The sequence below is a fragment of the Corynebacterium sp. MSK218 genome, from assembly GCF_030232655.1.
GTDB lineage: Bacteria > Actinomycetota > Actinomycetes > Mycobacteriales > Mycobacteriaceae > Corynebacterium.
This window is the reverse complement of record NZ_JASPGN010000005.1, coordinates 115344-173014: the sequence shown is the minus strand read 5'-3', so window position 1 is coordinate 173014 and position 57671 is coordinate 115344. Positions and strand designations below refer to the sequence as shown.

The 57671-nt window shown below is 58.3% G+C and carries 54 protein-coding genes (2 of these 54 cut by a window edge); 22 read left to right on the top strand and 32 right to left on the bottom strand.

Annotation, left to right across the window (positions count from 1 at the left end; genetic code table 11):
• Positions 1–101: the start of a glutamate ABC transporter substrate-binding protein gene (locus QP922_RS05865; protein WP_284808317.1), read on the bottom strand. It extends 787 nt beyond the left edge of the window; only the first 101 of its 888 coding nucleotides appear in the window; the start codon lies at positions 99–101; its stop codon lies beyond the left edge, outside the window.
• Between the two features lie 51 nt (positions 102–152).
• A complete protein-coding gene (gene gluA / locus QP922_RS05860; protein ID WP_284808350.1) occupies positions 153–881 on the bottom strand; it encodes a glutamate ABC transporter ATP-binding protein GluA in 729 nt (242 codons plus the stop codon).
• A gap of 138 nt (positions 882–1019) precedes the next feature.
• On the opposite strand from gluA, the gene miaB reads away from it, so the two are divergent.
• Together miaB and QP922_RS05850 are read left to right on the top strand one after the other, a co-directional pair.
• Positions 1020–2591: a tRNA (N6-isopentenyl adenosine(37)-C2)-methylthiotransferase MiaB gene (miaB, locus tag QP922_RS05855; RefSeq protein ID WP_284808315.1), complete on the top strand. Its 1572-nt coding sequence runs from the start codon at positions 1020–1022 to the stop codon at positions 2589–2591.
• A gap of 21 nt (positions 2592–2612) precedes the next feature.
• Positions 2613–3254 (top strand): Rv2732c family membrane protein, encoded by a 642-nt coding sequence (locus QP922_RS05850; RefSeq protein ID WP_284808314.1) that lies wholly within the window; start codon positions 2613–2615, stop codon positions 3252–3254.
• A gap of 25 nt (positions 3255–3279) precedes the next feature.
• On the opposite strand, the gene QP922_RS05845 is transcribed toward QP922_RS05850, so the two are convergent.
• Positions 3280–4356, bottom strand: coding sequence for a GNAT family N-acetyltransferase (locus QP922_RS05845; RefSeq protein WP_284808312.1), 1077 nt, complete (start codon positions 4354–4356; stop codon positions 3280–3282).
• 20 nt (positions 4357–4376) lie between these two features.
• Positions 4377–5693 (bottom strand): DUF349 domain-containing protein, encoded by a 1317-nt coding sequence (locus QP922_RS05840; protein WP_284808310.1) that lies wholly within the window; start codon positions 5691–5693, stop codon positions 4377–4379.
• Positions 5694–5824: 131 nt separating this feature from the next.
• Here QP922_RS05840 and QP922_RS05835 point away from each other — a divergent pair, with 131 nt between their 5' ends.
• From QP922_RS05835 to dapF, 3 genes are read left to right on the top strand one after another with little or no spacing between them, the layout of a single operon-like run.
• Positions 5825–6451 (top strand): hypothetical protein, encoded by a 627-nt coding sequence (locus QP922_RS05835; RefSeq protein ID WP_284808308.1) that lies wholly within the window; start codon positions 5825–5827, stop codon positions 6449–6451.
• Positions 6451–7368 carry a tRNA (adenosine(37)-N6)-dimethylallyltransferase MiaA gene (gene miaA / locus QP922_RS05830; protein WP_284808306.1) on the top strand — a complete coding sequence of 306 codons (918 nt, stop codon included), beginning with the start codon at positions 6451–6453 and terminating at the stop codon, positions 7366–7368. The genes QP922_RS05835 and miaA overlap by 1 nt, the downstream gene beginning before the upstream one ends.
• Before the next feature lie 11 nt (positions 7369–7379).
• Entirely contained in the window at positions 7380–8216 is an 837-nt protein-coding gene (gene dapF, locus QP922_RS05825; RefSeq protein WP_284808304.1) for a diaminopimelate epimerase, read from the top strand.
• A 14-nt stretch (positions 8217–8230) separates the two neighbouring features.
• On the opposite strand, the gene QP922_RS05820 is transcribed toward dapF, so the two are convergent.
• Together QP922_RS05820 and QP922_RS05815 are read right to left on the bottom strand one after the other, a co-directional pair.
• Positions 8231–8749, bottom strand: a complete 519-nt coding sequence (locus tag QP922_RS05820; RefSeq protein ID WP_284808303.1) for a hypothetical protein — start codon at positions 8747–8749, stop codon at positions 8231–8233.
• A 35-nt stretch (positions 8750–8784) separates the two neighbouring features.
• Positions 8785–9564, bottom strand: coding sequence for a hypothetical protein (locus QP922_RS05815; RefSeq protein WP_284808302.1), 780 nt, complete (start codon positions 9562–9564; stop codon positions 8785–8787).
• Positions 9565–9685: 121 nt separating this feature from the next.
• On the opposite strand from QP922_RS05815, the gene hflX reads away from it, so the two are divergent.
• Together hflX and QP922_RS05805 are read left to right on the top strand one after the other, a co-directional pair.
• Positions 9686–11161: a GTPase HflX gene (hflX, locus tag QP922_RS05810; RefSeq protein ID WP_039675797.1), complete on the top strand. Its 1476-nt coding sequence runs from the start codon at positions 9686–9688 to the stop codon at positions 11159–11161.
• Between the two features lie 34 nt (positions 11162–11195).
• The gene (locus QP922_RS05805; protein ID WP_284808300.1) at positions 11196–12476 is read left to right on the top strand and encodes a uracil-xanthine permease family protein; all 1281 of its coding nucleotides are present in this window, start codon (positions 11196–11198) and stop codon (positions 12474–12476) included.
• A gap of 111 nt (positions 12477–12587) precedes the next feature.
• Here the strand turns inward: QP922_RS05805 and QP922_RS05800 are convergent, their stop codons facing one another.
• The 4 genes from QP922_RS05800 to pfkB all read right to left on the bottom strand — a co-directional run bounded on the left by QP922_RS05800 (position 12588) and on the right by pfkB (position 16719).
• A complete protein-coding gene (locus QP922_RS05800) occupies positions 12588–13124 on the bottom strand; it encodes a hypothetical protein (protein WP_284808299.1) in 537 nt (178 codons plus the stop codon).
• A gap of 151 nt (positions 13125–13275) precedes the next feature.
• Entirely contained in the window at positions 13276–13545 is a 270-nt protein-coding gene (locus tag QP922_RS05795) for an HPr family phosphocarrier protein (RefSeq protein ID WP_239188490.1), read from the bottom strand.
• 74 nt (positions 13546–13619) lie between these two features.
• On the bottom strand, positions 13620–15725 hold the full coding sequence (locus tag QP922_RS05790; protein WP_284808297.1) for a PTS fructose transporter subunit IIABC: 2106 nt from the start codon (positions 15723–15725) through the stop codon (positions 13620–13622).
• 22 nt (positions 15726–15747) lie between these two features.
• Positions 15748–16719 (bottom strand): 1-phosphofructokinase, encoded by a 972-nt coding sequence (gene pfkB, locus QP922_RS05785; protein ID WP_284808296.1) that lies wholly within the window; start codon positions 16717–16719, stop codon positions 15748–15750.
• 236 nt (positions 16720–16955) lie between these two features.
• Between pfkB and ptsP the strand changes: the two genes are divergently transcribed.
• Complete coding sequence (ptsP, locus tag QP922_RS05780) at positions 16956–18641, top strand: phosphoenolpyruvate--protein phosphotransferase (protein ID WP_284808295.1); 1686 nt, start codon at positions 16956–16958, stop codon at positions 18639–18641.
• Between the two features lie 148 nt (positions 18642–18789).
• Here ptsP and sugR read toward each other — a convergent pair whose 3' ends face one another.
• Entirely contained in the window at positions 18790–19572 is a 783-nt protein-coding gene (gene sugR / locus QP922_RS05775) for a transcriptional regulator SugR (RefSeq protein WP_070672121.1), read from the bottom strand.
• A 375-nt stretch (positions 19573–19947) separates the two neighbouring features.
• The gene (lexA, locus tag QP922_RS05770) at positions 19948–20670 is read right to left on the bottom strand and encodes a transcriptional repressor LexA (RefSeq protein WP_070672119.1); all 723 of its coding nucleotides are present in this window, start codon (positions 20668–20670) and stop codon (positions 19948–19950) included.
• 835 nt (positions 20671–21505) lie between these two features.
• Here lexA and nrdR point away from each other — a divergent pair.
• Entirely contained in the window at positions 21506–21964 is a 459-nt protein-coding gene (nrdR, locus tag QP922_RS05765) for a transcriptional regulator NrdR (protein ID WP_070672117.1), read from the top strand.
• On the opposite strand, the gene hrpA is transcribed toward nrdR, so the two are convergent.
• Entirely contained in the window at positions 21961–25836 is a 3876-nt protein-coding gene (hrpA, locus tag QP922_RS05760) for an ATP-dependent RNA helicase HrpA (protein ID WP_284808292.1), read from the bottom strand. The genes nrdR and hrpA overlap by 4 nt on opposite strands.
• 94 nt (positions 25837–25930) lie before the next feature.
• Here hrpA and QP922_RS05755 point away from each other — a divergent pair, with 94 nt between their 5' ends.
• Positions 25931–27055 carry a hypothetical protein gene (locus QP922_RS05755; protein WP_284808290.1) on the top strand — a complete coding sequence of 375 codons (1125 nt, stop codon included), beginning with the start codon at positions 25931–25933 and terminating at the stop codon, positions 27053–27055.
• A gap of 88 nt (positions 27056–27143) precedes the next feature.
• On the opposite strand, the gene QP922_RS05750 is transcribed toward QP922_RS05755, so the two are convergent.
• Entirely contained in the window at positions 27144–28115 is a 972-nt protein-coding gene (locus QP922_RS05750; RefSeq protein ID WP_284808288.1) for a LysR substrate-binding domain-containing protein, read from the bottom strand.
• 159 nt (positions 28116–28274) lie between these two features.
• On the opposite strand from QP922_RS05750, the gene QP922_RS05745 reads away from it, so the two are divergent.
• Together QP922_RS05745 and ahpD are read left to right on the top strand one after the other, a co-directional pair.
• Positions 28275–28868, top strand: coding sequence for a peroxiredoxin (locus QP922_RS05745; RefSeq protein WP_284808285.1), 594 nt, complete (start codon positions 28275–28277; stop codon positions 28866–28868).
• A 55-nt stretch (positions 28869–28923) separates the two neighbouring features.
• Positions 28924–29454 carry an alkylhydroperoxidase, AhpD family gene (ahpD, locus tag QP922_RS05740; RefSeq protein ID WP_284808284.1) on the top strand — a complete coding sequence of 177 codons (531 nt, stop codon included), beginning with the start codon at positions 28924–28926 and terminating at the stop codon, positions 29452–29454.
• Between the two features lie 103 nt (positions 29455–29557).
• On the opposite strand, the gene QP922_RS05735 is transcribed toward ahpD, so the two are convergent.
• The 4 genes from QP922_RS05735 to QP922_RS05720 all read right to left on the bottom strand — a co-directional run bounded on the left by QP922_RS05735 (position 29558) and on the right by QP922_RS05720 (position 34579).
• Positions 29558–30268, bottom strand: a complete 711-nt coding sequence (locus QP922_RS05735) for a VIT1/CCC1 transporter family protein (protein WP_284808283.1) — start codon at positions 30266–30268, stop codon at positions 29558–29560.
• Between the two features lie 148 nt (positions 30269–30416).
• Positions 30417–30794 carry a hypothetical protein gene (locus QP922_RS05730; RefSeq protein WP_284808281.1) on the bottom strand — a complete coding sequence of 126 codons (378 nt, stop codon included), beginning with the start codon at positions 30792–30794 and terminating at the stop codon, positions 30417–30419.
• Between the two features lie 88 nt (positions 30795–30882).
• On the bottom strand, positions 30883–33444 hold the full coding sequence (locus QP922_RS05725; protein WP_284808280.1) for a DEAD/DEAH box helicase: 2562 nt from the start codon (positions 33442–33444) through the stop codon (positions 30883–30885).
• A 100-nt stretch (positions 33445–33544) separates the two neighbouring features.
• The gene (locus QP922_RS05720) at positions 33545–34579 is read right to left on the bottom strand and encodes a PAC2 family protein (RefSeq protein WP_284808279.1); all 1035 of its coding nucleotides are present in this window, start codon (positions 34577–34579) and stop codon (positions 33545–33547) included.
• 360 nt (positions 34580–34939) lie between these two features.
• Here QP922_RS05720 and QP922_RS05715 point away from each other — a divergent pair, with 360 nt between their 5' ends.
• The gene (locus tag QP922_RS05715; protein ID WP_284808278.1) at positions 34940–36115 is read left to right on the top strand and encodes a DUF4192 domain-containing protein; all 1176 of its coding nucleotides are present in this window, start codon (positions 34940–34942) and stop codon (positions 36113–36115) included.
• On the opposite strand, the gene galE is transcribed toward QP922_RS05715, so the two are convergent.
• The 9 genes from galE to QP922_RS05670 all read right to left on the bottom strand — a co-directional run bounded on the left by galE (position 36072) and on the right by QP922_RS05670 (position 45900).
• The gene (galE, locus tag QP922_RS05710; protein WP_284808276.1) at positions 36072–37055 is read right to left on the bottom strand and encodes a UDP-glucose 4-epimerase GalE; all 984 of its coding nucleotides are present in this window, start codon (positions 37053–37055) and stop codon (positions 36072–36074) included. The genes QP922_RS05715 and galE overlap by 44 nt on opposite strands.
• Positions 37056–37057: 2 nt before the next feature.
• Positions 37058–37738 carry a metal-dependent transcriptional regulator gene (locus tag QP922_RS05705; protein ID WP_284808274.1) on the bottom strand — a complete coding sequence of 227 codons (681 nt, stop codon included), beginning with the start codon at positions 37736–37738 and terminating at the stop codon, positions 37058–37060.
• Positions 37739–38126: 388 nt separating this feature from the next.
• Positions 38127–39140 carry a sigma-70 family RNA polymerase sigma factor gene (locus QP922_RS05700; RefSeq protein WP_070672094.1) on the bottom strand — a complete coding sequence of 338 codons (1014 nt, stop codon included), beginning with the start codon at positions 39138–39140 and terminating at the stop codon, positions 38127–38129.
• Between the two features lie 195 nt (positions 39141–39335).
• Positions 39336–40094 carry a helix-turn-helix transcriptional regulator gene (locus tag QP922_RS05695; RefSeq protein WP_284808273.1) on the bottom strand — a complete coding sequence of 253 codons (759 nt, stop codon included), beginning with the start codon at positions 40092–40094 and terminating at the stop codon, positions 39336–39338.
• 125 nt (positions 40095–40219) lie between these two features.
• Complete coding sequence (locus tag QP922_RS05690) at positions 40220–41596, bottom strand: L-serine ammonia-lyase (protein WP_284808272.1); 1377 nt, start codon at positions 41594–41596, stop codon at positions 40220–40222.
• A 45-nt stretch (positions 41597–41641) separates the two neighbouring features.
• A complete protein-coding gene (locus QP922_RS05685) occupies positions 41642–43003 on the bottom strand; it encodes an SLC5/6 family protein (protein WP_371327566.1) in 1362 nt (453 codons plus the stop codon).
• A 351-nt stretch (positions 43004–43354) separates the two neighbouring features.
• Entirely contained in the window at positions 43355–43798 is a 444-nt protein-coding gene (gene dtd, locus QP922_RS05680; protein WP_284808271.1) for a D-aminoacyl-tRNA deacylase, read from the bottom strand.
• Between the two features lie 55 nt (positions 43799–43853).
• On the bottom strand, positions 43854–45395 hold the full coding sequence (locus QP922_RS05675; RefSeq protein ID WP_284808349.1) for a DUF7782 domain-containing protein: 1542 nt from the start codon (positions 45393–45395) through the stop codon (positions 43854–43856).
• A 55-nt stretch (positions 45396–45450) separates the two neighbouring features.
• The gene (locus QP922_RS05670) at positions 45451–45900 is read right to left on the bottom strand and encodes a DUF3099 domain-containing protein (protein WP_284808270.1); all 450 of its coding nucleotides are present in this window, start codon (positions 45898–45900) and stop codon (positions 45451–45453) included.
• Between the two features lie 48 nt (positions 45901–45948).
• Between QP922_RS05670 and QP922_RS05665 the strand changes: the two genes are divergently transcribed.
• The 6 genes from QP922_RS05665 to QP922_RS05640 all read left to right on the top strand — a co-directional run bounded on the left by QP922_RS05665 (position 45949) and on the right by QP922_RS05640 (position 51525).
• Positions 45949–46200, top strand: a complete 252-nt coding sequence (locus tag QP922_RS05665; RefSeq protein ID WP_070672082.1) for a DUF3039 domain-containing protein — start codon at positions 45949–45951, stop codon at positions 46198–46200.
• Between the two features lie 123 nt (positions 46201–46323).
• A complete protein-coding gene (locus tag QP922_RS05660) occupies positions 46324–48129 on the top strand; it encodes a DEAD/DEAH box helicase (RefSeq protein ID WP_284808268.1) in 1806 nt (601 codons plus the stop codon).
• 138 nt (positions 48130–48267) lie between these two features.
• Positions 48268–48726, top strand: coding sequence for a hypothetical protein (locus tag QP922_RS05655; RefSeq protein ID WP_284808266.1), 459 nt, complete (start codon positions 48268–48270; stop codon positions 48724–48726).
• A gap of 131 nt (positions 48727–48857) precedes the next feature.
• Positions 48858–49403: a hypothetical protein gene (locus QP922_RS05650; protein WP_284808265.1), complete on the top strand. Its 546-nt coding sequence runs from the start codon at positions 48858–48860 to the stop codon at positions 49401–49403.
• 209 nt (positions 49404–49612) lie between these two features.
• A complete protein-coding gene (locus tag QP922_RS05645) occupies positions 49613–50350 on the top strand; it encodes a 6-carboxyhexanoate--CoA ligase (RefSeq protein ID WP_284808264.1) in 738 nt (245 codons plus the stop codon).
• Entirely contained in the window at positions 50347–51525 is a 1179-nt protein-coding gene (locus QP922_RS05640) for an aminotransferase class I/II-fold pyridoxal phosphate-dependent enzyme (RefSeq protein ID WP_284808263.1), read from the top strand. The genes QP922_RS05645 and QP922_RS05640 overlap by 4 nt, the downstream gene beginning before the upstream one ends.
• Positions 51526–51587: 62 nt before the next feature.
• Here the strand turns inward: QP922_RS05640 and QP922_RS05635 are convergent, their stop codons facing one another.
• From QP922_RS05635 to ppgK, 4 genes are all read right to left on the bottom strand, one after another.
• Positions 51588–51788, bottom strand: a complete 201-nt coding sequence (locus QP922_RS05635; protein WP_284808261.1) for a hypothetical protein — start codon at positions 51786–51788, stop codon at positions 51588–51590.
• A gap of 28 nt (positions 51789–51816) precedes the next feature.
• The gene (locus tag QP922_RS05630; protein WP_284808259.1) at positions 51817–52284 is read right to left on the bottom strand and encodes a hypothetical protein; all 468 of its coding nucleotides are present in this window, start codon (positions 52282–52284) and stop codon (positions 51817–51819) included.
• 428 nt (positions 52285–52712) lie between these two features.
• A complete protein-coding gene (locus QP922_RS05625; RefSeq protein ID WP_070672069.1) occupies positions 52713–54197 on the bottom strand; it encodes an RNA polymerase sigma factor in 1485 nt (494 codons plus the stop codon).
• 201 nt (positions 54198–54398) lie between these two features.
• Positions 54399–55184, bottom strand: coding sequence for a polyphosphate--glucose phosphotransferase (gene ppgK / locus QP922_RS05620; protein WP_284808256.1), 786 nt, complete (start codon positions 55182–55184; stop codon positions 54399–54401).
• 314 nt (positions 55185–55498) lie between these two features.
• Here ppgK and QP922_RS05615 point away from each other — a divergent pair, with 314 nt between their 5' ends.
• On the top strand, positions 55499–55789 hold the full coding sequence (locus tag QP922_RS05615) for a DUF4193 domain-containing protein (RefSeq protein WP_039675725.1): 291 nt from the start codon (positions 55499–55501) through the stop codon (positions 55787–55789).
• 61 nt (positions 55790–55850) lie between these two features.
• Here QP922_RS05615 and QP922_RS05610 read toward each other — a convergent pair whose 3' ends face one another.
• On the bottom strand, positions 55851–56381 hold the full coding sequence (locus QP922_RS05610; protein WP_284808255.1) for a DUF3093 domain-containing protein: 531 nt from the start codon (positions 56379–56381) through the stop codon (positions 55851–55853).
• 119 nt (positions 56382–56500) lie between these two features.
• Here QP922_RS05610 and dut point away from each other — a divergent pair, with 119 nt between their 5' ends.
• Both dut and QP922_RS05600 read left to right on the top strand, forming a co-directional pair.
• A complete protein-coding gene (dut, locus tag QP922_RS05605; RefSeq protein ID WP_070672062.1) occupies positions 56501–56977 on the top strand; it encodes a dUTP diphosphatase in 477 nt (158 codons plus the stop codon).
• 93 nt (positions 56978–57070) lie between these two features.
• Positions 57071–57671, top strand: partial view of a DUF3710 domain-containing protein gene (locus QP922_RS05600; protein WP_284808254.1) — the 5' portion only. It continues 308 nt past the right edge of the window; only the first 601 of its 909 coding nucleotides appear in the window; the start codon lies at positions 57071–57073; its stop codon lies off the right edge, out of view.

The following is a 57671-nucleotide window of genomic DNA, read 5'->3' as shown; positions in this document are numbered from 1 at the left end:
CCGGCGGAATTAGCGGAATCGCCACCACAGGCAACGAGCAGCGAGCTCGAAGCAGCGAGGGCAGTAACGGTGGCGGTGACGCGGGCAATAGTGCGGGACATGAGATTCTCCTTGAATAGAGTGAGATGGAAAAGTAAGTGAGTTGGTGACGGTTAGTGCTGCAGAATCTTGCCAAGGAAGTCCTTGGCGCGATCCGACTGCGGGTTGGTGAAGAAAGATTCTGGGTCGGTGTCTTCGACGATGCTTCCGTCGGCCATGAAGAGGATGCGGTCAGCAGCGCGCCGCGCAAAGCCCATTTCGTGGGTGACCACGACCATGGTCATGCCTTCCTTGGCGAGGTCCGTCATGACGTCCAGAACTTCATTGACCATTTCTGGGTCAAGAGCCGAGGTCGGCTCGTCGAACAACATGACCTTGGGGCGCATGGCCAGTGCACGGGCGATAGCCACGCGCTGCTGCTGGCCACCAGAGAGTTGAGCGGGGTATTTCTCGGCTTGGTTAGCAATACCCACGCGTTCCAGCAGCTGCATGGCGAGGTCCTCAGCCTCCGATTTCTTCATCTTGCGCACCTTTATCGGACCTAGTGTGACGTTGTCCTTGATTGTCTTGTGCGGAAAGAGATTGAACTGCTGGAAGACCATGCCCACGTCGGCGCGCAGCTTGGCTAGCTCGCGGCCTTCTTCGGGAAGCTGTGTGCTGTCGATAGAGATGCTCCCTTCCTCGATGGTTTCGAGGCGGTTGATCGTGCGACAGAGCGTGGACTTTCCGGAACCGGAGGGACCGAGGACGACGATGACCTCTCCGCGGCCGATCTCCAAATTGATATCGCGGAGAGCATGGTAATCGCCGAAGTACTTGTTGACTCCGGAGAGTTCAATCATGGGACGCTTTGTGTAAGGCATGCCACACCCCCTTTGTGAAAGTGAACTGAATCATAGCTAGAAGGATAGGGTGTAGGGAAAGTGGATGGTGGATCTTTGGATAACGAATGTATAACGCTTGGCTACGTGCGAGGCATTATGAGTAGCGGGAACTGGCCGTTAGAATATCCCCACGTGAGCACCCCTGTAACTGAACACCAGCCCCGCACCTATGAGGTGCGCACCTTTGGCTGCCAGATGAACGTGCACGATTCCGAGCGCATTTCCGGCCTTCTTGAAGAGGCCGGCTACGTCGCCGCACCTGCTGACGTTGAACCGGATCTCGTTGTTTTCAACACCTGCGCGGTGCGCGAAAACGCTGATAAGCGCTTGTATGGAACGCTGGGCGCGTTGAAGAAGACCAAGGAAAACCACCCTGGTATGCAAATTGCCGTTGGTGGCTGCTTGGCACAGAAGGATAAGGACACTGTCCTTGACCATGCGCCGTGGGTGGATGCTGTTTTTGGTACCCACAACATGGCGGCCCTGCCGACACTGCTGGAGCGCGCCCGTCACAATGATGAGGCCCAAGTAGAGATCGTCGACTCGCTCGAAGCCTTTCCCTCCGTGCTACCGGCTAAGCGTGAGTCGGCCTATGCCGGCTGGGTTTCGGTATCGGTAGGCTGCAACAACACCTGCACCTTCTGTATCGTGCCTTCTCTGCGCGGTAAAGAAGAGGATCGCCGCCCCGGCGATATCCTCGCTGAGGTCCAGGCGCTCGTGGACCAGGGTGTCTCTGAGGTGACCCTGCTGGGCCAAAACGTCAACGCCTATGGCGTGAACTTCGCCGACCCAGACATGCCGCGCGATCGCTTTGCCTTCTCAAAGCTGTTGCGAGAAGTGGGCAAGATTGAAGGCTTGGAGCGTTTGCGCTTTACCTCGCCGCATCCAGCGGAGTTCACCTCAGATGTTATTGATGCGATGGCTGAAACCCCATCGGTGTGCCCGCAGCTGCATATGCCGTTGCAATCAGGCTCGGACAAAGTGCTGAAAGACATGCGCCGCTCCTACCGCACAAAGAAGTTCTTCGGCATCCTCGACGAGGTGCGTGAAAAGATGCCTCATGCGGCCATCACCACCGATATTATTGTGGGCTTTCCAGGAGAGACTGAAGAGGACTTTGAGGCCACCATGGATGTGGTGCGCCGCGCACGATTCGCTTCTGCCTTCACGTTCCAGTATTCTCCGCGCCCGGGCACCCCGGCAGCTGAGATGGAGGATCAGATCCCCAAGGAAGTTGTACAAGAGCGTTTCGAGCGCCTCGTCGCGCTGCAGGACTCCATTCAGGCGGAGGAGAATGCCAAGCTTGTGGGCACCGACGTTGAGTTGCTTGTCCAAGCAGAGGGGGGCCGCAAGAACGATGAAACACATCGCATGTCCGGCCGTGCCCGCGATGGCCGCTTGGTGCACTTCGCGCCTGTCGACGCCACAGGGAAGGACATCTCCGACGAGATTCGCGCCGGTGATGTTGTCCACACCACAGTGACGGACTCTGGTTCCTTCTTCCTCGTCGCGGATTCCGGTGTCACTGAGCATCGACGAACTCAGGCTGGTGACATGTCCGCTGCTGGTCAAACCCCCACGACCGCACCGATTGGTGTGGGGTTGGGTCTGCCGGGCGTCGGCAAGCCCAGCGCCCCGGCCGCGTCCGCTGACGCGTGTGGGTGCTAGGGGAGAGTAGGCTCCACATACATGAGTGATGACTTGAATGCCGTGCAGGACGCCGTTGCCGCTGAGCGCCGTGCTGCCAAGACTATCGAGCTAGGTGCTCACCGCTATGCGCTCATCGTCTCGGTGGTGTTGTGGATAGCGTATCTGCTCCTTCCGTATGCCGGGGAGGCTCGTGGATGGGAAGCGCTCATGTTGGGGACAACCTCTGAGGGTGTCAAGATTTCGCTCGTGGAAGCAATCAGCGCGTGGTTGGCATTGCTTGGCGTGGGAGTGCTCACGACCGCTACCATCGCGACGCGGCGCACCGCTCTAGCGCTCGTGTCCTGGATGATGACTACGGTTTCCTTCTTCGTGAACCTCTGGGGGTTCTGGTACCGCGACAGCGCAGCGGACGGAGCCCGAATCGGCATGTACGTAGGCGCGCTGTCTACGTTCATTGCCTTTATCGTCTACTGCCAAGTGGCGCTTCGCCGCAGCCCAGAGCAGCTCGCAGCTGCTGAGCGCGTGCGCGAGGTGTCGGGACAATTAGATCACGTAGGTGTTCTCCAATCGGAGGCCGCAACAGATGTGCCGGCCGAAGAGAATCCGCTGCTCATCGATAACCGTCGCTCCCAAGCGGCCTCCCGCCACCGCCGTCAACAGAAAGACTCTGACGACAACTAAGGCGTGGTTATACCGACTATCCCTTCTACACGGTCAGCTCGTAGGCGCTGCTGGCAGAAATAGCGTGGGCGCCCAGCCGCGCGTACAGCGCATTCATGGCGGGGTCGGCATCCGCGACGGAGCAGTAGGCGCGGCGCACATCGGGCCAGTGCTGCGCTACCGCATGTTGAGCATGCTGTTTGGCGCGCGTGGCGAGCCCACGGCGACGGTGTTCGCGGTCGGTGACCGTGAGCGTCCACTCGCAGACCTCTGGGGCAGCATCGCCATGCCGGGAAAGTTCCGTAAGGGCGACGACGCTGCCGTTCTCAATGAGCCCGACGAGCAGCGTGTGAGCCCCGCGAGAGCGAAGCCGTGCATGCGCCTCAGCGAGGCGTTGGCGCGTCCACACAATGGGCTCCACGCTTAAGTCACCAAAGATGGCGTCGGTGGAGGCGACAGTGAGCAGCCGGAGGACGTCATCGAGAAACTCCTCTGGGATGTCATAATCCGCCCACACCTGCGCGCCGAGCACTGGGGGAGTAGGGCTGATATCGACATACAGCTGATGCTCGGCGTGCTTAGGCTTAAAACCCAGCTCAAGGTAGGCCTGCGACATCGGATCGTAGGTATAGTCCGCATCCGGTGGGTACAGCATGCCTACTTGGGCGGTGCGGCGACCGAGCTGGCGGGTCAAGCGCAGGGCCTGCTGCGCAAGTGCACGCGTTACCTCGAGGGCATCGGGCTCCAGCTCTTCCCCGGGCAGGGGCAGGAGTTCCGCCGACAGCACACATTCGATATCGGCGTTCTCGGTTTCCTCCAGCAGCGGTAAGGAAATATGGATGAATCCATCGAAATCGATCTCCGGGCTGGGCTCCGCCGCGGAAATTACAGGAAGCCCGAGCTCACCTGCCTCACCCAGCGCGGAATCAGTCAACCCAAAAAGCAAGGTGCGGGACTCTGTTGAGCCTTGGAGGCGCTGGAGTACGCGGCGCGGGGAGCCACTTGCAGCCGGATCACCGCTGGCTTCTTGGGCTGCAAGGTTGGCATCAAAGACGAAACTTCGCAGACAATCCGCCGGTTCAGCATGGGCTGAGCCCGGCGGGGCGACAATCTGAACAAACACCTTTGTGGTGGTTGCGGCGTCTACTTGTCGTTGACAGCAGCCGCGGCAGCGTCAGCAAACTCCTGCCACTGAGCTGCCTGGGCGCGAAGATCCTCGGCCTTCTTAGTGTTTCCCTTCGCTTCTGCAGCGTCTGCCTGGGCGGTAAAGTCATCGACCTTGGCCTGGAACTGGGCTACGCGGGCCTGGGCCTCCGGATCAGTGCGGCGCCACTCGGAGTCCTCAGCTTCGCTCACGCGCTTTTCCAGCGCAGAGATTTTTGCCTCATACTCACGAACCTGGTTGCGCGGGACGAAACCAATCTCTTCCCACTTCTCCTGCAGCTCGCGCAGCTTGGCCTTGGCTCCATCGATGGACTTGGACGGGTCAATCTGGGAGTCATACTCCTCAATGAGCGCATCCTTGGCCGCGGCGTTCTCAGCGAATTGCTTATCGCGCTCGTCGTTGACTGCGTTGCGGGCATTGAAGAAGTAATCCTGGGCTGCGCGGAACTGGGCCCAGAGCTTATCGTCCACCTCGCGTGGAGCGCGGCCAGCTGCCTTCCACTCCGTCATGAGATCACGGTACGCGCGGGCAGTCTCACCCCAGTTGGTGGATTCCTTGATGGCCTCGGCGCGCTCTACCAGTTCCTCCTTCTTAGCGCGGGCAGCTGCGCGGTTGCGGTCCAGCTCGGCAAAGTGAGAGCCGCGACGGCGGTTGAAAGAATCGCGAGCGCGGGAGTAACGCTTCCACAGTGCATCATCGGTCTTCCGGTCGATGCCGCGGATCTGCTTCCACTCTTCCAGAATGGCGCGGATGCGATCACCGGCAGCTTTCCACTCAGTGGAGTTCGCGGCGATGTCCTCTGCCTCAGCGGCGAGCTTCTCCTTCTTTGCAATGGCTTCTTCGCGGCGACGGGCCTTATCAGCTTGTGCCTGCTCCCCGGCTTCGACGGAGTGCTCGATAACCGCTGCGAGGCGCTTGTCCAGAGCGGCGATATCGCCAATGACGGCCTGAGTAGGGAGAGACTCGCGCAGTTCGGCAGCGGTGGTCTTGATAGAAGATGCATCCCCCGGGTGGGCATTCAGACGCGACTCGAGAAGCTCGATCTCCGTGGACAGGTCGTCGTAGCGTGCGCCGTAGTGAGCGAGGCCTTCCTCCGGAGTACCGGCTTGCCAGTCACCAATCTTGCGCTCGCCCTCAGGGGCGTTGACATACACCGAGCCATCAGCGTCGACGCGACCCCACTTGGCCGGGTCATTCTTCGGGGGCTGAGCGGGGCGTGCTGCCGGTGCGGAGGGCTTAGGGCCGGGGCGAGCGCCTTTGCGGGGCATTGCTCCAGGGCTAGGGATAGCGGACATGGTAGGAAACCACCTTCGGTACAATCGCGCCGCGCGACACGGCTGCCAGAACTTATGTGACACAACACTACCGTTTCCGCCGCGCAGTCGCGTGCTAACCCCACATTTGTGACCTTATAAGATGGGAGACGATGCAGAATCTCATGATTATGCCGGCCTCACCGGCGCTAGCAGAAGAACTCTCACCGGGCGACGATGCTTCCCGCGCACTCCTGCGTGCCGCATGCGAGCTGGTTCGCGATGCCGCACGCGTGATAACTGGCGGCACCACTCCACTACACGTAGATATTGTGGGCTCCCGCGATCCGCGCTGGCGCACTGAGCTTCCAGGTAGCTTGCGCGCATGGGGCGCCCCACAGGTCAATGTCGGTGACGGACATTACCTCCCAGAGCTCATGGCTCGCTATGTCCTTACTCGCGCACTGGGGGCAGAGTGCTTCGAGGTCATGGACTCACGGCCCGATGTTGAGGACATTAAGGAAGGGCGACTGACAGTGGTGTGCGTCGATGGCTCTGCTGGGTTAACCGACCGCGCCCCGCTTGCCCTCGTGGACAGCGCGCGTGATGCGCATTTGTGGTGTGAATCGGTCCTGTCGGGAGCTGACGTTCACTGTGATGAGGAAAAACTGCGTTCAGCGGGAGTTCTGGAAACCGACTTGTGGGCACAGCTGGCGACTGTGCACCCACATTATGCGGAGCTGCGGGCAGCCGATTCCACCCTCGGCGTTGGCCGCTATGTAGCGGGGTGGCAGCGCTGATGAACTCCTCTGCGCCAACCCCCATCGCGGTGGTGGGGCCCACGGCCTCCGGAAAGTCTGCGCTGGGTGTGTCACTTGCCCACGAGCTGGACGGTGAAGTCGTCAACGTGGATTCCATGCAGCTCTACCGCGGTATGGATATTGGCACCGCCAAGCTAAGCCTGGAAGAACGTGAGAGGATTCCGCACCATCAACTTGATGTGTGGGAGGTGACGGAGACCGCGTCCGTAGCACGCTACCAGGCAGCCGCTATCGCTGATGTGGAGGATATTCTCTCCCGTGGGAAAACCCCGATCTTGGTGGGCGGTTCCATGCTGTACGTGCAGTCTCTGGTGGATAATTGGCAATTCCCACCGACCGATCCTGCGGTTCGTGCTCGTTTTGAAGCACGCCGCAAAGAGATAGGCACAGACGCTCTGCATGCGGAACTCGCTGAGATCGATCCTGCTGCAGCAGCAATCATCGAGGACAAAGACCCCCGTCGGACCGTGCGCGCCCTGGAAGTCATTGAGCTGACCGGCAAGCCGTTCAAGGCCAGCCAGCCGCCCAAGAACGCGCCGCCGCGGTGGGGTACGCGAATCCTCGGGCTTCGCACTGAAGCTGAATGGCTTAATCCCCGTATTGATCTGCGCAGCCGTCTCATGTTCGACAACGGCCTGATCGAGGAAGTTGAAAAGCTCCAGACCCAGGGCTTGGTCGCAGACTCCACAGCTGGGCGGGCCATCGGCTACGCCCAAGTACTCGATGCTCAGCGCGGGGAGCTGACCTGGGACGAGGCCGTTGAGCGCACCATCACCGGCACGCGGCGTTATGTGCGTAGGCAACGCGCCTGGTTTAACAGGGATAAGCGCATCTCCTGGTTGGACGCAGCAGGAGATACACGGGATCAAGCCTTGCGAGTCTTGGAGAGCCATTAGACTCTACAAACATGAACTTTGCCAAGGGACACGGAACTGAGAACGACTTTGTCATTGTGGAAGGAACACAGCCCCTTCCACCAGAGAAAGTCCAGGCGCTCTGCGATCGTCGCGCCGGTATCGGCGGCGATGGCGTGCTCCGCGTCATCCGCGCTGGAGAATTGCTGGCAGCTGGTGACATCGACGAGCTCGCGCCGGGCATTGATGCGCAGGACTGGTTTATGGATTACCGCAATGCCGATGGCTCAGTAGCAGAAATGTGTGGCAATGGTACCCGCGTCTTTGCCCACTGGGTGCGCTCCCGTGGGCTGGTGGAGACGGACACCTTCACGGTGGGGACTCGTGCAGGAGCCAAACGTGTAACAGTCCACTCCTTCACTGAGACCGATGCTGAGGTCAGCGTAGAGATGGGGCCGGCCACTGTGCTTGGAGTGTCCACCGCGTCGATGGCGGAGGAGAAGTTCGCGGGCCTTGGCGTGGATATGGGAAACCCGCATTTGGCTGCAGTCATCCCAGGGCTGAACGCTGAGGCATTGGCGCAAAAGACCCTTGAGCAACCAGTAATTGACACCGAGTTTTTCCCGGCGGGAGTGAATGTCGAGATTGTGACTCCGCTGGAGGCGGGCGCTGTTCACATGCGAGTCTTCGAGCGCGGCGTCGGGGAGACCCGTTCCTGTGGTACCGGCACGGTGGCGGCTGCACGTGCCGCGCTTGCCGACGCCTCCCAGGCAACCGGCACCGTCCGCGTTATTGTCCCCGGCGGTGAGGTCACAGTGGAAATTACTGAGGACGGCTCCACGCTCACTGGGCCATCGCGCATCGTGGCGACCGGAGAGACGTCGCTGTAGTTAAGACGGGGCGTCTATTTGTAATCTGTGCCCAGCGCCAAGGCAGCGCGGCGCGCAGCCAGCCAGGTTTCCTTGAGTTCGGCTGCGCGCTCATCAGCTACTTTAAGCAAAGATTCCAGCTCGCTCGTTTCGACATCGGGGGCGTTAACCCGTGCATTGAGTCGGCGAAGAAAACGCTGCGCTCCATGCATCTCATAGTGAAAGGCCTCGATGGAGGGGTTTGTGCAGTCGACGTCGACAAGCGCTGGGCGGTGCAGTGTGCGATCTGCCAACGCATCTGAATCCTCGCTCGTGGCGAAGGTCGTGTAATCCTGGATGACATCGGTGATGTCCTCGACCGTTAAGGCGATGGAGGCACGGAGGGCCGCGTGCTCCGAGGCGTCTGGGCGGGCGCCGGCAATAAGCCACAGCGCTCCGCACACAAGAACGGCAAGGATGACTCCCGGCAGCTTCAGCGTCACTACCAACACCACGGCCGTGACCGCAGCGAGGAGCAGAGCAAGCCTGCGACGCTGAGATGCGGAAAAATTCATGGCAACAACTTTACGGCATTAGTTCTCTCGGTGGCTTAGTGGCCGCCGCAGCCACAGCCGCCGGAACCGCAGCCGCAGCCGCCCTCGCCACCACAGCCGCCAGTCGGCATCGCAATCGACGCAGTCAGCATCGCCGTGCCCGCCAGTACAGAATCCTTGGCCGGAAGTTCGCCAAAGCTCTCGGGGAGACACAGGTCAAACGGGAATACACCATCCATGACCAAGTGCATAAAGCGCTGTCCGGTGAGCTGGTTGTGGCGCCACTCTGATTCCATGACTCGCGCAGCAAAAGTACAACCTGGGGTAGGGGCGGCAGCTCCCGAACCAGAAGCGACAATCTGTGCGCCCTCGGATTCAAAGGCGGCGGGGTAGGAGCCCTTCTCGGACTCGTAGGCCTCTGCGGTTTCAAAGTGCGTGACGTCGAGACCCATCGCGGTGAGCTCAATCTGTTGCCACTGCTGCGTGTCTTCGTCGACAAGCAGCGGTCCCTGGGCCAAGTTGGCGGTGGCCTGCGCCAGGACGGTGCCGAAAGGATCGATGATGTCGAGGTAGGCGAGGACGTCATTGATCATGGAAACGTGCGCAAAGCCCTGGGTGACGGAGTCGAAACCAATGAAGGTGGCGAAAGGCTCGACCGCCAAAATGTTGAGCTGCGCGCCGGAAGCATCCGCAAACTGGATAAGCTGCCCGCCGCGCACCTCGCCGGTCACTGCTAGCTGATTCGTGGAGATTGCGGCCTCCACTGCGTCCTGCCAGCGCTCGTAGTTCAGGCCAATGGCCTGCATCTCTGGGTGGGTCTTCTCGTTGACGGTCATGTCCACTATTGTATCCGCCGCGAGGAGGAGTCAAAAATAGCCTTGAGAAGCTAACTCACCTCAGTCTTCGCACTCACGCAATTCCCGTTTTGGCACGTCGACGTGCAAGAATAGGGAGCATATGACGAAACAAACCCATGATGAACTCCTCGCGCAGGCCTTTGGCGAGCCTGCCCCCGCGCCGCAGGATCCGACGATTGGTGACTTGGACCTTGCCGAGCGCAATGCCTTCCGCCGTGTGACGCGGGAGACCACCATCCGTGCCGAAGACACTACTGACGGCTACGAGGTGGAATACCGAAAGCTCCGTCTGGAGCAAGTAATCCTCGTTGGTGTCTGGACGGAGGGAACCGTGGCCGAAGTGGAGGCCACGATGGCTGAGCTGGCGGCGCTGACAGAAACCGCTGGCGCCGAGGTGGTCGAGGCGCTCTACCAAAAACGTGAGAAGCCCGACCCAGGAACGTATATCGGCTCAGGCAAGGCCGCAGAACTTAAGGATATTGTGGCCGCTACCGGAGCGGATACCGTGGTCTGCGATGGTGAGCTTACCCCCGGCCAGCTCTCTGCTCTTGAGCGCGCTCTCAATACCAAGGTTATTGACCGCACTATGCTCATTTTGGATATCTTTGCGCAACATGCGAAGTCCAAGGAGGGTAAGGCACAAGTCTCCTTGGCACAGCTGGAATACCTCTACACGCACACGCGTGGTTGGGGTGGCAATCTTTCGCGCCAGGCAGGTGGCCGTGCCGGTTCCAACGGCGGTGTGGGCCTGCGTGGTCCTGGTGAAACCAAGATTGAGACGGACCGTCGCCGCATCCGTACCCAGATGGCGCTGCTGCGCAAAGAACTCAAGGCGATGAAGACCGCCCGTGAGGTCAAACGCGCGAAGCGCCAGCGCTCCACCGTTCCGCAAATCGCTATTGCCGGCTATACCAATGCTGGAAAGTCCTCCCTCATCAACGCGATGACGGGCGCAGGCGTGCTGGTTGAGGATGCCCTGTTCGCCACGCTGGATCCCACGACGCGCCGAGCCGAGCTTGCCGACGGCCGCCAGGTCGTCTTTACGGACACCGTCGGTTTCGTGCGCCACTTGCCGACGCAGCTGGTGGAAGCCTTCAAGTCCACGCTGGAAGAAGTTCTCGCCGCAGATCTCATGCTGCACGTGGTTGATGGGTCTGATCCATTCCCGCTCAAGCAGATCGAAGCGGTGAACCAAGTTATCTACGACATCGTGAAGGAAACTGGCGAGGAAGCCCCGCCGGAGATCATCGTTATCAACAAGATTGACCAGGCCGATCCACTTGTTCTGGCAGAGCTGCGCCACGTGCTCGATCGCGACAATGTGGTCTACGTGTCTGCGAAGACGGGCGAGGGCGTGGACGAGCTCACGGCACGCGTGGAGCTTTTCCTTAACTCCCGCGACGAGCACGTGCAGCTGCTTATCCCCTTTACTCGCGGTGACGTGGTGGCGCGCCTCCACGCGGAGGGTACCGTGCGCAGCGAGGAGTACTCGGGGGAGGGCACGCTTGTCGACGTCCGCCTCCCAGCTTCCGTCGCCGCCGAGCTAGCCGAGTTCCGCGTGGAGGATTCCGCTTAGGATTCGGCGCTCGGGTGGGCCATAATAAAGGCTCGTGAGTATCTTTTCCTGGGACGTCCATGGGGACGGAAAAACTATTAAACCGGGTGCGGTTGTCGCGCCCGAAGAACGCTTGAGCTGGGGCCGCACCATTGGCATCGGCATGCAGCATGTCGTGGCCATGTTTGGCGCGACGTTGCTTGTGCCCACGCTGACCGGTTTCCCGGTCAACACCACACTGCTCTTCTCTGGTCTGGGAACGATTCTGTTCCTCATTATCACGCGCAACCGCTTGCCCTCCTACCTGGGCTCGTCTTTTGCGTTCATTGCACCACTGACCGCCTCGCAGCAGTATGGAATCGGTGCGCAGGCCGGTTCGGTTCTCGTGACCGGCCTGGTTCTTGTGCTCATCGGTTTCGCTGTGAAGGCCGCTGGCCGCAAGGTACTTGACGCAGTCATGCCACCCGCGGTCACCGGCGCCATCGTGGCACTCATCGGCCTAAACCTGGCGCCTAACGCGGCCTCCAACTTCTCTAGCCAGCCTCTCGTGGCTACCGTGACCCTGGCGGTCATCATCTTGGCCACTGTGGCTGGCCGTGGTATGGTCTCGCGTCTGTCTATCCTCATCGGCGTTGTTGTGGGATGGGCCTTCGCGGCCGTCACCGGCAACCTGGGGGAGGGCGCCGTGGAATCTATCCGTGAGGCTGCCTGGATTGGCGTCCCGCAGTTCCACGCCCCAGAGTTCCATGTCTCCGCCATCCTGGCGGCGCTGCCGGTTCTCGTCGTCCTCATCGCTGAGAACGTCGGCCACGTCAAGGCCGTCTCCGAAATGACGAAGCGCGACCTCGACGATCTGGCCGGCGATGCCCTTATCGCTGACGGCCTCGCGACCTCCCTAGCTGGTGGCTTCGGTGGCTCCGGCACCACGACCTACGCTGAGAATATCGGCGTCATGGCTGCAACTCGTGTCTACTCCACGGCCGCGTATTGGGTTGCCGCTATCACCGCTATCGCGCTGGCTTTCATCCCGAAGTTTGGTGCGCTCATTTTCACCATCCCTACCGGCGTATTGGGTGGTGCCTGCCTAGTGCTCTACGGGCTCATCGGAATGCTCGGTGTGCGCATCTGGATGGACAACAAGGTCAACTTCAACAACCCTGTCAACCTCACCGCTGCGGCTGTGGCGCTCATTGCCGGCATTGGTAACCTCACTCTCGACGTTTTCGGTGTCACCTTGGAGGGCATCGCCTGGGGATCGGTGGGCATCATCGTGCTCTACCCGGTCATGAAGAAGCTCTATGAATCCGTTGGTGAGGGGCAAAACGCCAAGTACTAGCCACGACGCGTGCTGCCTCCGTGGGGCATGGGACCGGAGTAAAGGCACCACTTGGAGCCGCTTTCAGTTAAACCCCAGGTGAATCCGTGCAGGAAACTGCATAAGGTGCTTTTACTCCGGTCCTTTCCACTGAAGCTTCAGATTCGCAACGAAATCGTCGTTCAGCCAGACATCATCACTGCCGGGTCGAGCCTGTACGTAGTCAAGCAGCTCTCGCACCGTCTGCACATAGACCTCGTCTACAGTATGAGTCGGCCACGTGACGTTTTCGGGATGAGTGAAATCTGCCTTTCCAATTGGATAGTCTCCAGCTAGCTGATCGGCCCAGAGGAGTGAGGCAACTCCGTGATGGAGCGTATCGGTATCGAGGTCGCTGCGGAACCGGGTCAACGCTCCCATGACTTCGTAGCCCAGAAAGGCCAATCCTTGTTCGCGTTCAGTCTCAATTGCCAGCACGGTATCGATGGCCAGCTTGTGCCTAATGAGCGCGACGACGGTGAATTTCGGTTCTTTCCACATGCCCTCGTGCCGGTAATGATTCTCGGAAGCGGTAAAGCTATCCAAGCGCGGGGCTAAGCATTCCGCAATCAGCGCCAGATTCAGCGCTTCGATGCCGAAGTCTGAGGGCGTTATGGGCTGGTCGGTCATATCATTGACACTAACACAGCGGGTCACTTCCTCGAGCGCCGATGAAAAAGATGCAGAGTCCGAGACGCCCCAGAAAGGCGAAACAAAAAGCTCCCGCCACCCTCAACTGTGAGGGAAGCGGGAGCATGCGCTTCAAGCGACGAGGCGCTGTTTAGGAAGCGTCGAGGTCCTGCTCGATGAGGCCAGCAATCTTCTCAACAGCCTCTTCGTTGTCGGAAGTCACGGTAACCTCGTCACCCTGCTCGGCGCCGAGAGCCATAATCATCAGGGAAGAAGCAGCATCGGTCTCATCCTCATCCTCGTCACCAACGAGGGTCAGGAAGATGTCCTCATCAAACTCAGCAGCGGCATCAGCGATGATGGAAGCCGGACGTGCGTGTAGTCCGACGGAGGAACCAACCTTGACGGTCTTAGAAGCCATGATGATAGTCCTTTCGACTTAAAGATTTTTCGTGATTACAAGTGTACGCGCCTTCTGAGAAAGACGTCGCAGATTTATGCGGCAGCCTTGGCGGTTTCTGCCTTCGCAGCAGCCTCTTCGGCGGTCTTATTTGGCCAGAACTGCTTCATAGCGATGACAGCGATGGCCGCCACCACCACACCCGCGAGGATGGCCACGAAGTAAGCCCATGCAGGCTCGATTGCGAAGATGACGAAGATGCCGCCGTGCGGAGCGCGGGACATGACACCCAGCGCCATCGACAGTGCGCCGGTGACCGCACCGCCCAGCATCATGGACGGGATGACGCGAAGCGGGTCGGCGGCAGCGAACGGAATAGCACCTTCGGAGACGAAGGACAGGCCCAGCAGCCATGCGGATTTGCCGTTCTCCTGCTCCGCCGGGGTGAAGAGGTTCTTGCGCACGAAGGTAGCGATAGACAGTGCGATGGGGGCGACCATGCCGGAGGCCATGACAGCGGCCATGATCTTCATGGAAGCTTCGTCACCGGTGGACAGACCTGCGGTGGCGAAGAGGTAGGCGGCCTTGTTGACCGGGCCACCCAAGTCAGAGCACATCATGAGGCCAAGGATGATGCCCAGCAGCACAGCGGAGGAGCCGGACATGGAGGCCAGCCAGTTCTGCAAACCGTTCATGATGGCGGCCAACGGAGCACCGAGCAGCAGGTACATGAGCAGACCAGTAATCATTGTGGCAAGCAGTGGAATGATGACGACCGGCATGAGGGAGCCGATCCAGCGCGGGACCTTCCACTTGCCAATCCACATGGCAACGAAACCAGCGATAAGACCGGTGACCAGACCGCCGATGAAGCCGGCGCCCAAGGTGACGGCGATGGCGCCGCCGGCGAAGCCGGGCGCAATGCCTGGGCGTCCCGCCAGTGCGAAGGCAATATAGCCGGAGAGAGCCGCAACAATGAATCCCATCGCCGCTTGGCCGATAGCGAAGAGCACGGCGCCAAGGTAGAGGCCAAGGCCTGAGTGCTTGAACGTGATTGTTGCGCCGTCGACCACTACATCATGGCCAGGCAGGTTCGTCAGCGAGTAGTCGGTGGTGATGGCCTGCCATCCGTTGGCTACGTCGTAGCCACCAAGCAAGAAGCCCAGTGCCAGCAGAAGGCCGCCAGCGGCCACGAACGGCACCATGTAGGACACGCCGGTCATGATGGCTTGCTGGATGCGCTTGCCCCAGCCAAGACCCTCGCCTTCCTCTTGGGCGTTAGAGGAAGCTGCACCAGCAGTGCCCGAAACCTTGGGGGCGTTCGGGTTCTTCGAAGCAGCAATAGCTTCGTCGATCATGACGCCCGGCTCATTGATGGCGCGCTTGACTCCGGATTCGATGACCGGCTTACCTGCGAAGCGCTCGCGGTCGCGTACTCCGACGTCGGTGGCGAAAATGACGGCGTCAGCAGCCGCGATGATGTCAGCGGGCACAGCGGTGTTGTTGGAGGAACCCTGCGTCTCAACGGTGAGCTCGACATCATTGCGCTCTTCGGCGGTCTGGGTAAGGGCATCAGCAGCCATGTAGGTGTGTGCGATGCCGGTGGGGCAGGCCGTCACAGCCACGATGCGCGTCTTCGGCGAATCCTTGGAATCGCTGGCGGAGGCAGACTTGGAATCTGAAGCTGGGACGGCGGCAGCGCCTGCGGCTGCAGAAGTTGCTGCCGCAGCTTTCTTTTGTGGCTTTTCAGCGTTGACCACGTCGAGAACGAGCTTGACAATCTCGTCCTTGGTTTGTGCGTTGCGCAAAGCCTCAAGGAAGTCCTTCTTCACCAGCGCGCGGGCTAGCTTCGACAGGATCTTTAGGTGTGCCTTACCGCCGCCTTCTGGAGCGGCGATGAGGAAGACTAGCTGTGCGTCACCGTCGGGGCCGGAGAAGTCGACGCCACGAGAAAGTCGGGCAAAAGCTAGAGTTGGTTCGGTGACTGCTGCGGAACGGCAGTGCGGAATAGCGACGCCACCGGGAACACCTGTACCAGCCTTGGCCTCACGGGCAATGGCGGGCGCGGCGAGCTCGTCGACGCTGCTTGCTCGGCCGGTTTCGTGTACCAGCGTGGCGAGGTTAGTAATGACAGATTCGACGCTGTCACCGAAGTCGGCGTCGAGCGCCACGAGATCGGTGGTAATGAGATCGGATGCCATGTTTGTGCACTCCTAACAGGTGCTAGAGGGCGGACACTGCAGAAACTGCAGTCTGATCGATATCGAGTTCTTCTGGGGAAGGAAGTTGAGTTCCAGGCAGGGACGCGGCCGCCGAACCATAGGCAACTGCCTGACGCAGTGCCTCCTCGTAGGAGGAACCGTTGCGGCGTGCAAGGATGTAGCCAGACAGGGACGAGTCACCGGCACCCACTGTGGACTTCACTCTGATTGGCGGGGGAGTAGCGACCCATGCTTCATCTGCGGTGACGAGTACGGCGCCCGCCCCGCCGAGGGTGACGAGCACCTCAGGGATGCCGCGGCCGACAATGACTCGTGCGGATTCCACAACACCACTGAAGTCACCCTTTTCTGCGGTGGCTTCCAGCGCTTCACCATCGACTCCTGCAAGTTGGCCCAGCTCGAGACCATTGGGCTTAATGAGGTCAGGCGCAGCGGTGCTGAGGTTCTCTCCCAAGGCCACCATGGGTGCGTCGGAAGTGTCCACAGCGACGCGGAGCTCTGGGTTAGCGGAGCGGGCGACTGTAATCAGTTCGGTGTACCACTCGGTGGGGACTCCCTTCGGAAGAGAGCCGGCCATGACGAGCCACTCGGCCTGTGGCGCATACTCCTTCAGTGCAGCAGCGATAGCGTTGCGGTCCTCTGCCGTCAGTGTGGGGCCGGGGCCATTGAGCTTCGTCGTACGACCGTCAGGTTCCGTAAGGGTGGTATTGGTGCGAACAGCCCCGTCAATGGGCACTGCATGGACAGGGATTGAGTCTGCGGCCGTGAGAGCGAGGAAGTGATCGGACGCTGCCGCCGGCAACAGGGCAAGGCTGTCGACGCCTGCCAGTGTTACCGCGTGGGTCACGTTGACTCCCTTGCCACCTGCGACATGGGAGACTGATTCGGCGCGGTGAACGGCACCCGGACGCATGGATTCATTAAGAGAGATCGTGGCGTCGATACTGGGGTTGGGGGTCAAAGTAAGGATCATTCTGGAAAATCGTCCCCTTTCGCAGTGTGCGTATATTGGGCTCCAACACGCTTCGCGGCGATTCATGTCACGACGCGGGTTGCCCCAGTCAGCGGAAAATAGATGTTGCTTCTATTCCGATTGTTGTCCGATTGTGCCCGAATGTCAATAGGATCACTGTGGTTTTCGTTGCATTTTCATCCGACTTGTGATGATCTGGGGTAGAGAAAAAATCGTCTCCGTTAAGGAACTGAGTCATGGAAACCGCATCCCCATCCACTATTAAAGGAACCGGAGTTGTCGCCGGTGTTGCATATGCTGAGGCAGTGTGGGTTCGCCCCCGTCCAGAACTGCCCACGGCCGGTGAAACCATCGCGGAGGACAAGCGCGATGCTGAGTACGACCGTTTTCTGGAAGCCGTCGATGTCGTGGCCAGCCGCCTAGAGCAGCGAGCTGCTGGTGCCGAAGGTCAAGCTGCCGAGGTGCTCGGCGCCACGGCCGGCATGGTCAAGGACCGTGGCTGGCACAAGGCAGTGCGCAAGGGAATCCGTGGTGGCAAGAACGCCGAATACGCAACCGTGGGAGCCACGGACAAGTTTGTCACGATGTTCGAGGCTGCTGGCGGTGTGATGGCTGAGCGCACGACGGACTTGAAGGACGTACGTGACCGTGTGATTGCACAGTTGCGTGGTGAACAGGAACCGGGCCTGCCCATGGTTGAGGGAGAGGCGGTGCTGCTTGCCGACGACTTGGCACCCGCCGATACCGCTACTCTCGATACCTCCCATATCAAGGCTCTCGTCACTGAGCTCGGCGGTCCGACCAGCCACACGGCAATCATCGCTCGTCAGCTTGACATTCCCTGCATCGTGGCAGTTGGCGCAGATTTGCGCACCATTGAAGCTGGAACCCAGGTCTTTGTCGACGGTTCAGTAGGCACGGTCGCCTTGGGTGCTGACCGTGAAAGCTCTCTTCAGGCAGTGGAGGAATACCGCGAGAAGGCTGCACGCGTTGCTCAGTGGCGTGGCCCAGCGCAGACCAAGGATGGTCACCGTGTGCAGCTGCTCGCTAACGTTGCCGATGGCAATGCTGCACGTATTGCTTCGGATTCTCAGGCAGAAGGTATTGGTCTGTACCGCACAGAGCTCTCCTTCCTTTCCGCGAGCGAGGAGCCAACCGTCGACGAGCAGGCGCGAATCTACGGCAAGGTATTCAATGCCTTCCCCGATTCCAAGGTTGTTGTTCGTACACTCGATGCGGGCTCGGATAAGCCGATTTCATACGCCACCCTCGATTCTGAAGAGAATCCGGCACTGGGCGTGCGTGGTCTGCGCGTGGCTCGCGATAACGAGGCGCTGCTTACCCGCCAGCTTGATGCTATCGCGCAAGCTTCAGCCAATCGTGGTGAGGAGGCAACTACGTGGGTTATGGCTCCGATGGTCGCCACTGCTGTGGAGGCGAAGTGGTTTGCAGACCTGTGTCGTGAACGTGGGCTCACTGCTGGAGCCATGATTGAGGTTCCTGCAGCAGCTCTTATGGCAGACACCATCATGCCGCACTTGGACTTCGTGTCCATCGGTACGAATGACCTCACGCAGTACACGATGGCAGCAGACCGGCTGTCCCCGCAGCTGGCCTACCTGACCGACCCATGGCAGCCTGCTGTTCTGCGCCTTATTCAGCACACATGCGTGGTGGGACGTGACAACAACGTCCCGGTTGGTGTGTGTGGTGAGGCGGCAGCTGATCCGATGCTGGCCTGTGTTCTTACTGGTTTGGGTGTGACCTCGCTGTCGGCTGCATCGACTGCTGTCGCTGGCGTTGGAGCACAGCTGGCTGAACTTACCTTCGAGCAGTGCGAGAAGATGGCGGAAGCCGCCATCAATGCGGAGGGCCCAGCCGAGGCCCGTACGGCAGTTATTGCTCTGCTAGAGGAATTCTAAATACGCCCACCGTGCCTCTAACGTGATACGAAAATCCGCCCCAGCCCTTGACTATAAAAGAGAAGGGCTGGGGCGGATTCTTGCTGTCGCTAAATCGGAAGGTCGAGCCGAACCGATAGGCAAAAATTTCATGCCCCGGTGAGGCTCTTTATTTGTCCTTGGCGATGATGACGTCGATGTCGTGATCCTTGAGAGCCTCGATGAAGGTCTCAGGTGCAGCTGCATCGGTAATGACAACGTCGATGTCATTGAGTGAAGCAAAGCTGACCAGGTAGTCGTTACCCAACTTGGAAGAGTCGCAGAGAACAACGACTCGATGAGCGTTAGTCACGAATGCTGATTTGATCGCAGCTTCTTGAGAATCAGCAGTGGATAGACCATGGTCGATGGTCAATGCGTTGGTACCAATAAAAGCAACGTCGGCGCGCATAAGTGCCATAGTGCGAAGGGCCGTATCGCCAACGACGGCTTGAGTAATGGCACGAACGGTACCGCCGAGCAGCTGCACGTCAGAAACCCCATTGCTGGCTAGAGAAAGGGCAATGGGAAGACTATTAGAGACTATATTGAACTGTCCAGCAGAGAAGCGCTGCCCGATCAGGTCAGCGAGGGCGTTAGTCGTTGTGCCTGCGTCGAGGAAGATACTGCCGCCATCCGGTAGCTGATCAAGAGCAGCTCGTGCAATAGCCATCTTTGCGCCAGTTGCAGAGCGTTGGCGCGTGTCCAGAGTGAACTCTGCGGTCTGAAAGGACTGGGAGGCCACAGCGCCGCCGTGGACGCGGTGAACAACGCCTTCGCGGTCGAGGACAGCAAGGTCTCGGCGGATGGTTTCGGCTGTGACGTCGAACCGTTCAGAGAGTTCGGTGACGTTGACTCGACCTTCCACGGCGGTCAATGAGGCAATCTGGCGACGGCGCTCTTCGGCGTACATAGTTCCTCCCTTTGAGGGGCTCCATGGGGTTGGTCGCTGCGCCAAGTCGGAATGGAGTAATCCGCGAGGCGGCTTAGCGGACGGAGCAACACGCGTTGCTGTGATGTTCCCATTCTCCCATTGAGTGCGGGCAAAACGGAACTAAGCAAAGAGAACTACACATCAAAAAGGCTTAATTTCTTGCCTAAACTGGCTCTGTACAGCGAATTTGGGAATCTGTGATCTTGGCCGCTAAACGGGCATAAATCGGACATCTACACACACAAGGGGGTAGGAGAAAAGATAAAACCCGCTCGATATGTCCACATGGAGTGAGGCAAGAAGGGTAAATCGAGCGGGGTAATGATAGGTGGAGGAGAGGCGGGTGTGTGAGGGTTAGAGCTTGCGGAACACCGAGACAACCTTGCCCATAATTTCCGCCTCGTCACCTTTAATGGGTGAATATGCGTCGTTGTGCGGAAGGAGCCATACGCCAGAGGAGTCACGGTGAAACTCCTTGACGGTGGCCTCTTCGCCGTCGAGAAGAGCCGCTACAAATTCGCCCTCTTCCGCTACGGACTGGGAACGGATAATGACCCAATCGCCATTTAGGATTCCGGCATCTTGCATGGAGTCACCTACAACCTGCAACATGTAAAGTTCCCCATTTCCTACGATGTCATCCGGCATTGGGAAATAGGTGTCGATGTTTTCTTCCGCAGTTATGGGGGAACCTGCGGCGATGCGACCTACTACTGGGATGTATGTCGGCGCCGAAGCTTCCTCAGGAATATCTCCAGTTGCAAATTCGACGACGTTTTTGGTGGCGCCGGTCTTGCGGCCGGGTTTCTTGGAATCGTCAGCGTTAGGGAAGTGGCGAACATCGACGGCGCGGGGCTTGTTGGGATCGCGGCGCAGGAAACCCTTCTCTTCGAGTTGCTTGAGTTGGTAGGCCACAGAGGAGGTGGATTGAAGTCCGGTGGCATCACCAATCTCGCGAATGCTTGGCGGATAGCCACGCAGCATCACGGCATCGTGGATCACTTCGAGAATGCGGCGCTGGCGAGCGGACAGAGATTCGAGAGTGGGTTGGTCGCTCTTCTTTGCTTTGCGGGCCATGTTTTCTCCTGGCTGACTCGAGGGATGGCGGTAGGGGTGTTTCTAGGGTGACGTAAACGGGGTAGAGCATTTCGAATGCCTGTCTCCTTTCTAGCATGGAAAGAAAAAATGTTCGACAGTTGCCACGCAAATATGGACAAACTTTCGAGAGGGTGTTATAAATCGAACATACCAACTAAATCGAACGATTGCGCGATGGCGGTGTTCGAAGGTGTCGGAGCGGTTTTCTACACTGTAGTCATCATCGTCAGCGAATGATTGCACTCTGAAAGGTAAGAACATGGCTATCGTACTTAATACCCCGAACAAGCATGGCTTCTCTCGCAATGAGGGAAGGATTTCTCGTCCTGAAATTGTCCCGCCAGCAGCTGTGTGGGAGCCTGCGGTTGCACAGTTTGCGCCGCGCCGCTCGCTACAGACTTCGCCTAGTGTTCGAACTTTATCTCCACTAGATAGAACACAAGAGCGTGACGTTAGGCGCTCTCGCTATTGTGCTTCTAGCGTAAAGTCGGGCTCGAACCGCCGCTTAGGAAACTCGAACGTAGGTAACTATGTTCTTGGTGCAGTCTTCGGTGTTGCTGTATTCGTCGGAACCGTGTGGGGCGGGCTGAGCATCGACAGTGAGGTGTCGTCGGCACCGACAACATCGCCCGCTACAGTGGCAACTTCGCACTAGGGACTATCAGAGGACTGGTAGGTACCCAGGCGGGTGAGCAGTGAGTAGACTACGAGGCGATAAGCTGCGTCTTGCCCGCTGATTGTAAGACGGTCCTTTTTTGGGGCTCGTTCACTCGGAAAGGCGCATTTGTGTGACCACGAGGAAGGATGCCGAGCCGTGTATTGCCCGTTCTGTCACAATGAACAGTCGCGCGTTATTGACTCTCGCGTTGTTGATAGTGGTACCTCGATCCGCCGCCGTCGAGAATGCACTGCGTGTAAGGGTCGTTTTACCACTGTTGAAAAAGCCGTTCTGCTGGTGGTTAAACGCAATGGCCTTGCCGAGCCATTCAGCCGTGACAAACTTATTCGCGGTGTTCAGCGAGCCTGCCAAGGCCGCGACGTCAGCGACGATGCATTGAAAAAGCTGGCGCAGGAGGTCGAGGAAACCATCCGCAGCCACGGTTCCTCTCAAGTCAATGCCAATGACATCGGGTTGGCTATCTTGGAACCCTTGCGTGACCTTGACGAGGTTGCCTACCTTCGTTTCGCCTCGGTGTACAAGTCCTTTGAAAGCGCGGACGACTTTGAGTCAGAGATTCGTCTCATGCGCCGTCGAGATAGGGACTCTTTCTAACGCAGTTTGTCGGTTGCCTTCTGCACACGGCGCAGTGATACTGCGTGAGCGGTGCCTAAACGCTGTGCAAAAAGCGATACGCGCAGCTCCTCGATCATCCAGTAGATGTCCTTGACCTCACGCGTTTTTTCACGCCCCGCAGGTATAGAACGCAAACGATTGGCCAGGTAAGCCTTGGCCTCGTCAATGTCAGCCTGGCGGTCAGCGTCTCGGTCCGGATCGAGGTTCATGTCCTCGAGACGGATCCGTGCGGCCTGGATGTAGCGTGGGAGGTGACGCAGATGCTGAATGCCGTGGACCGTTAGAGCATTGGACGGAAGCAGGAACTCGAGTTGCGCGCGTATGTCGTCGATAGCTGGTCCTTCCCAGTGCTTCAGTTCTGCCGAGAGGTTGGAATACTCTGCCAGGCCCGGAGCAATAGCTACTACCGACTGTCGCACGCGACCTGGTACCTCTGGCTTAACTGCGTTGAGAAGTGCGGTGAATTCCGCAGGACTGCGAACAGGGCCGCCCTTCTCCATCATGATGTCCCGCACGGCGGCGACACGGGCATCATTAACGAGACCATCTGCGCCTCCATGTGGGTAGGCATCAACAGCAACTCGTTGTTGCAACGGTAAACCCTTGACCATCTGCTGTGTGCTCACGGAAATCTCACGGAGAAGAAGAGTGAGTGTAGTGGTGATCATCGAGGCGTCGGCAGCCGCCTTGGTGGGATGCACTTTAAGGGCGACTCCTTCCTTGGTCGCCACAAGCGCCGGGTAGGCAGTGACTTCATGGCCATCTACCACGGTGGTAACTTCCTCATCAATGCTGCCCAAAGTGTCGTCGGACCATTCCTTGACGGCCTTGGATTCAGATTTGCGGCCCACGCGGGATACCGAGGAGGAAATATGGCCTGCTTGCCGCTGGACTAACGCCTTGAGATCACGATCGGAATCAATGATTTTGCCGCGTTTATCCACCGCGGCGAAATTCATACGCAAGTGCGGGTCCAGCTGGTCAGGGCGGAAATCACTGGCATTGATGCCCTGCCCACCTATCTCTTGTAGAACTGCTGCGAGCTGCTCGGTGATGCGCCCTTCGTAGGGCAAAAGCTTGGGCAGTGCTCTCTCAGCAAATTCCGGTGCCGGGACGACAGTACGGCGCAACGCCTTGGGCAAGGAACGAATGAGCTCAGTAACGAGTTCGAGGCGTAGGCCAGGAACGAGCCAATCGAAGCCCTCGGCGTCGAGGCCTGCAAGCAGCGGCACAGGGACCATGAGGGTGACACCGTCCAGGGGATCACCAGGCTCGAATTTGTAGGAGAGGTCGTAATCAATACTGCCCTTGAGCCAGCGATCCGGGAAGGCCTCCTCCGTGACATCGTGGTCATCGTCGAGAAGCTTTGTAGGGTCAAAGTCAAGCACATGCTTGTTCTTCTGTTTCTTCCACCAGGAGTCGAAGTGCTTCGCCGTGGTGATATTCTCCGGGATGCGCTGGTCATAGAAATCGAACAACGTGTCTTCATCCACGACGAGTCCACGCCGACGGGCCTTTTCCTCGAATTCTGAGGCCTCGGCGAGTTTGCGCTTATTGTCATGGAAGAAGTGGTGGTGGGTGGTCCAGTCGCCGTCGACAAGCGCATTGCGAATGAACATATCGCGAGCCGCAGCCTGATCCACATAGTGGTAGGGCACCGTGCGATCAGCCACGACGGTGACGCCGTACAGCGTCGAACGCTGCGTCGCCACTGCAGAACCGCGTTTGCGAGACCACGTAGGATCAGAATAGTTGTGCTTAAGCAGGTCTTTTGCCAGCTTTTCTACCCATGCTGGGTCGATTGCGGCGACATCGCGTGCCCACAGCCGAGAGGTCTCGACTAGCTCAGCAGCCATAAGAAACTCTGGAGGTTTCTTTGCTAGCGCGGAGCCTGGAAAGACAAGGAAGCGGGTGTTCCGCGCACCAATGAATTCCTTGGAATTGCCGTCGCGGGCGCCAATGTTGGAGAGCAATCCAGACAGCAGAGACATATGGATGTCATCGGGGCGCCGCTCTGTACCTTCCTGTGCCTTCCACCCCAGTTGCTTGGCCACGTCACGCAGTTGGCGCACGAGGTCGAACCATTCGCGGATACGCATATAGTGCAGGAAATCCGCTTTCATCCGCTTGCGGAAGGCATTGCCGCTCATCTCCTCGCGGGCTTCCTGGACAAAGTCCCAGAGGTTGAGCATGGACAAAAAGTCTGAGGTCTTGTCCTTGAACCGGGCATGGGATTGGTCCGCTTGAGTTTGTTTGTCCAAGGGGCGCTCACGCACGTCTTGGATGGTCATGGCGGCGACAATGATCATGACGTCGGTGAGGCACCCCGATGTATTGGCTTCCACGAGCATGCGGGCCATACGCGGGTCGACTGGAATGCGCGCCAAGTCGCGTCCCACGTGAGTCAAGACGGGAAGGCCATCTTTTTCCTTGTGTTGGAGCGCACCCAGTTCATGCAGGAGGAATAAACCATCGCGTACAGCTTTGGGCTCGGGAGGCTGGACGAATGGAAACTCTGAGATATCGCCAAGCCGCAGTGAAATCATCTGCAGAATGACGCTAGCCAGATTGGTGCGCAGAATTTCCGGGTCAGTGAACTCTGGGCGGGAGAGGAAGTCCTGCTCGCTGTAGAGGCGAATGGCAATGCCGTCAGCCACACGTCCACAACGGCCGGAGCGTTGGTTAGCACTGGCCTGGGAAATAGGCTCAATAGGCAGACGCTGGACCTTGGTGCGGGTGGAATAGCGCGAAATGCGCGCGGTGCCGGTGTCCACGACATAGCGAATGCCGGGAACAGTCAGTGAGGTTTCGGCAATGTTGGTAGAGAGCACGATTCTTCGCCCGCGGTGTGGGCTAAAAACGCGGTGTTGTTCTTGGTTGGACAGTCGTCCAAAGAGGGGAGTGACTTCTACGCCGCGCCAGTGGCGGCTCTCGATGGCTTCCATAGCATCGCGGATATCGCGTTCACCGGGAAAGAAACATAGGATATCGCCTTCGCCTTCGGCCATGAGCTCTTCGATGGCCTCACACAGGGCGTCCAAGGGATCGATATCAATGGTTTTGCCACCAGATTCAATCTCCAATGGACGGTAACGGATCTCTACCGGGTAGGTGCGTCCGGAGACCTCGATGATGGGGGCAGGTTCACCATCGGCGTCAGCGAAGTGTGCGGCAAAGCGCTCTGGGTCAATAGTGGCAGAAGTGATGATGACCTTAAGGTCTGGCCGTTTAGGAAGAAGCCGCTTGAGGTAGCCCAACAAGAAGTCAATGTTGAGGGAGCGCTCGTGGGCCTCGTCGATGATGATGGTGTCATAGGCGTTGAGGAAACGGTCGCGCTGCATTTCTGCAAGCAAAATACCGTCGGTCATGAGCTTTACGGCCGTGGTGGAGGACACCTTGTCATCGAAGCGAATGGCGTAACCAACAGATTCCCCGATGGATTGATCGAGTTCGTCGGCGATGCGTTCAGCGACCGTGCGGGCGGCAAGACGGCGGGGCTGGGTGTGCCCAATGAGACCACGGCGCCCGCGGCCGAGCTCCAGACAGATCTTTGGAATCTGAGTTGTCTTACCGGAACCAGTCTCACCGGCAATGATGACCACCTGGTTGTTCGCGATGGCCTCGGCGAGGTCCTCCTTGCGGGCGGTAACGGGAAGCTGCTCTGGGTACGAAATTACCGGCACACCAGCGTCGATGGCGGCCACGCGCTTTTGTGCTGCGGCAATATCTGCGCCAATTGCTTCGAGGGCCTTTGGGGCGCGGGCTTTACGGAGGCGGCGGCGGAATGCGCGTTCATCACTCAACGAAACGTTAGTGAGAGCGCTATAGAGTTCATCGCGAGTTGCAGTCATAATCGCCCTAAAAGTCTACTCGTTCATGGATCATCGTGAAGTTGTTGGTACGCTCGTGTTGTCTGTGTGACCAAAGATGTAAAGGACACAAGTAATGACTAATCCCTTTGACCCTAAATCGGAGGACAATTCCTCCAACAACGGTTTCGGCAACGGCGCTAACAACGGTGCTGGAAACAACGGTGGATTGCCGCGTTATGAGACGACAAACCACCCGGAAGACCAGGCAGGTTTCGGCCAACCTGGCGGATACGGCGCCAACGGCGGCTATGGCTCGAATGAGGGTTTCGGTGGAAACTCTCAAGGTGCGGGACAGCCAGGCGCTAACGCCTATGGCGCAAGCCAAGAATATGGCGGCTATGGTGCCTACAACACCGGCCAACCAGGCTACGCTGGTGCTAACTATGGTGAGGACGGCAGCTACGCAGGCCCCGGCCCGCAGGCAGGCCCAGCCTACACCGGCCCAGTGAGCGCTATCGAGGCTATTAAGTGGGGCTTCGGTGCTGCACTGAAGAATCCGGTGCTCTGGATTCTGGGTGCTTTCGTGGTCGGAATCGTTCAGGTTGTTCCACAGATTTCTCTGAGTATCGTTCAGCAGAACGGCGATAGCGTGGAAACAGGTCTGACTGTTAATTTCCTGTCGTTTCTCGTGAGCATCCTAGCCTTGGTAATCAGTTTGATCGTCTACCGCTTGGCATACCGCGAAATTGACACGCCTAAGCCGACGTGGGGCACCCTCTTCCAAGGTATTCGCTGGGTGCAGCCGTTGGTCGTCAACCTCGTGCTGGGTGTGCTTGCGGCTATTGCCATGGTGATCGCCATTGTCGCAATCTTTGTCTTGGGCTTCGGCGGTGCTGCGGCGACGGGCTCCGGCAGCATTGAACAACTCGAGGAAGGCCAAGTCCTGGCCCTCGTGGGCTCTGTGTTTGGCGGACTGATTGTGGTTGCACTCATTGCATTGTTCATTCAGCCTTTCTTCACCCTTATGCCGTGGTTGGCCGCGGATACCTCCTCCATCGGTGAGGCATTCTCCCAAGGCCTGAAGTTGGGCAAGCAGAACTACAGCCACATCCTGCTGCTCCTCGTGCTGTCGGGCCTTCTCGTTGCGGCTTCCGCAATTACCCTGGGCCTTGCACTTTTGATCATTGCTCCGGCAATGCAATTGGCCACGGCGCATCTATGCCGTCAGTGCCAGGGGCGCTACGCACCGGCATCTTAAACAGGCATCCGACCTACCGGGCGGTTGTAAACGCCACCTCTTTCTTCACGCGTCAAAGCGTGGCGGCAAGGAGGTGGCGTTTGTCGTTTTAGTCGTGAGGGGGCGTGACAGGGATAAGTGCGCGTGAGCGTTCCACCGCTGTCTGGTAAGCAGAGGTGACCAGTGAACCGAAGGCGTGAAATTCTTCGGCGCGCGCTGCGGACGACCGGAACGTCAGGCCTACCTGTCGCTCGGCGGTAACGGCAGGTGCAAAACGCGCTACTGCGAGATCAGGGCTCGTGCATTCGGTTGCCAGCGCTGACTCGGGCACGAACGTGGTACCGAGTCCGCCCATGACGAGCTGCAGAATGGTGGTGAGTGATGAGGCGCGGGTGACTGCATTCGTTGCTTCGGAGGGGTTAATCTTGGCCCGCCGGCAGAGGTCGAGCGCCTGGTCGCGGAGGCAATGGCCATCATCAAGCAGTAATAAGTCGAGGTCTTCGAGTTGCTTCAGAGTGAGATCGGAGCGCCCTGCTAGAGGGTGCTTGGAGGGCGTAACGACAGTAAAGTGCTCAGCGTAGAGCGGAACTTCCACCATGCCGGCGGCTTCGGTGGGAAGGGCCGTAATGGCGAGGTCGATCGTGCCCTCACGAAGTTTGTCGAGCAAGTGTTGAGTCTGCTCTTCCACGAAGCGCGGTTCGAGTTCGGGGTAGACCTCCGTGATGGACTGGAGGAGTTCCGGGAGGATATACGGCGCGATAGTGGGGATGACGCCAATGGTCAAGGGGCCGGTAAGCGTGCCATGAGCCCCGCGGGCGCGGGCGAGGAAAGCATCGGAGGCCTCAAGTGCTGCTTTGGCAAAGGGGAGGAGCTCTTCGCCGACGGAGGTGACGATAACCTTTCGGGTAGAGCGCTCGATGAGTTGTATGCCGAGGCCTTGTTCCAGGGCGACGAGGGCTTGTGAAAGGGAAGGCTGGGAGATGTCGAGTTTGGCTGCTGCGGTTCCAAAGTGTTTATTCTCCGCGATGGTGACGAAGGTGCGCAGCTGGGCTAGCGTCGGACGATACTCCTTATTGTTCATGCCTATAACTCTAACACTTATAAATAAGTCAAACTATTGACTTGTGAAGAAACTGTTGGCATACTTGGCGAGTGAGTGGCTATGCGCCTGCGTGATGGCACACTGGCGTGTGGTTGCAGAGATTTGCATCACAGTTTCTTCAAGGAGTTGACCCTTTCTATGCCTATCCTGACCGTCGGCGAAAAGTTCCCCGAGTTTGAGTTGACCGCACTCAAGGGCGGCGACCTGCACGACGTAAATGCGAGCCAGCCGGAGGACTACTTCGAGCAGGTGTCCCTCGATAAGTACCGTGGCATGTGGAAGGTTGTGTTCTTCTACCCGAAGGACTTCACCTTCGTGTGCCCGACTGAGATTGCTGCCTTTGGCAAGCTGGATGAGGAATTCCAGGACCGCGATACCCAGATCCTCGGCGGCTCCACCGATAATGAGTACGCACACTTTAACTGGCGCGCTACCCACCCGGAACTCAAGGAAGTTCCGTTCCCGATGTTCTCCGACATTCGCCACGACCTGATTCGTGCCCTCGGAGTGGAGAACGCCGATGGAGTGGCAGACCGCGCCACTTTCATTATCGACCCGGATGGCGTTATCCAGTTCGTCTCCGTGACTCCAGATGCTGTGGGCCGCAACGTTGATGAGGTTCTGCGCGTGCTCGACGCACTGCAGTCGGAAGAGGTTTGTGCCTGCAACTGGGAGGCTAACGATCCGACGAAGAACATCAACAAGCTGGACGTCGTTCAGTCCGCCCTCTAACCAGAGGCCGCTGTCTAAACAGGCTAAACAGAGAGCTCTCGAAAGGAGATCCTCAGTGTCTATCGATAACTTGAAGTCCGCACTTCCGGCTTATGCCAAGGATCAGAAACTTAACCTTGGTACTCTTTCCCGCACCACCGAGCTTAACGAGGAGCAGCTGTGGGGCAGCCTGGTTGCTGCTGCAGCCGCTACCCGCAATGACCAGGTGCTCAAGGAGATCCTGGAGGATGCTCGCGAGCACTTGAGCGAGGAAGCTATTGACGCCGCCCTCGGCGCCGCCACGGTGATGGCCATGAACAACGTGGCCTACCGTGCGAAGAGCTGGTTGGGTGATGACTATGCACAGGTGAAGTTTGGCCTGCGCATGAACATCATCTCTAAGCCGGGCGTGGACAAGGCCACGTTCGAGCTGTGGAACACCGTAGTCTCTGCCATTAACGGCTGTGAGCACTGCCTGTCTGCCCATGCTAAGACCCTGCTCGAGGAAGGCTTGACTAAGGAGCAGATTTGGGAAGGCATCAAGGTCGCTGGCGTGGTCCAGGCTGTAGCTCAGGCGCTGCAGGCTGAAGCAGTACGCAATGCTTAAGAGGCGAGCTTTTACTGCTTAATCCTCGAAACGTCCCTCACCGTAGTCACGGTGGTGGGACGTTTCTGCATTGTGGGGGCGCTGTTGAACCTGTGTGACAGGGCTAGCCCACGACTCCACCAAAGGCAACACCGATGCCGTAGGTAATGGCCAATCCCAAGGCGCCACCGATAACCAGTCGCAGAACAGAACGGGTAGTGTCGGTGCCTGCGAGGCGGGCGGAAACATATCCGGTGACGGCGAGGGCGACGAGCGTGACAATGGCGACGGTAAGCGCTGCTGTTTCCGCCGGAGCGAGGAAGATGGACAGCAAGGGCAGGAAGGCGCCTGCCAAGAAAGACACAGCTGACCAGAATGCCGCATGCCACGGGTTGGTGAGGTCTTCACCGTCGATGCCAATCTCTAATCGCAGGTGTGCCTCGAGAAGCCTGTCTTCGGCGGCAATTTCACGCGCTGCAGTGTCTGCAGTTGTCCTGCCCATGCCATAGCTGGAGAGCATGGTTACCAATTCCTCGTGCTCCTGCTCGGGAAGCTCTTCGAGTTCGCGTGTTTCTTTGGCGATCATCATCCGCTCGGAATCGCGCTGGGCAGAGACGGATACGTATTCGCCAAGCGCCATCGAGGCGGCGCCGGAAACGGTGGCTGCGAGACCAGCAGTGAGGATAGCGCTTGCCGACGCCCCCGATCCCACCACGCCTAACAGAAGTGCGGCGACGGAGACAATACCGTCGTTAGCGCCGAGCACCCCGGCGCGCAGGGAATTTAATCGGGCGTTGTGGGACGCGCCGTGGGGTTCATTGTCATGAATGGTCATGGCCCGCTCCTTTACTCAGCTCAGGTTCTCAGTTGTCTAGAGAACTTCCAATAACCAAGTATCCCCGCTGGTCACAGGCTTGTAAAGCGTGAGTAGGCTAAGCTGAGTGGTGGTAGCGCAGCCTTAGATGAGGTGGATTTAGCTAGCCTTAGATAACAGTTCCAGTCCATTCGCCGCAGGACATGCCGTCAACGGAGAGGGCCATGGTAAAAACCTGCTCCTGCAGTTCGAAGTGAGAAGACGGGACGGTCACTGCCAGCGCTTCTGGGGTGTAGGTGTATTCATAATCCACCGTGCGTTGGATATCGCGTTCGTCTTCCCCGAAGGATGCGATGGTCATGGATTCTAAGTGCTCATTGTCGAAGCGGATGGTGAGTTCGAGATTGACTGTGTGGAGGGTAAAGACCACGTCACGGTGATGGGGTAGACCGCCGAGCAGCCAATGCACCGTGACGGCTTCTTCGTGCGTGTCGAAGTGTACACCGGCGAGACGGATGTTGGTGGCTGGAGAATCTGGTCGAGTCATAGCGCCACCCACTGTACTCTTTACGTGAAATTGAGCGCGTAGTATTCAGGCTTTGTCAGGTGGAGTCTATTAATGTTCCGCTGAGTGTTTAGTACTCTACGTGCAGCTCAGACAGGCGTACCTCGCCCGCCTCATCCGACGCGTCCAAATCTACGGTGCCGACGATCTGGTAGGAATTGTCGTCTTCAGGATCCTTGAGGATTTGGCGCACAGTCCACGACCGCGATCCTGATTTCGCTGACGTGTCGCCCTTGTCGAGGACAAAGTACTCCGGTCCACGTGCAGCCGGACCGACGTCGATATCGTCGTAATCGTCGAAGTATGCGTCGAGGGCCTCGCCAAAGTCCGGAATCTCTTCGAGATAGTCCAGCAGCTCAGCCAGCCGATCTTCCTTCTCCAAAGCGAAAAGCTGGGCAAGTCGGAAGAAGTAATTGCGGACCATGATGCTGAAGGCACGTTGGTTTGCGGTGAGCGCTGTGGGATCCTCCACGCCGAAAGCAAGCTCTCGGTCTAGATCCTTCTGGGAGATAGGGGAGTCTTCGCCGGCCATTTCCGCCCATTCATCGACCAGGGACGAGTCCACCTGGCGGATGAGCTCACCGAGCCAGACAATGATGTCCTCAAGTTCCTCGGTGAGGTACTCCGCAGGGATGGACTGCTTGAGCGTGCGCCAGGCGTCAGTGAGGTAGCGCAGGATAACACCCTCCGAACGAGCGAGGCCGTAGGTTGCGACGAGGTCCGAGAACGTCATGGCGCTTTCCAACATGTCGCGCACTACTGACTTAGGCCGCAGTTCAAACTCTTTAGCCCACGGATTCGTCTGGCAAAAGGTCTCATATGACTGTTCGAGTAGCTCTTCCAAAGGCTTTGGCCACGTGATGTCTTCCACGATGGCCATGCGCTCGGTATAATCTACGCCCTCAGCCTTGAGCGCTGCAATTTCCTCGCCACGTCGCTGCTTTTGCTGGGCAATGAGCACCTGGCGTGGGTCATCGAGCACAGACTCAAAAACGGAAATGACATCGAGGGCATAAGTCTCCGATTCCGGGTCAAGCAGAGTCAATGCCGCCAGTGCGAAGGGGCCCAGTGGCTGGTTAAGAGCAAAGTCGCGCGGCATCTCGCGCACCACGTGGTAGGGACGGCCATAAATGTCGAGCCCCTTGGTGGACTTTTGGACCACTCCGGAATTTAGCAGGCCGCGGAACAGGCTCAGCGCGGTAAGAATGTCCTCGTTCTGACGAGCACGGGTGTTGTGACTGGTGCGCAGCAGGTGCTTGAGATGCTCATAACCGTTGCCGTGGCGGGCTAAGACGTTGAGCAACATAGAGTTTGAAACCCGGAACTGGGAGGTGAGCTGCTCCGGTTCGGCGTCGATAAGCCTGGCGTAGGTCTTCTCCGACCAAGAAACCTCGCCGTCGCGTGCGGACTTCTTCTTCAGCTTCTTCAGGCGCGCCGGGTCATCGCCCACGCGGCGGCGAGCCTTGGCATTCTCAATCTCATGCTCAGGTGCCTCAACGACAACCGTGCCTTCCGTATCGTAACCGGCACGCCCGGCGCGGCCTGCGATCTGGTGGAACTCACGAGACTTAAGGATGCGCTGGCGAGTGCCGTCATACTTGGCCAAGCCCGTCATAAGTACCGTGCGGATGGGGACGTTGATGCCCACGCCCAAGGTGTCCGTGCCACAAATGATCTTGAGCAGGCCCTTTTGTGCCAAGCGCTCGACTAGGCGGCGGTACTTGGGCAACATTCCCGCATGGTGCACGCCGATGCCCTTGCGCAGAAGCTTGGACAGGTCCTTGCCAAAGGTCGTGGTGAAGCGGAAGGCACCGAGTTCAGCGGCGATAGCTTCCTTTTCTTCCGGCGTGATGATCTTTGACAACGAGGTCAGCGCCTGGGCGCGCTCGGAGGCCTCGCGCTGGGAAAAGTGCACCACGTAAATGGGAGCCTTACCGGATTCAAGGAGCTCTTCGATAGTCTCGTGCACTGCGGAGAATACGTAAGAGAAGTCCAATGGAACTGGGCGGGTGGTGCCAGCCACGAGGGTAGTGGTTCGCCCAGTGCGCTCAGTAAGGTCCTTTTCCAGCCACGCGGTATCACCGAGGGTGGCAGACATGAGGAGGAACTGGGCCTTGGGCAGCTCCAGAAGTGGTACCTGCCAAGCCCAACCGCGGTCTGGTTCGGAGTAATAGTGGAACTCATCCATGACCACTTGGTCGATGGCGGCCTCAGCGCCATCGCGCAGCGCAATGTTGGCCGCAATCTCCGCAGTAGCGGCGATGATGGGCGCAGAGCCATTGACGGTGGCGTCACCTGTCATCATTCCGACATTCTCTGGACCGAAGATCTCACACAGGGCGAAGAACTTTTCACTCACGAGCGCCTTAATCGGTGCGGTATAGAAGCTTCGCTGCCCTCGAGCAAGCGCAATGAAGTGCGCGGCGTTAGCCACCATGGATTTACCGGAACCAGTCGGAGTGGCGAGGATGACGTTATCGCCGGCGAGGATGCCAAGGGAAGCTTCTTCCTGGGCGGGATACAACGAAATACCCCGGCCGGAGGTCCATGACTGGAAGGTGTCCCAAATGGCCTCATCAACCATAGACTCGGGGACTTCGGCGAGATCGGGCAACATCTGAGAAAGGTTCACCAGTCCCACCTTAGGCGAAAGCACGAGTGACCACGTACTGAGACCGGCCACTCATGACGGCAGAAAATGGGAAAGGGGAGTGCGGGAAGTGAACTACGAACTACACGTCGTCGCCCATGTCAGCATCTCCAGAGCCGAACTCAGGGCCTTCGTTTTTGCCGAAGTTATCCTCACGGTCGTCGATATTCTCAGCGAGAATATCGGGATCGTCGTCGAGGCCCGCGAGGAAAGCTTCGAAGTCCGCGCCAATCTCCTCACCAGTAGGCATGTGTTCTTCGCCCGGCATGATGGCTTGTGGATGGCGCTTACGGTAGCGCTCCATGTACGCGTCATACTGCTCTTCGAGCTGGTTTACCACGCCAGCGATTTCTTCTGAATCGACGACCTGTTCTTCCAATTGCTGGTTGATGCGGTCAACGTCGGCTTCAAGGCTGCCCAGCGGAATGTTGAGGTCTACTGCGGACGCGACGGAATCCAATAGGCGAAGCGTAGCTGCCGGGTACGGGGATGCCGCCAGGTAATGCGGCACGTGGGCGGTATAACCAGCGACGTGGCGACCCTTCTTATCCAAAGCACGCTCGAGGTAGAGGGCAGCGGCCCCCGGAACCATCATCGTGGACTCCATGCGCACCATGGAGTTAAGTAGTTCAGGTGCATTTCCGTGTGCAGTGACAACCGTGGGCCGAGTGTGCGGCACCGGCATCGGGGCGGAGTAGAGCATGACGGTGTTCTTGATATCGAACTTTTCCACCAAATTGACTACGGCGTCTGTAAACGCCTCCCACCGCAAATCCGGCTCTGGTCCCGAAAGCAATAGGAAAGGTTTCCCAGAGTTATCGCGCAGTACCTTGATGCCGAGATCAGTGTTTTCGATCTCCACGGTGCGGTCATGATCAATGGTCACAGCCGGACGGCGTGAGCGGTAATCGATAAGCTCGTCATTGTTGAAGGATGCCAACTGGCGGTTCTCCAAAGCAGCCTTCAGGTGGTCCGCGCTAGCCTCCACGGCCTGCCCGGCATCGGCGTAGCCGTTCATAGCCACGATCATGGTGGGGCCGTTGCCTTCAGTGGAATCGTCTTTGACCGCCGGAGCGGGGTACTCCAGCTCATACATGCGGCGCTGTTCTTCCTGCATGGTGTAGTGACTCTCCCTTCGTGTCCGGCGCTTAGTATCGAGCGTACGGACTTCATCAGCGTTCTGTGGCATGCAACGCTATGGGGCTGCCGCCTATTCCCAGCTTCCCTCCGGCTCGACAAAGTCGATCTCACATGCGAGAGGCTGGTGAAAACTCGTGTTGATCGATCTAGCATGCCACAGAAGCAAAGATCGTGCCACGCTCTGCCCCGTGGAGGTACCAATGAGCAGAGCCTGCACTGTGGATAACTTCACCATTGTGGCTTCCACGGGGATGAGTCGGGGAGGTTTATCCACAGAAATGACAGGAACTGCAGCACGGTTCTGGCGTGGCTGTGGCGCCTGCTTCAGGCTGAAGGCATGAGTTCTTACGCAGCACACACAGACAACATCCCACCGATTACAACCCCTGGCCACCTACTTGCGAATATCCCAGGTCTCCTAGGTTTCTATCCCGCGGAGTCGGTCATTTTCATGGCCATCGATACCACTCCACGAGGGCCTGCCATGGGCCCCATTGCGCGTGTCGATATCGCAGACGCTCAAGAGGTTCTTCCAGATATAGCCGCCGCGCTTGCAGAGGAAGCCCGTGAAGGAATCTTTGCTTTCCTCGTCTCGCATCGCCCGCTAGCAGAGCTCGCTGAGATTTCCTGCTGGCTCTACAACTTGGACCGAGTCCGCGATGGCATCGATATCGACGCAGCATGGCACGTGAGGGAGATTGCGCGCGGCGAGCACTATGCCATGCTCCACGGCATGGTGAGTACCGATGGTAGTGGTCCAATGAAAAAGTGGGTTGAGGGGACGGTGCCGGCGCTTACCGACGCCCCCACGATGCGCTCCTGCGTGGACCATAACGTCGTTCCGGAACTCAGCCGCGAGGACTTCTTTTCCACCTTTGCACGGGGAAACACTCACATTGATGGCCTCGAGGCGGAAGCCCTTGGGCGGCAAGCGCGCGATAGTGCGACGAGGTTGCGTGCGCGCGTAGCGGCTGCGACAGGGACCAAGCGCAAGGAGCTCGTTGATAGCTTTCTGGATGATGTTCGCTGGACGCTCGGCACTGTGGCTACGGTCGAGGAGATAGCCCACGATGTCGATATGCTTCAAGCATGTGCGGTGTGGATGTCAACCACCTGGACCCGGGACTTGGTGGTCGGTGTATGCACGGATGCAGGGGAGGAGGCCGCAAGTCTCTTGTTAGCGACTGCGCGCACATTTGACGGCGAAATCAGAGCGAATGCGCTGACACTGTTCGCGCTGGCGCAGCTAAACCGAGATTGGGAGATCTATGCAGGGCCCGCATTGCAGACGGTGGCAGAGGAGTTCCCCAGCCACCGCTTAGGCTCACTGCTGTGTCGGGCCTACCGCTATGGGCTGCATGACAAGATGCGTGACACCATTCGCAGCGGGGCCGACGAGGCGTACAACACCGCTGTCGGCCCAGCAGACAAAGGCCCCAGATCCTCGGCGACCTCTGCACCCTCAGTAGTTAGCGGTGTGCCGAGTGAGCCCGCTCGCCGAGCTGCCGGGTGAAGTCCCAGGCATCGCTGACAATGGTGGTGAGATCCGTGCGGCTGGGATTCCATCCAAGCTCGGCCTTGATTTTGTCGGAAGAAGCCACCAGTGTTGCCGGGTCTCCGGCGCGCCGGGGAGCTAGCTCTGCCGGGATCGGGTGGCCGGTAACCTCGCGGCAGGTCTCAATGACCTGCTTGACGGAGTAGCCATCTCCAGAACCCAAGTTATAGATGCGGTGGGTGCCTTCAGTGTTGGTGCTCAGCGCTAACACATGAGCATCCGCTAGGTCACGGATGTGGATGTAATCGCGTACAGCGGTACCATCAGCAGTATCGTAATCGTCACCGAAGATGAAGATCTTGTCGCGGTGCTCCAAAGCCACCTGCAAGACAAGCGGGATGAGGTGGGTTTCGACCTCACGGTTCTCACCAATGGTGCCGTAGGCACCCGCCACGTTGAAATAGCGCAGAGAAGTAGCGCCCAAGCCATAAGCTTTGGCAAAAGACGTGATCATGTCATCGATAGCGAGCTTTGAAGCACCGTAAGGATTGGTCGGCTTAGTCGGCATCGCTTCTGTAATCGGGACCTGCTCCGGCTCACCATAGGTAGCAGCTGTCGAGGAGAAGACGAGGTTCTTCACATCGAACTCGCGCATGGCGTTGAGAAGCGTCAATGTGGTGACCACATTGTGCTGCCAGTACTCTGCCGGTTTCTCCACGGACTCACCGACGAGAGACCGCGCGGCAAAGTGAAGAACGCCCTCGAAACCGCCCTCGGAAAGAACGGAACGAGCCGCATCCGCTACGTCACCTTCCACGAGACGGGCCTGCGCGGGAACGGCATCCCGATTGCCGGTAGAAAAGTTATCGATGATTGTGACGTCGTGGCCTTCTTCCACAAGGACCGCAGCGCACACGCTACCGACGTATCCAGCGCCACCAGTGACCAGAAGCTTCATAGCTACTTCACCTCGACGCGAATTGCGTGGGCGAGATCATCGACTAACTCAATCGTCTTACCGTCTTCGGTGCTCAGCGTGATGGAGCCGTTGTTATTCACCACGGTCACCGGTGAGCCAACCTGAAGTCCGGACGCATAAAGGTCACGGAAAGTGGAATTATCCGCTTGGAGGACCTCGTTGATCTGCACGATTGTGGCTTCAGTTTCTTCACCCTTGGGCAAATCGATAGCTCGGGTTCCTAACTCGAGCTCAGCCGGGGAGGCACCGAGCTGTGCCAGACCCGGAATGGGGTTTCCGAAAGGCGAGCGAGAAGAATCTTCGAGAACTGCGACGACGCGCTTTTCCACTTCCTCGCTCATGACATGTTCCCAACGGCATGCCTCATCGTGAACCTGGTGAATATCCAGCCCCAGCACATCGGTCAGCAGGCGCTCAGCGAGGCGATGCTTGCGCATTACGTTGGTAGCCAACTCGCGCCCTTCGGCGGTGAGATCAAGGCTGCGGTCAGTGCGCACATGAAGGAGACCGTCGCGCTCCATTCGCGCCACAGTCTGTGACACAGTAGGGCCAGACTGCTCGAGGCGCTCTGCAATGCGGGCACGCAGCGGGATGATGCCTTCTTCCTCGAGCTCGTAAATGGTCCGCAGATACATTTCCGTGGTGTCGACTAGGTCCCTCACGTGGGCTTACCTTTCTGCGTTATGGCGGTTGGAGTGGGCACAGAGCGCTAGCAGCGGCTAAGACAACATTCTAGGCGGATACCTCGGGTGTGTATCTGCCATGCAGGCTTTCTGCGTCCACATAGGTTTAGGCGCGGTAATAGCAATCTATTAAGAGAATAACTTAAACAATAGCGTATTCCGTGGCTCACAGAGCGCTAGTTGCTCCAGCGTTGGCTCGGAGTTTTATTGGGGAGGTGGAAAGGAGGTTGGGCGCGAAACGACGAAAGCCACCGAGCGTCGACCTCCCAGATCCCGTGGTTAGTCGACACAGGATAGGAGGGATGTCTCGATGGCTCACGCCACATCTGTGGGCCGTGACCGCTGGGTGGCTCGTAGCTAGCTTTACTTAGAGTGCGTACTCACGGAGGCGGTCGGCACGGTTGCCATCACGCAACTTGGCCATGACCTCACGCTCAATCTGGCGGACGCGTTCACGGGACAGGCCGAACTTGCGGCCAATCTGGTCCAAGGTGCGTGGCACACCGTCATCGAGGCCGTAGCGTAGGCGAATAACGTCCTGCTCGCGCTCTTCCAAGGAACCAATGACAGAGCGGATATCAGAATGGCGCATGGAAGCAACGACTGCAGTCTCAGCGTCAGTAGCCTCAGCATCCTCGATGAAGTCACCCAACGGGGCCTCTTCATCGGTGCCTACCGGCATATCGAGGGAAACCGGGTCACGGGACTGGCGCAGCAGCATCTCAATCTTGGATTCTTCGATGCCAGATTCCTCAGCCAGCTCCTCGTTCGTCGCCTCACGACCCAGAGACTGGTACATCTCACGCTTGATGCGGGAGAGCTTGTTGACCTGCTCCACCAAGTGCACAGGAAGGCGAATGGTGCGGGACTGGTCAGCCATGCCGCGGGTAATGGCCTGGCGAATCCACCACGTGGCGTAGGTGGAGAACTTGAAACCTTTGGCGTAATCGAACTTCTCCATCGCACGAATAAGTCCCAGGTTGCCTTCCTGGATGAGATCCAGCAGCGGCATCCCGCGGCCGGTGTAGCGCTTTGCCAGGGAGACCACGAGACGCAGGTTGGCTTCAAGGAGGTGGGAGCGAGCCTTCTTGCCTTCACGGGCCAGAATCTTCAGGTCACGCTTCTCGGCGCGGGTCAGCTTGTCCGCATTAGCCAGCTTGTATTCGGCGTAGAGACCCACCTCGATGGCCTGGGCCAGTTCAACCTCGTCCTCGGCGCTCAGCAGCGCGGTTTTGCCGATGCCATTGAGGTAGACGCGGACAAGGTCCGCAGACGGATTGTCATTAGTTTGGTTACGGCGTGAGCCGCGATCTACTTCCTGTTCTTCATCGAAAGTGGCAGCTGCGGTGCCAGTGGCGGTGTTGGCTGATGTGTGGGTCATCGTGAAGCCTCCTGAGTTGTTCGCCGGTTTCAAGAGTTACAACGATGCTCCATGCGGTTGAGTTCCCTGAAAAGCTGGGAATGCTCAAAACAGCGCAATCCCCGCGGTAGGACTCCACCTTTTTGGGGGAGTCGCACCGCGGGGAGAATATGGGCTCAGTGGCACGTTAGCGATGGTGGGTCAACACACCCGCCTCTAGCCACGCACGGCAACGAGGTATCGGTAAATCGTTGGCTCCGAGACTCCGAGACATGAGGCTGCCGCTGCAATCCCGCCCTTGAGGAGGAAGAACCCTGCGTCTTCCAACTCGGAGACCACCTGAATACGCTCGTCGCGGTGCATGCGTGAGACATCCGTTGTCTGCTTGGAAATTACAGAGTCGAGCATTGAATCCAGCAGCTGCTCAACGTTTGTTCCCAAAGACTCGCTGATTGGTTCTTCGGCAGGTTCTTGTTGATCCGGAACCACGGCCATGGGGCGCGGGGGCTGAGGCGAAGCCCCAGGATAACCGCTAAAGGCCTTTTCCTTGTCGAAAGCTGGATCCTCAGCGTTGCCAATGAGGGTATTGGCGGCTTCGCGGATGTGAATCAACTCCGAAACGTCGACGTTGATGCACAGCATGCCACGCATGTGGCCGGTTTCATCGCGTATGAAGTAGCTGGATGATTGGCAAATTTTGCCTTCGGCGTTGACCGCTCGATATCCGGTCATCATTGGGACGGCGGCGGCATCGCCCTGTTTCATGAACCAGAGCGCAAAATCTGTAACTGGGCCACCAAGCTCGCGGCCGGAAATGTGATTATTGGCAATAGCAATGATGGACCGGTCGGGTACATCGAGATCATGGAGAACGATCTCGGTATTAGGGCCCATGGCCTGACCGAGAAATTCGACGAGTGGTATGTACTGCTCGAGGATATTTTCTTCGGAGGCATGGCTGCTAGAGAGATTCATTAGCTGAAGCATGTCCTTATATTCCTGTCAGTTTATAGAGAAGTTACCACACGAAAGCGGTGAGCCGAGTGAACACAAGCCGCAAATTGCTGTGCTCACCCGGCTCATCGATTCTTAGGAGGGCTCTAGCCGCATACGGCGACTGGCGGGTGGACTGCTAGTGCCAGACCGCCTTGCGACGTCTCACGGTATTTGGCGTTCATATCCTTACCAGTCTTGTACATGGTCCAAATCACTTCATCGAGGGTTACGCAGGGCTTGCTTTCCCGCTCGAGGGCCATGCGAGCTGCAGTGATGGAGTCAACAGCAGCGACAGCATTGCGCTCGATGCAGGGGACCTGAACCTGGCCTAGGACTGGGTCGCACGTTAGGCCGAGCTTGTGTTCCATGCCAATTTCTGCGGCGACGCACACTTGCTCTGGGGTGGCGCCCATGAGCTGTGCAAGACCACCAGCAGCCATGGAACAAGCGACGCCTACTTCGCCCTGGCAGCCCACCTCAGCACCTGAAATGGACGCGTTCATCTTGTAGAGGGACGCAATCTGGTTGCAGGCGAAGATGTAGTCGGCAAACATTTCTTCAGTGACGGGTTCTACGAACCTGTCGTAGTAGGCAAGCACTGCAGGAACGACGCCGCAGGCACCATTGGTCGGCGCGGTCACGACTCGACCGCATGCTGCATTCTCTTCAGAAATGGCCAATGCAAACATATTGACCCAGCTCAGGACATCGAGACCATCGTCGTGATGATCGCTTTGTTCGAGGCGACGCTTCAAGGCCGCGGCACGACGTGGTACGAGTAGTGAACCGGGCAGCGGGCCGTCGGTCGAAGAGCCGCGTTCAATGCCGGTGAACATGACATCGCGCACCTTGCCAAGATGCTCAGTGACTTCTTCTTGTGAGCGCAGTGCTAGCTCATTAGCCAGCCCGAGCTCGGGCAGCGTAATTCCATTGCGCTCACACAGCTCGAGCATCTCTTCGGCGCTGGAGTACGGGAAGGGGATATCCACCTTGTTTGAACCACGCATTGCGAAGTCTTCTTGCTTGACAATGAAGCCGCCGCCCACTGAGTAGTAGGTCTTGTGGAGAATGTCTTCCTCGCCAGCGAAAGCAATGAGACACATACCGTTTTCATGCATCGGGAGGTATTCATCGTGGAAGAAGAATCCTCCTTCCTTTGGGAAATCAACCTCATGAGTTCCACCGAGCATGAGCTTTTCGCTACTGCGAACTTGTTTTACGAACTCGGAGATGCCGTCGATGTCAACGGTTTCGGGCTCTTCACCGGCGAGGCCGAGGAGGATGGCCTTGTCGGTGGAATGGCCGATACCGGTGAGGGAAAGTGAGCCGTAGACGTTAGCTTGCACTCGGGTGACCTTGTCGAAGAGGCCTTTTTCTTGCAGTTCGTCAACGAACGCCTTGCCTGCCTTCATTGGCCCCAGCGTGTGGGAGCTGGAGGGGCCGATGCCAATCTTGAACATATCGAAGATGCTGATGAACATTGTTCTTTCCTTGAATCCTCTGAGTGTTTCTTGTGGGGCCAGTTCTTAGAAGGCCTGGACGATGGAGTAGATGATGGTGGCCAGTGCAACCAGGCCCATCACGAATACGAAGTAGTTGGAAGCCTTGCCCTTGAAGCGCTGTAGTGCAGGAACCTTGTGGATGGCGACCATCGGGATGATGAAGAGCATGATGGCAATCGTCGGGCCACACAGGGTTTCAATCATGCCGAGGATGGAGGGGTCAGCCCAGGCAACGAGCCAGGAGGTGACCAGCATGAAGATGAGGGTGATGATGTTGAGCTTGCGCAGGGATTTGGCGTCATCCTTGTTGGCCTTCTTGCTGCCCTTGATGATGAGGCCCTCGAAACCTTCAGCAGCACCGAGGTAGTGGCCGAGGAAGGACTTGGCCACGGCAATCATGGCGATGATGGGAGCAATCCATTGGATGATCGGGGTGTCGAAGTGGTTTGCCAGGTAGGACAAGATGGTGATGTTCTGGGCCTTTGCTTCAGCCAGGTGCTCAGGGGAGAGGCTGAGTGCACAGGAGAAGACGAAGAACATGACCACAACAACCATCAGGATTTCCGAGCGAAGCAGAGTCTTGCTGGCCTTAACCTCGGCGTACTTGCCGTAGGTCTGGCGGCGGTCAACTGCGAAGGAGGAAATCATCGGCGAGTGGTTGAAGGAGAAGACCATGACGGGTACGAGGAGCATCAGGGTAACGCCCAGGCTGTGGCCGGAAGCCTCGCGAGCGACGCTCAAGTCGAAGGACTCAAACAGAGCGGTATTCCACTTCGGGATGAGGTAAATGGAGAGCAGAACGAGGACACCGATGAAGGGGTACACCAGGTAAGACATGACGTGAACGACGACGTCCTTACCCATGCGGACAATGAGGATGAGGCCACCAACCAGCAGCAGCGAGGTGAGCCAGCGATCCGGTGGTGTGATTCCCAACTGGTTCTCCAGGAAGGAGTTGACCGTGTTGGTGATGGTCACCGAGTACACGAGAAGGATGGGGTATACCGACAGGAAGTACAGGATGTTCATCAAGACGCCGGCCTTGATGCCGAAGTGCTCCTCGACGACGTCCGTGAGGTCACCGTCGGGCTTGGAGCTGGAGAGTACGAAGCGGGTCATGCCGCGGTGTGCCCAGAAGGTCATGGGCAAAGCAATGACGGTCATGATGAGGAGCGGGATGATGCCGCCGATACCGGCGTTGATGGGGAGGAAGAGGACGCCGGCGCCAATGGCGGTGCCGAAGAGGGAGAGCATCCATACGGTGTCTTCCTTATTCCACTTCGGGGCGCCTTCGCGTCCTTCAAACGGGGTGTCGATACCGGGGACGGAAGATGACTGTGCTGATGAAGGAGATGAACTCTGTGAGGTCTTGAGAGCCTCAGGCATCTCTGCGTGGTTTTCGGGGTGTTGGGCCTTGTCGTGATTGTGTCGCAATACTGAGTGAGACATTGTCTTTCCTACTGTCCTAGTGGTCGATCGAAGCGATTGGGCTTCCACAACCTTGTAGTGAGAAAAGATTCTCATCTGCAATCTTGTTGTACAGGGCGTGAGAATGACTCTCACACTTACTGCGTATACAGCCCGTTTGCTTCGCTGTGTCCTCAGTATAAGCCGGAAGTGGTGAGGAATGATAATAAATTATCGCAGCGGAAGCAGGAAAATTATCACACTCGCTGAGTTTGCTTTTTTAGTTCTTTTATGTATTGTTCAACAAAATTGGACGGCTGGACTTTAAAACTAGGTCTCTACCAGCACTGTAAATGGTCCTTCGTTCACCGAAGACACACGCATCATGGCGCCAAACTGACCAGTTTCGACGCTGAGTCCACGCTCCTTCAAGTGGGTAACAATGGCGTCGATGACCGGTTCTGCTTCGTGTCCAGGTGCAGCATCAGACCAGGAAGGTCGCCGCCCTTTCGCGGTGCGACCATAAAGCGTGAACTGGCTAACGACCAATACTGGGGCTTGAGCTTCGAGTACTGAACGCTCGCCTTCCAAGATGCGGAGCTCCGCGATCTTGCGCGCCATTTTCTCCGCACGAGGGTGCCAGTTGTCGAGGTCCTCAGTGGAGACACCAATGAGAGCTAAGAGCCCGCCAGTGTCGGGACATTCGATTGAGCCAACGGTGTCTCCATCAACGGTTACTGAAGCTTGGGACACACGGGTTAATACTGCACGCATGGTGGGCGAAAAGTTACCTTTCTAATAAAGCGTTGACTGCGATTGTGTATAGCAGCTAGTCGGTATGTGAAAAAGCCAGCAGCTCGGTCGGGATTAGAAGACCGTGGCGGATCAGATCGACGATGGCGGGGAGGGCGGCGTCGACAAGCGCGGCTTCGTCATAGCCCTGCGCGGCAGCATAAAGCTCGATGGTCTCGCCAATGCTCAAACCGTGCGGGTTTAGGCCGGCCACAATGGCAGCTAAGTGCTCGTCCACATCATGCTGCCAACGCGGGCCATCGGTACGGGTAAGGCGCAGTGCTGCGCGTTGAAAACCCATACCCACCTCAGTATCGGGAAGCGCCACATCCTCACGGGCAACGCCCGGGCGCAGCTGTACGTGTGCGTCTTCCAGCTCGCCGGGCACAAGCCCACGCAGCCACTCCACTCGGGCAAAGTACTCTTCGACTTCGGGCCCGAGCGGATCGACAACCGGCTGGGTCATGGTCTCCGCCAAGATATCGGAGGGCTCATCATCCCCAATGCGCTGAATGGCTACGAAGCCAAAGCCAATTCCGGTGACCTCATGGTCATGGAAATGCTGCAGCCATTCCCGTGAACGCTCTTGGCCAAGGGGGCTTCGCACATCGATTGACTCATCGGCCAACCACGTGGACACGTAGAGGGCAGGATCAGCCACGTCGCGCTGAATGATCCAGGCAGCCACCCCGGTATCGGGCAACCACGAGGCAACGCGCTGTTGCCAGGATTCCTCACCCTGGTGGACCCACGCAGCCAGCAGGTGGGCGGTACCACCTGGGGTGAGATGCTCCGCGGCGTGCGAGACCACGAGCTCACTAGCGCCATCAAGGTTGAGGCCGGAATCGCGGTAAACATGGCCCACCTCCGGCAGCCCCACGACGAAAGGCGGATTGGCCACAATACGGTCGAAGCGCTCCCCGGCTACCGGCTCAAACCAGGAGCCTAGGCGCAGATCCACACGCGGAGTTGCACCCGCAGCCGCGACCGTGGCGCGAGCAAGATCAAGTGCGCGCTCGTGCACGTCTGTTGCCACGATGCGCTCCGCAGAATCCAGCTGGCCCAGCAATTGCACACCGGAGCCAGTGCCTAGATCAAGCACGGAGGACACCGGGGATGTTGGGGTGGAATGCAGTAGAGAAAGGCTTGCAGAACCTACGCCCAAGACATGGTCAGGACCCGGCACGTGCTCCACCAAGGAAGCATCGACATCAGAGAAGACCACGCGGTTGCGTCCCACTATGATATGCGGGCGGATGTCGTAGGCGATGAACACGGTGCCGTGTTCATCGGTCTGCGCTACGCCCGAATCGAGAAGTTTGGCGGCAAGGCGCGCCCCCAGGACCTCTGACAGCAGCGTGGCCGGTACGTGCTCGTGCAACACGAAGATTCGGATGAGGTGGTCTAACTCGGTAGTGCCGCTGGCACCCAGCGCCACCGCGGCAGGTTCGCCACGATGCAAAGCCTCTGTGTATTCCGGGCCCAAGTGCCCAGCTATCCCATCAGCGTTAAAGCCCGCCGTGTCGAAGACCTGGACTAGTTCGTCAGCGAACTCAGCGATGGGATGATCCGGGTACATCTGCGGGCCAAAAGGTGAAGAGTCGGAGATACTCACAAAAACTCCTTACAAAGCTCTAGTCGTCGTGGTCAATCGTGTCAGGTTGTGGTTTGTCCGGCGCGCCGGGCAACGCACCGTGGTTCTGACGCTCTAGTTGCGCGCGTTGAGCTTGCGCCATTTGTCGTGCCAGCGCAGGTTTGTACAGCGACTTCTCGCGCTTATCTTTCTTCTGCCCACGACTATTGCCAATGACAACTGCAATCCACGGCAGCGGGAAGGTCACAGCCACGACAAGAGCAGCCGGAATCCACCATTGCCAGACATAGGCCAAGACTCCGGCGATGATGAGGGAAGGAATGCGCAAGAACTGCAAGACAAAATAAATAACCTCGCGGCGATGGCGATCTTGCCCTGGGGCGAGTTTGGCTGTGGTGATGAGGTAGCGCTCACGGCCAAACGTCCGACCGCGTCGTCGCCCCGATTGTGGGGTGCGGTCTGCGTTATCACGCGAGTTCGAAGGGGTCATGGTCACAAGCGTAGCGGGAGGACTCGCCAACTTCGATACCGATACGGCATGATAGGGGGCGTGAGTACGACGACTAAGACTATTGAACGCCCAGATGTTCGCGAGGATACGTCAACCAATGACGACACCCCGAAGTTCTTTCATTACGTCAAGAAAGACCAGATCCTCGATTCTGCGGTCAACGGCAAGTACGTCGTTGCCCTGTGTGGTGAGACTTTCCCGGTGACCAAGCAAGCCAAGCCTGGTTCACCTGTGTGCCCTGACTGCGAGCGCGAATACAAGAGCCTACGCCGCCGCTAGTAACACGTCGTCTTCCCTAGAGGAGGACGAAGCGCGCTGTGTCTCGCCCGAAAAGGAGGCGCAGCGCGAGGAACGACATACAGCATCGGGTTTTGGGAAAGTAGAGGGGGATAGTCGCTGACCGTGTCGACACAGTCATCAGCACAAAGATTTGCCAATAACGGTTCACTCCGTGTGTGGCAGCGCGCCGCATTGGATAAATTCCTGGCCACCAAGCCGAAGGATTTCATGGCGGTGGCGACTCCTGGCGCCGGTAAAACTACCTTTGCGCTGCGTGTAGCCACCGAGCTTATGGCAGACCGCACCGTCGAGCGCGTCATTGTTGTGGTGCCAACGGAGCACCTCAAGGTCCAGTGGTCCGAGTCCGCCTCCCGCGTGGGGTTGGCATTGGATCCGAAATTCACCAACTCATCTGGCGTGAACCCAGCGATGGATGGCGTGGTGGTGACCTACGCCCAGGTGGGCATGCACCCGTACAAGCACCGTGCGGTGGCCTCAGCGCGACGCACCTTGGTAATCCTCGATGAGATCCACCATGCTGGTGACGCCAAAAGCTGGGGTGACGGCGTGCGCGAGGCCTACGATGACGTGGAGCACCGCCTAGCACTGACCGGTACGCCCTTCCGTTCGGATGATTCGCAGATTCCCTTTGTGCGCTATGAAGAGGACGGGGAGGGGCACCTAGTCTCCCGCTCCGATCACACGTACGGCTATGGCGATGCGCTTGCCGACGGCGTCGTGCGCCCCGTCGTCTTCCTTAGCTACTCCGGCGAGTCCCGCTGGCGTGATAGCGCCGGTGAGGAACACGCAGCGCGCCTTGGAGACATTCTTAACCCCGAGCAAACAGCCCGCGCGTGGCGCACGGCCTTGGACCCGAAGGGCGAGTGGATCCCTACCGTTCTTCAAGCAGCCCACACTCGTTTGATGCAAATGCGCCGCAACATGCCGGATGCCGGTGGCCTCGTGCTGGCTACCGACACAACCACCGCGCGCGCCTACGCGAAGATCCTCAAACAGATTTCCAACACCCCAGTCTCCGTCATCTTGTCCGACGACCCAGGTTCCTCCGCACGCATCGCAGAGTTCTCTGAATCCACGGATGAGTGGATGGTGGCCGTGCGCATGGTGTCCGAGGGCGTTGACGTTCCCCGTCTCGCCGTGGGTGTTTACGCCACCTCGGCGTCGACCCCACTCTTCTTTGCCCAGGCCATCGGTCGCTTCGTGCGCTCCCGCATGCCTGGCGAGACAGCCTCGGTCTTCCTACCTTCTGTGCCTGTTCTTCTCGGACTTGCCGAGAACATGGAGAAGCAGCGCGACCATGTCTTGGGAGGGGAGAAGAACCCCGACAAGGAAGGCTGGGACGACGAGCTTCTGGAGGACGCTAACCAAAAGAAGACCGAGCCCGACCTGCTTGAACCCTCGTACGAGTCCCTTGGCGCCGAGGCGGAATTCTCCGGCCTGCTCTACAACGGCTCGCAGTTCAACACCGGAGCTATTACCGACGAGGACGAGGATTTTCTGGGAATTCCCGGGCTTCTCGACGCCGATCAGGTCAAGGACCTCCTGCGCAAGAAACAATCAGAGGAAATGGACCGGCGTGAAGCCGAGGAAAAGGCGCGCCGGGCAGCGGAGGCAGCGGAGGAGCAACGCCGCAAGCTTTACGGCACCCCGCATGCGCCGAAGCGTGGAGGACAGGGTGGTGCCGCGGGGACGTCGGCAAGCACTGACGGCTCTGACGCGGGCGTGGTGGATGAGATTTCTGCGCTGCGCAAAGAGCTCAACACGGTGGTGTCCATCACCGCCCAGCGCACTGGCCGGCCGCACGGCGCTATCCATACCGAAGCCCGTAAGGCTTGCGGTGGCCCGCCCACTGCGCTTTGCGACGCCGAGCAGCTGCGCCAGCGCATCGAGTACCTGCGCAAGTGGTAGGTGACGCGACGCAGTGCACTCCTAGCGTGGAGCGCACCCAGCGTGGGTAACTTGGGCAAAAGTAGTAGTCAAAAGTAATAGAACGATGAGCAATAACACGATTAAGGCTTGTGGGCTGTACTTAAGGAGGCCAAGCGTATGACCGCTCCGAACGACCCTCACACCCCGGGCAACGGGAAGAATTCCGACGGCACCGAAGGCGCGGTATACCCGGCCTATGCCGGTGGTGGTGTCGGTGAACCTCAAGCCGAAAAGAAAAGCGTGATCGCTGTTTGGGCTCTCGTAATCGGCATCATTGCGCTGGTGTCTTTGCTCCTAGTTGTTCCACCGCTGCTGCTGGGGCCGATTGGCATCATCGTCTCCATCATCGCATTGCTAAAAGGCAAGAAGCGACCAAAAGAGCTGCGCCGCACCTGGATGTCCATCGCTGGCTTGATTACCTCAATTATCGCTTTAATCTTGTCCGTTGCTTTCTCGGTTTACTTGTATACGCACATTGGTTGGACGATGACGCCTGACCCTGAAATGTGTACGACCATCGATGACCCAGCGCAAAAGCAAGCCTGCATGGAAGATTCTTTGAATGGCGCTACTTAAAACTAGGTTGCCAGTGATTTCACAGGTTCTGTTAGTAACGAGGCCGGAAGCGATTGCAAACGTATAAGTTATTAAACGCGCATATTCGATAAAGAGCACGCAATTAGGGCTGCCCCAAGGAGGCCAACCACATGACCACCCCGAACAACCCAGAGAACCCGGACAACGTAAAGAACCCATTTAGCAGCGACAGCACCAGCAAGCTGCCCTCCTACGGTGAGGCAACCTCCAAGGCCAATGAGGAGCGCGCCCACGACGCATACGCCACGGACGCTAACGCAACCGCCTCTGGCGCCGGCTACCCGGCCTACGCTGGTGCCGACAGCCAGCCGGCAAAGAAGAACGCCGTTGCTATCTGGGCGATGGTCATCGGCATCATCGCGCTGCTGTCCCTGCTGCTGATTGTTCCGCCGCTCCTGCTTGGCCCAATCGGCATCATCGTCTCCATCATCGCGCTGGTCGTTGGCGGCAAGCGCCCGAAGGAGCTGCGCCGCACCTGGATGTCCATCGTCGGCCTGATTACTTCCATCCTGGCTCTCGGTGGCACCATCGCCGTCATGGCCCTCGGCGTGAAGGTCCTCGGCGACACTGGCGCCGATAAGTGCCTGGAGCTGCAGGACCCTGCCCAGCAGCAGGCCTGCATGGAGGACACCCTGGGCACCGCACCACAGCAGTAGGGGAGATACCCATACACCGCACTAAGCAACCCCCACGAGCCCCGACCACACACGTGGTTGGAAGGCACGTGGGGGTTCTTAATGTCTCGTGGAAGTCGCACTGTCACTTGGCGTCGGTAAGTGCGTTTCAGGGCGGAACTAGGAGAGGGGATTAACCCTGTTTCGATAGTTATTGAACGGTGTTCAAGATGCTGGGCTACGATACCTGCATGGCAAAAACCTCGACTGTGCTGATGAGTATCAAGATGCGTGCAAGCCTTGAAGGTAGGTATATCTCGGGCGCTGAACGCATCGTAGAACCGCACCTTGTTACTCGCGTGAGCTCAGAGCTTGCCACTCGGGCGTTGCGGCATGAGAAGGGCGTGCCGGATTCCATCAACATTGCTACGAGGGCGGTTGCAGCAAGCGACATTGCTCATGTCAGCGCCTTGAAGGTTAGTACACGGGACTGCGAGAACCCGGAGTCTGCACAAACAGCGATGATAGCCGTGCTCGCTAAGGAGAACCGAGTTTCCGAGAGCGCAGCCCGCCGAGGTATCGAGCTTCTGTACCGCACCCGCGATATGCGCGGTGCGAGCATCGTCTGCGCTGAAACCGGTGAGCGCCTAGACACTCATGGGCAACGAGGCGTTCGGGTGGGAACATTTGATTGGGCTGATTCCTTTTGTGCCGAGTCGAAGAACCATCGGGCTGATGCCGTTGCATTAGCATCCAAGGCTCTTGCTGCGCCGGGCATTGTCGCGGAAGTCTGTATTTCCGATGACCCGAGCTACACCACGGGCTATGTTGCGGTCGAAGGTTCCTATACGGCTTTGCGCAACGTCAAGGTTGAAGGCGGGGAACAAGGCGGACGTGTCTTGTTCTATTCAGGCGCACTTAGTGCGCTTCCGGCGACAGAGCAGTGGCTGCGTGAAAAGCCTGTCCTTGTGGAGGGTTCTTGGCAATGAGCCTGGAAGACTGGGCATTCAGTTCTAATGCTTCGTGGTGTGAGCGTGGTCTGGAAAGAACCGAAAGGGTCATTAGCGGTAGTCAAAGCCCGCGCACCGTGGTCGATGGGCGTGAAACGCTGCTTGCGGGATCGTCTGATTACTTGGGGCTCGGGGCGAATCGCGCGCTTGCCGACGCAGCCCATGAAGCAACGCTGCGCGCCGGGGTGGGGTCAGGAGGATCGCGTCTGACTACGGGTACGAGTGACTATCATGTCGCGCTCGAGCGTGAACTGGCTGGGTTTGTCGGTGCGCCGGTAGCGCTCGTGTTCGGTTCGGGTTACCACGCCAACATGGGAGTAATCCCTGCGCTTGCTGCAGCTGCGCGAGATTGTGGCGAGAGGCTTTCTATTTTCTCGGATGCTGATAATCATGCGAGCATCATCGACGGCATCCGGCTGGCCAAGTCGAGCTACCAAGGGGTCCGGTCATCTGTTTATCCGCACCTTGACGTGAAAACCTTAGAAGAGCAGCTTGCTGCCGATGCATCGGAGCGCCGATTGATTGTCAGTGACGGCGTATTTTCCATGTCCGGCGAGCTTGCGAATCTCCATGCGCTTCAGGAACTTGCTCGGGATTACAACGCCTGGTTGATGATCGATGACGCGCACGGGATCGGCACACTTGGCAGAAATGGACGCGGCGTTTGTGAGCATTTCGATTTACCCTTGCCAGATATCTATATCGGTACCGCGAGCAAAGCCCTAGGTGCGGCGGGCGCTTTCGTCGCGGGCAGTGAGCCACTTATCGAGCTATTCCGCCAACGTTGCCGCAGCTATATCTTCTCAACGTCCATGCCACCGTCACAGGCAGCCACCATTAGTGCGGCGTTAGCTCTTGTTCCTTCGCATGTGTCACGGCTTGCCCACGTCGTGCACAACCTTCGCCAGCGTCTGCGGGCGAACGGATGGAAAGTGGTGGACTCGCCCGCACCTATTATCGTCTTGCCGGTAGGCGCTGAGGACGCAGCAATGGAGTGTGCGGCACAGGCGGCTGAAAGGGGAGTAATTGTTTCTCCGATCCGCTATCCTTCGGTATCGCTCGGACAAGCATTGCTAAGACTTACAGCTCATGCCGACTACTCCGAGGAAGATATTGCGCTCATTGTCGATGCCGTAGGCCCCGCGCCTCAATAACGAGACCGCGGCGCTCACCACAAAGTAATTATCACGATGAGAGTTAGTTCCATCAGTGCTGCCTACCAGATGATGTGATTGCCGTTAGCGCCAAAACCTGTGGCGCTAAAGACGTTGAGAAACTCTTTGGTTAGCAGCGCTACGACTATGGCGGCAAAAGCGATAGCGCAGGCGGCGTGGAAGAGGACGGAGAACTGCGTGAAACCTGGCGCCTTGCGCGGCAGCATCTGCGAGGGTGCGGTCGAGCAGGATCCCGGTGTCATTGATGCGTTGATTCAGGGCGTAGGAGTCCTACTCGGCTTCGGGCATCGGGAACAAGGAGAGCCGGTCGTGGATCGCGAGCTCAACCTCGACATCGCGCCGGTTATACTCCACAAACGCCTGCCAACCAGCAGGGTCACTGCCAGGCAGGTTCCTGGTGCCGCCACCGTTCAACATGCAGGGGGCGGGCGTACAGAACTGTTTGATCAGCCGCGTACCCGCCATGTCCTTTTGAACGTCGAGGTCAAGAGCCGCACCGACCGCATTCAGGCTCATTGTCAGACCGAGGTAGGCCGACCACACCATCGTGCAGCGCCACTGGCTCGGGTCCAGAAACCAGGCCGCCAACAGCTCGGGGCGATGACGCTGCAGCCATGAGGAGAGCACGACTCTCCCAAACGCCGCATTATGTGCCCATTCGACTACGCCCGGGTCCACCAATGCTGCGAACACCTCGTCGGGCAGCCCACCACCGCTAGCGAGATCGACGACCTCCACCGGGCCGCCGTCGGTCGAGTAGCCGAAGATGAGCCTCCTAGCGATGAGTAGGGAGTTGGATTATTTACGCTTCATCGCTGGGGTGGTCGGACATACTGGCGCTGGCATCCACATTACTGTGAGACCTCGTGCCGCCTGGGCCGGGTCAGGTTCCTATTAGCAGTTTGAGTATGTCACTGTCTCCGGTGGCATCACCCCCGGATCATTTTCTTAACAGGGACAGGAATAAGCCATACCGAAGCCAGCGACTAGTTCCACTGTCCTTTCGGACGGCGGGAACGGACATAAACATAGCCCCGCCCACTCGGGTGGACAGGCTATGAATCTTCGGTGCCCTGGGGTGGAACTGCTAACAACGTAATGGGGGAGGCGAGGGCGGCGTCGGCAAGCGTGTGCGTCTTGTCGCTTGCCTTGGCTAGCTTGGCCTCTTAGTCGAGGTAATCGCGCAGCACCTGAGAGCGCGATGGGTGGCGCAGCTTGGACATGGTCTTGGACTCGATCTGGCGGATGCGCTCGCGGGTGACGCCGTAGACTTGGCCGATTTCGTCTAAAGTGCGCGGCATGCCGTCGGTCAGGCCGAAGCGCAGGCGGACAACGCCGGCCTCACGCTCAGACAGGGTGGTGAGCACGTCCTGGAGCTGGTCCTGCAGCAAGGTGAAGGATACGGCGTCGACAGCGATGACTGCCTCGGAGTCCTCAATGAAGTCACCCAGCTGGGAATCGCCCTCATCACCAATGGTCTGGTCCAGGGAAATAGGCTCACGAGCATATTGCTGGATTTCCAGCACCTTTTCCTCGGTGATGTCCATTTCCTTTGCCAGCTCCTGCGGGGTGGGCTCGCGGCCCAAGTCCTGCAGCAGCTCACGCTGGATGCGACCAAGCTTGTTGATGACCTCCACCATGTGCACTGGAATGCGGATGGTGCGGGCCTGGTCTGCCATGGCGCGGGTAATAGCCTGGCGGATCCACCATGTGGCATACGTGGAGAACTTGTAGCCCTTGGTGTAGTCAAACTTCTCCACGGCGCGAATAAGACCCAAGTTGCCTTCCTGAATGAGGTCAAGGAAAGCCATGCCGCGGCCTGTGTAGCGCTTGGCCAAGGACACCACGAGACGCAGGTTCGCCTCGAGAAGGTGGTTCTTAGCCTTGCGGCCATCACGAGCAATGGCGCGCATGTCACGCTTTTCCATGGGGGAGAGCTTGGCAGCCTTATCGCCTTCGGCGCGGGCCTTTTCCATCTCGTCCATGCGGTACTGTGCATAGAGGCCGGCCTCAATGCGCTTGGCTAGCGAAACCTCCTGCTCCGCGTTGAGCAGTGCGACCTTACCGATCTGTTTGAGGTAGGCGCGAACGGAGTCAGCAGACGCGGTAAGTTCCGCATCCTTACGCGCCTGGCGCAGGGCAGCCGACTCGTCCTCGTCCCAGACAGAGGAGCCATCCTCCTCGTCCTCGTCGTCAGCATCCTCGCCTTCCAGATCATCTTCGTCGCCGAACTCGTCATCATCGTCGATGTCAGCGTTGTCCGGGTCAAAGTCCAAGTCCACGTCGTCGGCAGCGTCAGCGTCCAAGTCATCAGTCTGGTCCTCGATCAGATCCTCATCAGACTCGGTTGCTTCAGCATTCTCCTCCGGAGACGTCGCCTTTTTAGCGGCTGACTTACGGACGGTCTTCTTGGCTGCCTTCTTTGTAGCCTTCTGAGCAGACTTGCGAGTGGTTTTCTTAGCCGTCTTTTTGGCGGCCTTCTTGGCAGTCTTCTTAGCTGTTTTCTTCGCAGTCTTTTTAGCCGTCTTCTTTGCTGTCTTTTTAGCGGTTTTCTTTGCCGTCTTCTTGGCGGTCTTCTGTGCAGGTGCAGATGCCTCGGCGGTGTTCTCGCCTTCACCGAGTACCTGGTCTGAAGAATCAGTGGCTGCCACGTACGCCCTTTCGACTTGCTCTCTGTGTGGAAAATATGGGGAAGCGCAAAGTCATCGCTACTAGTCCCCGATGCTAGCCCGCCTCCGAGATGAGCAGGAGAGGCGCGCCGCTCAAGATTAGGTAATCGACAGCCCAGTATAGATCATTTTCTCCTGCTGGCGGTGACTGGGGTCAACTGGGAAAGTTGAACGCTGCTCTGATTATGGGCGAATACCTTCCTTTGCCGCCATGGCAGCGCCGACAATACCCGCGCGATTGCGTAGCTGAGCAGCCACAACTGGAGTTTCAATGCTGAGGTGTTCGCCCCACTTGTCAAATTTGCGGGAAATGCCACCGCCGATGACAAACGCGGATGGGTTAAACAGAGCTTCGTATTCATAGAGCACCCGGTTCACGCGTTTAGCCCACTGCTTGGTCTTGAGGCCCTCGCGTTCCTTGACGGCGGAAGACGCTTGGTGCTCTGCCTCCTGCTCGCCCACAATGAGGTGTCCAATCTCAGTGTTGGGGAAAAGTTGGCCGTCGAGTAGGAACGCAGAACCAATACCTGTGCCGAGCGTAAGGAAGATTACCGGGCCTGTGCGGGCCACGTCGTCACCATAAGAAACTTCGGCGAGGCCGGCTGCGTCGGCGTCGTTCAGCACCGTAAAAGGCGTATCAAGGTACTGGCTAAACAACTCTTGGGCATCGATGCCAATCCAGGATTTGTCAATATTGGCGGCACTGCGAACGACTTGGTCTTTGACCACAGCGGGCATGGTGATGCCCACGGGGCCATCCCAGCCTTTCTCAGTGACTATCTGTGCAATAACTTCGGCAACTGCCTCCGGAGTGGCTGGCTTGGGAGTAGCAATCTTGAGGCGGTCTCCCACGAATTCTCCAGTGGCGAGGTCTACTTCGGCACCCTTGATTCCGGAGCCGCCGACATCGATACCGAAAGAGTGGCCCTCATGGTGAGGCGCTTGGTGCTGTGAGTGTTGCGCAGTCATGGTGACTAGTTTAAGCAACTGTCCCGCATGATGTGCGGGCATTGCGGTGTCATTTTGGCGTGGTATCGACGACATGGGCGGCGCCTAAAAGAGGTGTAGTTCCTTCTATGTGAGGTGGATCAAGGTAATTTTTCCTGGCCGGAAAAGCCACGTGAAAAAGTCACTGTACTGGGAAAACATTTCCGGAGTGTGGTGTGGGGGTGGAGGGAATTCTGCCCCCGCGGCGAGGCGAGTGTGACAGTAAGGCGTGCGTGGTTTAGGATGCCGTCGATAAATACACATTCCCATCGATCTGACACACAGGGGCGAACACTATGGCCACCGATTATGACGCACCGCGTCGCCGCGCTGAAGACGAGCTTGAGGCTGACTCCCTCGAGGGCCTCAAGGCAGCAGAAAACGATAACAACGGCATGGACGATGACGGCGAAATTGTTGAGGCATTCGAGCCACCGTCAGTTGACCTGACCGGTGAAGAGCTCAACGTCACCGTCGTTCCGCGCAAGGAAGACGAATTCACCTGCTCGGTATGCTTCCTTGTCCAGTCCAACAAGCGCTTGGACCACGAAGAAAACGGCGAGCTTGTGTGTAAGGACTGCGCCTAAAGCGCCGCATAAATATGTCGCCCTTTAGCGACTGTGGGCACAATGGGCACTGAGGGCATAGTTAGCTAGTCGCATTCGCTCCGGCTTGGTCAGGGACGAAAACAGCAAGTAGCTTCTCGGGGTTCTTTGAGCCAATGAGCCAATAGGGGGTGGGGTCCTCGGGGTCATCAAGGACGAGCATGACGTGCTCGGGAACCCAGCCGTGAGTGACAATAAAAGCTGCTGGGTCCAACTGCGGGCCGAGAGCGTTGCGACGTGCGGTGGCGGGCACCGCAGTGCTCCGTGAAACCACATCGTGAGGAAGCTGCGCTTCCTTGACCGTCAGCCATCTCGTGCCGTCGCTGTCTTGCTCTACTTGTACAACAGTGCTGGACCATGTCAGCAATACCCATACAGCGATGGCGGACAGCAGGATGGCGGGAATGATGACCCACAGAATTCCGCGGTTAAGGCTGACCGTTGCTGTGCTAATCACCACAACGAATGCTGCCATTAGCCACCAGTACCACGGCACCCACTGGCGCTCGCGGTAGAGAACGACCGGGGAATCAGCAGCAGGGCCCTGCTCGGCAGGCGAGGAACTGGAAGTCATGGCCCTCGATTCTAGTCACCACTCGATGAGGGAGCCTAACCTCCCAGGGGAGCATGTTGGCCGCGAACACCCCCTGCCACGTGGTCCCCAGTAAGAGGGGACAAGGTAGGCTGGGCCGAGTGAATGAGCAACACCCCCTTGTAGATCCGGTAAGTCCTTTTGGTGATGTGAAGGTCAAGCGCCTTGATAAAGAGCTTCCGTTGCCAAAGCGCGCCCACCGAGGCGATGCTGGTGCGGATCTGTATGCCGCACATAATGTCACCTTGCGTCCCGGTGAGCGCGCCCTAGTTGGAACCGGTATTGCCCTTGCCTTGCCGCTAGGCACGGTGGGATTGGTTCACCCGCGCTCAGGTTTGGCCGCGAAACATGGCATCTCCGTTACCAATACCCCGGGGACTATTGATGCGGACTACCGCGGGGAGATTAAGGTATGTCTCATTAATCACGATCCAACCGAGACTTTTGAGGTTGAGCGCGGTATGCGTATCGCGCAGCTCATTGTGCAGCGCGTAGAGCTGGTGGGCTTTAGCGAGGTTGAGGAGCTCGATGACACCACACGCGGCGACGGTGGTTACGGTTCCACCGGCGTGAACTAGGACCCCTGTACATCCCCCCCGGTACACACTAAAACAGCACGCACTGAAACGAACACCGTGCGTACCACACCGATTAGCAGAAAGGCACAGACAATGGCGTTGTGGCCCTTTGGCAAGAAGAACAAAGAGAACAACTCAGAGAGCACTGTTGAGCGCGATGAGGCAGCATCGGGTGCTGCCGCACCGGCGCACGAAGACACTGATGCTAACGCTTCGCACTCGGCAGGCCCCGTAAGCGAGGACTACGATATCGCCGATAGGGCCGATAGTGCCGCAGGGTTGGGAGTTAAGGCCGTAGCCCACGACGCAGTCAACGGCGACATGGGCCCCTACGATGGAGACACCGTCGATATTGCTGAGTTCAACTTCGAAGATTTCTCTGTCGGCTTGCTCGACCTTGGCTCGATGCGTATCCCGCTTCCCAAGGGATCCCAAGTACAGGTAGAGATGGGCCAGGATGGCCCCCGTATGCTTCACATCCTCACCCCGCATGGTCGGATGACTCCGGTGGCTTTCGCTGCCCCGCGCACCCCGGGCCAGTGGGCGGAATCCGCCGCCGACATCATCAATGGCTTGCAGTCTGATGGGTTCGCTGCCCACCCAGAGAATGGGCCATGGGGTTCGGAAATCGTTGGCACTAGTGACAAGGGTGGCATCCGCATTATCGGTGTGGAAGGCCCGCGCTGGATGTACC

Bases quoted from the DNA above. Each gene is read 5' to 3' on its own strand.
- miaA (WP_284808306.1), top strand. From the start codon at position 6,451: ATGAACTCCTCTGCGCCAACCCCCATCGCGGTGGTGGGGCCCACGGCC.
- QP922_RS05655 (WP_284808266.1), top strand. From the start codon at position 48,268: ATGACCGCTCCGAACGACCCTCACACCCCGGGCAACGGGAAGAATTCC.
- ppgK (WP_284808256.1), bottom strand. From the start codon at position 55,184: ATGACTGCGCAACACTCACAGCACCAAGCGCCTCACCATGAGGGCCAC.
- galE (WP_284808276.1), bottom strand. From the start codon at position 37,055: ATGAAGCTTCTGGTCACTGGTGGCGCTGGATACGTCGGTAGCGTGTGC.
- lexA (WP_070672119.1), bottom strand. From the start codon at position 20,670: ATGGCCCGCAAAGCAAAGAAGAGCGACCAACCCACTCTCGAATCTCTG.
- QP922_RS05615 (WP_039675725.1), top strand. From the start codon at position 55,499: ATGGCCACCGATTATGACGCACCGCGTCGCCGCGCTGAAGACGAGCTT.
- QP922_RS05645 (WP_284808264.1), top strand. From the start codon at position 49,613: ATGGCAAAAACCTCGACTGTGCTGATGAGTATCAAGATGCGTGCAAGC.
- QP922_RS05690 (WP_284808272.1), bottom strand. From the start codon at position 41,596: ATGTTCATCAGCATCTTCGATATGTTCAAGATTGGCATCGGCCCCTCC.
- pfkB (WP_284808296.1), bottom strand. From the start codon at position 16,719: ATGATCCTTACTTTGACCCCCAACCCCAGTATCGACGCCACGATCTCT.
- QP922_RS05700 (WP_070672094.1), bottom strand. From the start codon at position 39,140: ATGACCCACACATCAGCCAACACCGCCACTGGCACCGCAGCTGCCACT.
- QP922_RS05640 (WP_284808263.1), top strand. From the start codon at position 50,347: ATGAGCCTGGAAGACTGGGCATTCAGTTCTAATGCTTCGTGGTGTGAG.
- dapF (WP_284808304.1), top strand. From the start codon at position 7,380: ATGAACTTTGCCAAGGGACACGGAACTGAGAACGACTTTGTCATTGTG.
- hrpA (WP_284808292.1), bottom strand. From the start codon at position 25,836: ATGACTGCAACTCGCGATGAACTCTATAGCGCTCTCACTAACGTTTCG.
- QP922_RS05675 (WP_284808349.1), bottom strand. From the start codon at position 45,395: ATGTACCCGGATCATCCCATCGCTGAGTTCGCTGACGAACTAGTCCAG.
- gluA (WP_284808350.1), bottom strand. From the start codon at position 881: ATGATTGAACTCTCCGGAGTCAACAAGTACTTCGGCGATTACCATGCT.
- QP922_RS05665 (WP_070672082.1), top strand. From the start codon at position 45,949: ATGATAGGGGGCGTGAGTACGACGACTAAGACTATTGAACGCCCAGAT.
- QP922_RS05730 (WP_284808281.1), bottom strand. From the start codon at position 30,794: ATGACTCGACCAGATTCTCCAGCCACCAACATCCGTCTCGCCGGTGTA.
- QP922_RS05800 (WP_284808299.1), bottom strand. From the start codon at position 13,124: ATGACCGACCAGCCCATAACGCCCTCAGACTTCGGCATCGAAGCGCTG.
- QP922_RS05695 (WP_284808273.1), bottom strand. From the start codon at position 40,094: ATGAATCTCTCTAGCAGCCATGCCTCCGAAGAAAATATCCTCGAGCAG.
- QP922_RS05820 (WP_284808303.1), bottom strand. From the start codon at position 8,749: ATGAATTTTTCCGCATCTCAGCGTCGCAGGCTTGCTCTGCTCCTCGCT.
- QP922_RS05835 (WP_284808308.1), top strand. From the start codon at position 5,825: ATGCAGAATCTCATGATTATGCCGGCCTCACCGGCGCTAGCAGAAGAA.
- QP922_RS05755 (WP_284808290.1), top strand. From the start codon at position 25,931: ATGACTAATCCCTTTGACCCTAAATCGGAGGACAATTCCTCCAACAAC.
- QP922_RS05720 (WP_284808279.1), bottom strand. From the start codon at position 34,579: ATGCAGGAAGAACAGCGCCGCATGTATGAGCTGGAGTACCCCGCTCCG.
- miaB (WP_284808315.1), top strand. From the start codon at position 1,020: ATGAGTAGCGGGAACTGGCCGTTAGAATATCCCCACGTGAGCACCCCT.
- QP922_RS05850 (WP_284808314.1), top strand. From the start codon at position 2,613: ATGAGTGATGACTTGAATGCCGTGCAGGACGCCGTTGCCGCTGAGCGC.
- QP922_RS05790 (WP_284808297.1), bottom strand. From the start codon at position 15,725: ATGGCATCCGATCTCATTACCACCGATCTCGTGGCGCTCGACGCCGAC.
- QP922_RS05610 (WP_284808255.1), bottom strand. From the start codon at position 56,381: ATGACTTCCAGTTCCTCGCCTGCCGAGCAGGGCCCTGCTGCTGATTCC.
- QP922_RS05685 (WP_371327566.1), bottom strand. From the start codon at position 43,003: ATGCCTGAGGCTCTCAAGACCTCACAGAGTTCATCTCCTTCATCAGCA.
- sugR (WP_070672121.1), bottom strand. From the start codon at position 19,572: ATGTACGCCGAAGAGCGCCGTCGCCAGATTGCCTCATTGACCGCCGTG.
- QP922_RS05745 (WP_284808285.1), top strand. From the start codon at position 28,275: ATGCCTATCCTGACCGTCGGCGAAAAGTTCCCCGAGTTTGAGTTGACC.
- ptsP (WP_284808295.1), top strand. From the start codon at position 16,956: ATGGAAACCGCATCCCCATCCACTATTAAAGGAACCGGAGTTGTCGCC.
- QP922_RS05650 (WP_284808265.1), top strand. From the start codon at position 48,858: ATGACCACCCCGAACAACCCAGAGAACCCGGACAACGTAAAGAACCCA.
- QP922_RS05750 (WP_284808288.1), bottom strand. From the start codon at position 28,115: ATGAACAATAAGGAGTATCGTCCGACGCTAGCCCAGCTGCGCACCTTC.
- QP922_RS05795 (WP_239188490.1), bottom strand. From the start codon at position 13,545: ATGGCTTCTAAGACCGTCAAGGTTGGTTCCTCCGTCGGACTACACGCA.
- hflX (WP_039675797.1), top strand. From the start codon at position 9,686: ATGACGAAACAAACCCATGATGAACTCCTCGCGCAGGCCTTTGGCGAG.
- QP922_RS05840 (WP_284808310.1), bottom strand. From the start codon at position 5,693: ATGTCCGCTATCCCTAGCCCTGGAGCAATGCCCCGCAAAGGCGCTCGC.
- dtd (WP_284808271.1), bottom strand. From the start codon at position 43,798: ATGCGTGCAGTATTAACCCGTGTGTCCCAAGCTTCAGTAACCGTTGAT.
- QP922_RS05635 (WP_284808261.1), bottom strand. From the start codon at position 51,788: ATGACACCGGGATCCTGCTCGACCGCACCCTCGCAGATGCTGCCGCGC.
- QP922_RS05735 (WP_284808283.1), bottom strand. From the start codon at position 30,268: ATGACCATTCATGACAATGAACCCCACGGCGCGTCCCACAACGCCCGA.
- QP922_RS05815 (WP_284808302.1), bottom strand. From the start codon at position 9,564: ATGACCGTCAACGAGAAGACCCACCCAGAGATGCAGGCCATTGGCCTG.
- QP922_RS05670 (WP_284808270.1), bottom strand. From the start codon at position 45,900: ATGACCCCTTCGAACTCGCGTGATAACGCAGACCGCACCCCACAATCG.
- QP922_RS05715 (WP_284808278.1), top strand. From the start codon at position 34,940: ATGAGTTCTTACGCAGCACACACAGACAACATCCCACCGATTACAACC.